This is a genomic window from Halopseudomonas xiamenensis (assembly GCF_014219065.1).
In the GTDB taxonomy this organism is placed as follows: domain Bacteria; phylum Pseudomonadota; class Gammaproteobacteria; order Pseudomonadales; family Pseudomonadaceae; genus Halopseudomonas; species Halopseudomonas xiamenensis.
The window spans coordinates 1-57,671 of record NZ_JACLGO010000014.1 but is presented as its reverse complement, the minus strand read 5'-3'; the positions used below and the strand labels follow the sequence as shown (position 1 = coordinate 57,671).

Below are 57,671 nucleotides of genomic sequence, written 5' to 3'. Positions count from 1 at the left end.
GTGGTATTCAAGCCGCAGGATGACCTGAGTTTGAAAGCCGGTATCTACAACGTCTTCAACAAGGACGTGACGACCGATGGCGATTACCAATACAACCTGGATGGCCGCAAGCTGATCTTCGCTCTGACCAAGAGCTTCTGATCCTCGCGCCTGAAAGCCCCGGCCCCTCTGGTTAATATCCAGAGGGGCTTTTCACGTTGCACAGTGCAGACGATTCGAGGGTGCAAGCACATGAAGAAGGAAGCGGGTTATGTTCTGGATGTGGCCTACCCGGCGCATTTCCACCGGGAGATCCAGCCGGTCTGGCTGACCGCGCTGGCGCAGTTCCTGGGCTCGGCACCGCCGGATATCACCGCACCTTACTCCTATTGCGAGCTGGGCTGCGGCGTCGGCATCAACCTGCTGGTGGCCGCGGCGACCAACCCCCAGGGGCAGTTCGTCGGGGTGGATTTCAATGAACGGCACCTGGCCATCGCCCGGGATGCGGCGCGTTCTATCGGGCTGGATAATATCCGCTTCATCCAGGCCGACTTTGCCCACTTCGCCCGGGACAACAACCTGTTCTTCGACTTCATCGTCAGCCATGGTGTCTGGTCCTGGATCGCCCCGGGCCAGCAGCAGAGCATTCTGCAGCTGCTGCAACGCTCGCTGAAACCCAGGGGGTTGCTGTACCTGCACTACATGTGTCATCCCGGCGCGACGCCGATGATACCGGTGCAGAAGCTGCTCAATGAACTGGCACACCAGCGGGCCGGGAGTGCCGAGCAGAATATCCAGGCCGGGCTCGATCTGCTCGGCCGGCTGGACGCTGGCGGCGCCTTCGTCGACCAGCCTGGGCTCAGTGCCAGGCTGCAGGCCCTGCCGGAAAAGGGCGCGGCCTATCTGGCCCATGACTTTCTCACCGACTACTGGCGACCGCAGCATTCGGCGGATATGCACCGCCTGGCGGCCCAGGCCGGGGTCAGCTTCCTGGGCAGTGCCGATCCCTTCGATAACCTGGAACGGCTGTCCATTCCCGGCAACCTGCAGCCGATTCTGACCAGCATCAGCGCCCCGGCGGTGCGGGAGACGGTAAAGGATCTGGCACGCAACCAGCACCAGCGCCGGGACCTGTTCCAGCGTGACCCGCAACGGCTGACCGCCGAGCAGCATCTGCAGCAGCTGGATGCGCTACGCTTTCGCCTGCTGCCGGGCGCTCCCGGCTCGGGTGCTGTGCACTTCGCCACACCGATAGGGCCGATCAACGGGCCGGAGGAGATATTCTCGCCGCTGCTGCAGGCACTGGCGGCGCGCCCGGCCAGTTTCGGCGAGCTGCGCCAGCTGCCGGTCTTTGCCGGCAATGTCGGCCTGCTCTCGCAGTCCCTGCAGATGCTGATGTGGCGCGGCCATGTCCATCCGCTGCGCCCGGGGCCGGCGGCCAATGCGCAGTGGCTGGGCCGGCTGAATGAATGGATCATCCGGCAGCAGCTGAGGCTGCAGGTGGTCGAGGACTGTGGAACAGCGATCCATCACCCGCTCGACCCGGCGTGAGCATCAGCCCGGTGAGGCCGGTCCGGCTATCCCGACGGAATACGCGATGCTGTTTACTGGAGCCGCTTATCCTTTGCTTCGCCTCCGTTACTCTTTGCTGCTCCCGGCATCCTTCGCCTCGCCCCCGTTTTCTTTGCTTCCCCTTGTCATCCTTCGCACGCTCCCGTCATCCTTCGCGAAGGCGAAGGATCCACAGATTACACCGAGTCAGCCGGCACCATGGATCCTTCGCCTTCGCGAAGGATGACGGCCCCCGGGGAAGAATGACGGAGTCAAGAGAACAACACTGCAACTGAACCAGGAGACCACCATGCCTTTTCTTCGTCTGCTCACCATGGCATTGCTGCTGGGTCTGAGCCTGCTGTCGCTGCAGGCGGCGGCCCGGCCCGACTTCGGGCAGAAGCTCGGCCCGACCCTGGCCGACAGCGGGTCCGAGTACTACCGCTTCGAACGGTTCGAGCTGGACTCGGCCGATGGCCAGCGCCGCTATCGTGTGCATCTGGCCATTCCCCGGCGCGCTGCGCCACCCGCCGGTTATCCGGTGCTCTACCTGCTGGATGGTAACGCCGCGCTGGGTGCCCTGCGTGAGGAGTGGCTGGCCGAGCTGGATCAACGCGGCCCGGCGCTGCTGGTGATGATCGGCTATGCCACCGACCGGCGGCTGGATGTCGACTCGCGGGTATATGACTACACACCGGCGCTGCAGCCGGGGCAGCCGCTGCTGGAGGATGAGGTCAGGCGGCGTCCGGCCGGCGGCGCGGCACCGTTTCTCGAACTGATCGAGACACGTATCAAGCCGCGGGTGGCGCAGCGGCATGCGGTCGATCCCCAGCGCCAGGCGTTGTGGGGGCACTCCTATGGCGGCGCTTTCGTGCTCAATACCCTGTTCACCCAGCCGCAGGCATTCCAGCGTTATATCGCCGCCAGCCCGTCGCTGTGGTGGAAGTCCGGCCTGTTGCTGCGTACCGAGCAAAACCTGCCGGCCTCGGCCCGGGCGCAATTGCTGATCCTGCGCGGCAGCGACGAAGCCGGCCCGCGCGCCGTTGAGCAGCCGGGCGAGCGGCGTCGTGCCATGGCCGTGGTGCCCGCCGATGCGGCGTCGCAGATGGCGGCCCGGCTGGCTTCGCATCCGGGCCTGCACGTCGAATACCGCGAACTGGACGGCCTGGGCCATGGCCCGATGCTGGAGGCCTCCATTCTGCCGGCGTTGCGCTGGGCTACCGAGCCGGCGCATTAACTGCAGGGTATAGCGCAGGGGCGCTCCCGCCCCTCCGAGGTTGTCGAGCGCCTCGGGCCGCGATCGGGCTCGACGACGGGTTGGCACGGGCTCTGCCTTTGCAGGCGTAGCATCCGAACGCGGACCGGAGGACCGGAGGGCTACACTCCGGCACACCCGCTACTCCTCCCATTTCAACGCACGCTGTCCAGGCTCTGCACCGCCAGTTCCAGCGCCCGGTACATATCCAGCCGGGCCGAATGGCCGACGTCGGGGTGATTGAGGTCGTTGCCCCGTTCCGAGGGCAGGATGGGTGCGGTCAGGTCGTCTGCTTCCATGGGCTCGAAGTCGTTCTCCTCACCTATGGTCATGGCGCTGCGGCGCAGCAGCATGCGCAGTTGCTCCGGTTGCAGTTCGGGGTTGATGGACAGCATCGCCGCCAGCAGTCCGGCGACCAGCGGAGTGGCATAGGAGGTACCGCAATGCACGGCGCCGGTGGCGTTGGCTGCCTTCATCGAACCGCGGACGCAGGCGGTGGCGGTGATATCGACGCGCATATCGACATTGGAGGCCTTGCGCCGGGTGGCATAGCCGGGGTCATCCACATCGACCTGCTTGTCGCTGCGCTGGTGACCTCCGACCACGAACAACTGTTCGGTGATGAACGAGGAGGGCAGGCGATACTCGTCGCGCCCGGAGAACGACGAGCCATTGCCGGCCGAGTTCACCACCACCACCTCCGGGTGCTCCCGGCGCAGCCATAGGAAGAACTCCTCCAGCAGCTCCTCATAACCACTCATGGCGATCCCGGAGCGCACCAGCGAGTCGACCTCATCGCCTTCGACATCGGTGGCTCCGGTGCGGTGGATGCCCCAGCTCCAGTTCAGCACCCTGGCGCCATCCTCGACCAGGTTGACCGAGGCGGCGACATTGGCGGTGATGCCTGCATCAGAGCCGCGGTCGACGATCACATCGAAGCCCGGCCCGACCTTGTCCAGCGCGCGCAAAAAGCCGCTGTTGCCGCCATTGTCCCAGGCGGCGGCGAGAATGCCGGCGACGGTGGTGCCGTGCCCGCTGGCCCTGGCCGCATCCCGGGCATAGACACAGACCCGGCCCGGGTCACTGCGGCAGTCACCGCCATAGTCGGCGAAGTCCGGGCTGTCGAAGTCCACATCCCGCTCGATCACGCCGATACGTACTGGCCGGGCTTCAATATCCTGCTGTTTCTGCAGACGGCGCTGGTAGAAATTCACCGCATCCAGAAACCGGTTGGCCGCCCATTCCTGACTTTCCTGCGCTGGTGGGTTCTCGGTATCGCGTTCGATGGCCTGCTCGGCGCCGGACTCCTCGATCACCACCGCATCCACGCTGACCTCGGCGCCCAGGCGCAGCACAGTGGCGTCGCGCTGGTCCAGGTTGCGGGCGGGCAGGCGCAACTGGTAGGTGTTGAGCGGCGGTATCGCCCCCACCACCTCGGCATCGTATTTCTCGGCCAACTGCCGGGCCTGCTCGGCACCATCATGGCTTTCTTCGATGATCAGGCTGACCAGGTCGACATAGGTATCGAGGCCATCCCGGTTCCTGGTCACCGCCTGCTTGTCTGCGGCCAGTACATGGCTGCTACCCAGGCTCAACCACACGGCATTGCTGGCCTGCCCCTGCTGCTCCAGCCACAGGGGGCCGCTGTCGGCCTGGGCAGCGTCGATGCGCAGGCGCAACTGATCCTGCTCCTGGCTGAGCTGCCCGGTGTCGAGTGTCTGGCCATTGAGCCGAAGCTGCCACTGGCCCGGTTGCAGGCCGGTGGTCCGCAGGCAGAAAGTCGGTTGCTGGCGCTCCAGCAGGTCGCCGCAGCGCTGCAGCTGGGTGATGCGTAACGGTTCGGCTGCGCTGGCGACGCTGGCGCCGGCCAGCGCCAGCAGCATTGCCAGACGGCAAGCCAGCACGTACATCCTCTTCATCACTACCTCTGACGGTCATCTGCGGCAGCCCGGTACGCTGCCGCCTGGGCCCACTGAGTATGACCCGCAAATCGGTCATTGTTTCAGTGAGAAAGGCCCTGCGGCGGTCTGCGTCGAGGCAGATGGCGGATCGTCATGTTGCGAGGAGGGGGAGCGCCAACAGGGGCGCCAGCAGGCTCAGTGGCACCACCAGACCTGGCCGGTAGGTCAACAGCAACCCCTGCAGCAGCGCGCCAATCGTCAGCGCTGAAGCCCACAATGCCAGCCCCACCGAGGGCCCGAGCGCGTGGATTGCCGGCACGATCGCCAACCCCAGTAACCCCCAGCCGAGCAGGCGCAGCGTGCGTTGCTGCCAGGGGTGGGGCTTGCGCTTGAATACCTGCTCGAAATGCCGCGGCATACCCAGGCACAGGCTGCCGAAGGCGCTGATGCACAGCGCCAGACTCAGGCTGATCATGCCGATACCTCCTCTGCACTGGCCAATGCCTTGCGCGGTGGCCGCTGTGGGCTGCGGGTGGCGGCGGGCTGATGACAGCCCAGTTTGTAGGCGGCCCAGGCCAGCAACGCGGCGCTGGCCAGCAGGGTCAGGTCCATGCTCGCCAGCAACCAGTTGCCGCTGGCCAGGCTGGCGGGCAGGCCGCTGTGCGGCAGCGCCAGGCTGAACAGCGGCAGGCCGGCAAACAGCACGGCGCCGGCGACCAATTGCTCCTGCCAGGCGCGTTTGTGCGAGCGCAGCAGCGGATGCAGCAGGCACAATAGCCAGATAATCAGGAAGCTGCGGATTTCCCAGTCGCTGCGCTGGGCCAGACCGGCCGGCAGCAGGCGATTGGCCCAGAAGTAGGCGGCGATGGCCAGCGGCAGGCCGGCGACGGTACCGACATTGAGTACCTCGACCAGCCGGTGGCCGAAGGGCGTGCGGCCGAGCTTGCGCCGCTCGGGCAGGCGCTTGACCACCCATAGCACCAGGCCGGTGGCGATCATCGCCGTGCCCAGCAGGCCGCTGATGAAGAACAGCCAGCGCAGCGGCGGTCCGGCGAAGCGGATCAGGTGCAGGCTGCTGAACACGTTGTACACCGCATTGGTGACCGAGGTCGGCGGCGTGGCTGGCATTGCCAGGGGCGCGCCGGTGACGCCGTCGAAGCGCATCTGCTGGCCGCGGCCGCGTTCGATCAGGCTGTCGCCACCATGCTCACGCAATTCGATCTGTGCCCGCTGGGTGTTCGGGTTACTGACCTGGATGCTGGCCGCGCCGCGTGGCCATTGCTGCTGCGCCTGGGCCAGCAGCGGTGCGATGGCGGTCAGCTCCGCCGCCACTGGCACCCCGGCCGACCGTTCAGCCCCGCGCTCGGGTGCGCCCCGGCGATTGCCGGCTTCGCTGAAATACGCCTGCATGTCACCCTGGTAGGCACTGCTCACGCCCCAGGGCATGAGCATGTACATGAACAGCAGCAGGCCGCTGTAGGTGATCATGAAGTGGAAGGGCAGCGCCAGCACGGCGGTGGCGTTGTGCGCATCCAGCCAGGACCGCTGGCCCTTGCGCGGACGGAAGGTGAAGAAATCCTTGAAGATCTTCTTGTGGGTGACCACGCCGCTGACGATGGCGACCAGCATGACCATGGTGGCGATGGCGACGATCCAGCGCGCGGTGACCCGGGGCATGCCATAGAGTTCGAAGTGGAAGCGATAGAGAAAACCGCCCCCGCGGGTCTCGCGCACTTCCAGCGGCTCGCCCGTTGCGGCATTCAGGGTCAGGCGCTGGCCGCCACCGCGACCGACGCGCTCACCCTGGGCGAACCATTGCACGTCCAGGGCCGGATTACGCTCGGTAGGCAGGCTGATGCTCCACTGCGCTGCATCGGGTGCCAGTTGCTGCAGTCGCTCGATGGCGCGCTCGGCACTGCTGCCATCGGCCACCGATCCGTGCAATTCGGGCTTCATCCAGAAGCTGATTTCCTGATGAAAGAAGCTCAGCGTGCCGGTGAGGAATACCGCATACAACAGCCAGCCGAGCAGCAGGCCGGTCCAGGTATGCAGCCAGGCATTGGTCTGGCGAAAGCCGAGCTGTTTCATGACAGGGCTCCCTTGAACAGCAGATGGATGGCCGGTACCGCGCAGAGCCCGGCGGTGACCAGCCAGGCGCGGCGGGCACTGGCGGCGGCAAAGGCCCAGATGATCACTGCGCAATACAGGGCAAAGGACAGCTGGGTAGCGGCCAGCACCGCCTGCGGCCGTGGCAGCGGCAGGGCAAGGGCCAGGCTGGCGGTACTCAGCGCGGCGAACAGATAGCCCCCGCCGATGGCGAGCAGGCTGCGCGACAGTATGACCAGCCGGTAACGCGCGGTCGCCGACAGGTCAGTGAAAAAGCGGTACGACATGAGCATGGTGGGCATCACTCAATGGGCCGGGCTGGCGGCGAAACGGGCAGCAGTTGGGAAAAAGCGGCTTACTATACAAATAAGAATACTAATCATAAGCATTTTGTTACATTCTTTACACATGACTATCCCCTTTCCAACTGACCGGAGCCTGACAAGGCTCCCTGCCGCGTGAAATGCATGAAACTGCTTGTCGTTGAAGATCATCCGGCGCTGCGTGATCTGCTGTTGAAACACCTGCAGCGCAGTGGCTTTGTGGTGGATGTGGCCGAGCATGGACAGCAGGCCCTGGCGATGCTGCGGCTGTGCCGCTACGACGCCATGCTGCTCGATCTCGGCCTGCCGGACATGGATGGCCTGTCGCTGCTGGCGGCGCGTGACTCGACCCGCAACGGCGACCTGCCCTGCATCATCCTCACCGCCTACGATTCGCTGGAGCGCCGGGTTGCCGGCCTGGATGCCGGGGCCGACGACTACCTGCTCAAACCCTTCGCCATGCCGGAGCTGGAGGCGCGCCTGCGTGCGGTGTTGCGTCGCGCCGGGCCGCGCAACGAGAGCTGCCTGCAGCTGGGCAACCTGTCGTTCTTCCGCGACAGCCGCGACGTGCTGGTCGGCACGCGGCCGATGCTGCTGTCCAAGCGCGAGCTGGCACTGCTCGAGGAGCTGCTGCGCAACGCGCCGCGGGTGGTGGTCAAGGATCATCTGGAGGATCGCCTGTATTCGTTGAGCGAGGCGGTGACGCCGAATGCTATCGAAGCGCTGGTCTCGCGGCTGCGGCGCAAGCTGGTGGCAGCTGGCGCCGACAGCGGCATCGAGACCCTGCGCGGGCTGGGTTACCGGCTGGCGCCGGCCCCGGCCCAGGCACTCAGAAATTGAACGCCACACCGACGTTCAGCCGGCGCCCATCCAGGGTCTTGCCGTAATCCTCGGCGGTGACCTCCTTGTCGAACAGGTTGTACAGCCCGGCATAGACGTCGAAGCTGTCGCTGAGCCGGTACAGCCCACCGACATCCACCAGGGTGTAGGAGGGGATGCGGCTGTCGCTGTCTTCCACGGTCTTGCTCTTGTAGCGGGCTTTGGCCCAGAGCCCCAGTGCATCGGTGGCGGCCCAGTCCAGGCCGACATTGAACATGTGCCTGGGCAGGTTGTTGAACGGCTGGCCGACGCTTTCCGGCGAGTCCTTGGAGTCGGTGACCTCGCTGTCCGAATAGGTGTAGTTGGTCTTCAGCTGTACCGGGCCCAGTGGCACGTTGAAGAACAGCTCCACGCCGCGCAGCTCAGCCGAGTCATGGTTGATGTACTGATTGATGTATTCGCGGGTGACACCATTAACGTCGCACACCGGATCGGATCCGTCGCGGGTATCGCAGATGATGCGTTTGCCGATCTGGTCCTCGAACTCGGTGTAGTAGACGGTGACACCGGAGTTGATACCGTTGGCGGCATCCCACATCAGCCCGGCTTCATAGTTGATGCTGCTCTCGGGCTTGAGGTCGGCGTTGCCCATGTCGAAGGCGCGGCTGCGCGCGGCATTCTCGACGATATTGGGGTCGGACTGCTTCAGCGTCGGCGACTTGTAGCCACCGCTCACGCCGCCCTTGACCACCCACTCGTCGGTCAGCCGGTACACCGCATACAGGCGCGGGATCAGTTCTTCGCCGTAATGTTCGTTCTCGTCATAGCGCAGCCCGCCGGTGATCGACAGGTCATCGGTGACATGGAACTCGTCCTCGATGAACAGCGCGCGTTGCCAGCGCTCCAGTTCCAGATTGTCGGCGCGGCCGTAGAAGCGGCTGGCGTCATGGTCGGTGGTCTCCCACTTGTATTCACCGCCGAGGGTCAGGGTCTGGTTGCTCAGCGGCAGCACGGTCTTGGTATTGACCAGGGTGCTGCTGTACTGCGACTCGACGCTGCCGTTCTCGATCTCGACCTCTTCGTTGATGACGAAGCTGCGGGTCTCGAAGTCGTTGCCCCAGTCCAGCTTGTGGGTCAGCCCGTAGTGGGTGCGGATATTGTTCATCTCGCCCGGCGCGCCGGATTTGGCAGTACGCTCGTTGTCGTGCTCGGCGCGGCCGGCCTCCAGCTCGATGCTGTTGGCCTCATTGAGCACCAGGTTGAGCTTGGCGGTACCGTCGATGCGCTCCTTGTCGGTATAGCCGCCCTGGATCCTGTCCTCGTCGCGCTGGTACTGGGAACCGAACAGCGTCAGCCCCAGGCGCTCGGCAACCAGCGGGCCGCTGAGGTAGAAGTTGGTCTGCTGCGAGCCGCCGGCATCGCTGTCCTCATGAAACAGCCGGTCATGGCTGAGGCGCCCGCTCCACTGGTCACCGACTTCCTTGGTGATGATGTTGATCACCCCGGCCAGCGCGCTGGAGCCATACAGGGAGGACATCGGCCCGCGAATCACTTCGATGCGCTCGATGGCGGACAGTGGCGGTAGCCAGCCGACCTGGGTGGCTGAACCAAAGCCGTTGTAATAGGCCTCGGTGGAGGCACCCAGCGGCTTGCCGTTGATCAGGAACAGGGTATAGGACTCGCCCAACCCGCGAATGTTGATGCTGGTGCTTTCCAGCTTGCCGCCGGCACCACCCTCGATGGACACCCCGGGAATGTCCTGCAGTGCATCGGTGACGTCGCGGTAATACTTGCCTTCCAGGTCTTCCTTGCCGATCACCGTGATGGAAGCCGGTGCGTCGATCAGTTGCTGCTCATAGCCGGCGGCGGTCACCACCATATTGCTGAGCTGGACGGTCTCGGTTGTGCCCGGTTCGGCACCCTGTGCCGGCGCCGCGGCAATCGCCAGAGCAAGGGCGGCGGGCGGAAATATCTTGTAGCTGTGGTTGGTTTGTGCTGGCATGCGCAGGTCATTCCCTGTAAGAAGTAATACAAATGATAGGTATTCTCACTTTGGTCGGCGGCGAATATGCCATCATCAGCTGACACCAACCTGACGAGGGTGGCGATTGCCCTGCCTGGACGCAGCCTGCGCAGCCGCACCCTGATCGCCCTGTCGCTGGTATTCGTGCTGGGCTTCGGGGTCTCCGCCATGCACATCTATGGCACCCGGGATGAGTTGCGCCGTGCGGTATTGCTGATCCAGGCCGGGGCGGTCAGCGAGGGCTTCACCAGCGATCAGCCACTGGATGTGCTGCCGCGCCAGCATGCCGGCGGCGAGATGGAATACACCCTGTATGCGGCGGACGGAGAGCTGCTCGGCTATGCCGACTACATGGAACGGCCGCGCCGCCTGCGTACCAAGCTGCTGTCGCGTGAGTCATCCTGGTGGCGCTGGAGCGCCTACGGCGGCGAGAGTATCAATGCGCCGGTAAGATTGCCGGACGGGGCGATCCTGATGGTCTCGCGCAATGACCAGGCCGAGCGCGCCATGCTCGACGAACTGCTGCTCGATCGCCTGCGCCACAGCCTGGTGCTGATGCTGCCGCTGGGGCTGCTGTGCATCCTGCTGATCCTGCTGCTGCTCAACTGGACCCTGCGCCCGGTACGCCGGGCGGCGCGCCTGGCGCAGGGCATCGGCCCGGACACACCAGCACGGCGCATACCGCTGCAGGGCCTGCCCGGCGAGTTCCACCCGCTGGCCGCCGCGGCCAATTGCGCGCTGGATCGCCTGGCGCACGCCTACCAGGCCGAGCGCCGCTTCATCGCCGATGCTGCGCATGAATTGCGCACGCCGCTGACGGTACTCGACCTGCGGCTGCAGGACGCGCGCCGCAGTGGCGAGCTGGACTGGCCGACCCTGGAAACCGAGATGCGCCAGATGCGTCGGCTGGTCGGCCAGCTGCTGGAGCTGGCGCGCCAGGAGGGTGCAGCCGAGCGCGGTGGCCCGCCGCAGCAGACCAACCTGTCGCGCCTGAGCCGGGAAGTCGCGGCCTCGCTGCTACCGCTGTTCGAAGCGCAGGGGCGGGCCATCGAGGTCCGTATCGAAGATGGACTGCTGTGCCGGGGCAATGCCGATGAGCTGCGCGAAGTCCTGGTCAACCTGCTGGACAATGCCCTGGAACATGGCGCCGGCAGCGTCCAGCTCAGCCTGTATCGCCGCGCCGATGGTATTGCCCTGGAAGTGGCCGACCAGGGGCCGGGTGTGCCGGCGGCGGAACAGGAGGCGATGTTCCAGCGCTTTCGCAAGGGGCGCCAGGGTAGCGCCGGTACCGGTCTCGGGCTGGCCATCGTGCGTCGTATCGTGGAGAACGCCGGTGGCCAGGCCGGCTTCGTCAGCGGGCGAACCAACGCGCTATGGGTCGTGTTCAAGGAAGCAGGCCCGGCTCCTGCGGTTTGACTGCGCGGCAGGGATACTCTAGCTTAGTGGAATCAAACGGTCGTTTGATCTCCGCTCCGCAGGTAGATCGAATGCGCCGATAACAACAGCAGACAATGGGACCAGGCCATGAGTAGCGCTTCCAGCATCGCCCAGGCGGATATCCGCTGCGAGAAGATCAGCATCGAGGCCCGTGACGGCTACCGCTTGGGCGCTACGCGCTTCCAGGCCCAGGGGCAGGCCAGGGGCAACCTGCTGGTCGCCGGCGGCACTGGCGTGCCGCAGCGCTTCTACCGCCGGTTCGCCGAGTACGCCGCCCAGCGGGGCTTCAATGTGCTGACCATCGATTATCGCGGCACCGGTGAATCGCGCCCCGCCTCGCTGAAAGGATTCGAGATGGACTACCTGGACTGGCCGCAGAAGGATCTGCCGGCCGCGGTGGACCTGCTCAGCCAGGACGACTTGCCGCTGTACTGGGTCGGTCATTCCTTCGGCGGCCACGCCATCGGCATGCTGCCCAACCATGACCGGCTCACCGCCTGCTACACCTTTGGCACCGGTGCCGGCTGGGCCGGCTGGATGCCCCGGGGCGAAGCGCTGAAGATCCGCCTGTTCTGGAACCTCATCATGCCGGCCATCGTCGCCTGGAAAGGCTACATGGCCTGGAGCCTGCTGGGTATGGGCGATGACCTGCCTCGCGGTGTCTATCGCGACTGGAAGCGCTGGTGCCGGTTCCCCCACTATTATTTCGATGACCCGGACATGCCCGAGGTGCATGAGCGCTACGCCGCCGTACGCACTCCCTGCGCCTTCGTCACCTCCCGCGACGACCCCTGGGCGCCGCCCCGGTCGCGGGATGCCTTCGCCAAGGGCTATCGCAACGCGCCGCAGACCGTTTACGACATCGAGCCGGCGGCGGGCCAGCCGGCGATCGGGCATATGGGTTATTTCCGCAGCGAGGCACAACCCTTCTGGGATGAGGCGCTGGACTGGTTGTTGAGGCAGGGGCAGGTGGCTCAGGGCGCGAAGAGGCGGGTGTTGGCGGAGCCTGACTCTGGCTGAGTGGCTCCGCGCACCTGGCTATTTGTACCTGTGGGTTACGCCTGCTTTCATGCGCCCGGCCCTGCATAGGCACTGGAGCCGCGCTTATTGTGTTGAATCACCAGGCCGATAAAGCAGGCTGCGGCGATCAGGATACCGATCGGCTTGCTGTATTCCATCGGCAGGTTGAGGCCGATACCGGCGGTGGCGATATAGGAAACGGTAATGGCGGTGCCGATCACGGCCGGGATACTGACGATCCAGTGGAAGGTGCCCCTGTCCAGCAGGTACTTGGTGGCCAGCCACAACACGCTGGTCGACAGCAGCATGTTGGAGAAGGCGAAGTAGCGCCAGATCAACGAGAAGTCCAGCAGCGTCATCAGATAGGCCACGCCCAGCAAGGGGGCGGCCAGCGCCAGTCGGCGCATGGCCGATTGGGGAATGTTGAACGCATCGGTAATGGTCAGGCGCAATGAGCGGAACGCCGTATCACCGGAGGTGATCGGGAAGATGGCCACCGCCAGGATGGCCATGACACCACCGAAGACACCCAGATAGCCGGTGGCGATATGATTCACCACCAGGCCCGGACCACCCTGGTCCAGCATGGCCTTCAGCTCGGGATAGCCACCGGGGAACGCCGCGATACCTGCGGTCGCCCAGACACAGGCGACGATGCCTTCACACATCATCGCGCCATAGAATACTGGCCGTGCGTATTTCTCGTTGGTCAGGCAGCGGGCGATCATGGGTGACTGGGTAGAGTGGAAGCCGCTGATGGCACCACAGGTGATGGTCAGGAACAACAATGGCCAGATCGGCAGGCCATCGGGGTTGGGGGCCAGGAAGTCGTGCTCATGGTGGCCGTGGAAGTAATCGAAGATATCGCCCACCTGCGGCAGGTGGGGCGCCTCGAACAGCAGCGCCAGCGCCACCAGGGTGGTCATCACTATCATCAGCAGGCCAAACAGCGGGTACAGCTTGGTGATGATCTTGTCGATGGGCAGCAGGGTGGCGAAGAAGTAGTAGGCGAGGATCACCAGCACCCAGAAGGTATTGCCCGCCAGGAAGGTGCCTTCGAAATAGGACAGGTTACTCAGCAGGCCGGCCGGGCTCATGATGAAAACCACACCCACGAAGAACAGCAGCATGCAGGTGAAGACCAGCATGAAGCCCTTGAAGATCACGTTGTAGTAGTGACCGGCAATCTCGGGCAGGCTCTTGCCATCCTCCTTCAGACTCATGACCCCGGAGAAGTAGTCATGCACCGCGCCGCCGACCACGTTGCCGATGACGATCCAGACCAGCGCGATCGGGCCGTACAGGGCACCGAGGATAGGGCCGAAAATGGGGCCGATGCCTGCGATGTTCAGGAACTGGATCAGGAATGCCCGCGCCGGGCTGATGGCAACGTAGTCCACGCCATCGTGCAGACGCTGCTGGGGCGTCATCGCTGCAGGATCGATGCCCGCTTGTTTTTCGACGAAGGGGCTGTAGAACTTGTAGCCGAGAATGAGTATGGCAAGGCTGGCAAAGAAAATGAGCATTTATTGACCTCGTTGTATGTGGGGTGACGCTCTGTCAGTCGCTCTACTGCAGGACTCCTCAGGCTAACACGGGACGTGCCCATCAGATATTAGCCCATGGTCGCAGAGTTCGCGGTTGGCTACCTCACCGTGGGCCAGCAAACCGTGCCCTGGCTACCCGCGAGCCGTTCTCCCGTCCCAGCACCTGGCAGATCCGCTGCCCGGCGGTCAGCAGCCGGTCGAGGTCGACACCGGTATGGATGCCCAGGCCATTGAGCAGGTACAGCACGTCCTCGCTGGCGACATTGCCGCTGGCGCCGGCGGCATAGGGACAGCCACCGAGGCCGGCGACCGAGGCGTCGAATACCGCGATGCCTTCCAGCAGGCTGGCATAGATATTGGCCAGAGCCTGGCCGTAGGTGTCGTGGAAGTGGCCGGCGAGTTGGTCGCGGGGCAGGTCGCGGCCGACTACTTCGAACAGGTGCCGGGTGGCGCCGGCGGTGCCGACGCCGATGGTGTCGCCCAGCGATATCTCGTGGCAGCCCATGGCATGCAGCTCGCGGGCCACGCTGGCCACCGCCTGTGGCGCCACCTCGCCTTCATAGGGGCAGCCCAGCACGCAGGAAACGTAGCCGCGTACCCGTACACCATGCCGCTGGGCGGTCTCCAGCACCGGAACGAAGCGCTGCAGGCTCTCGGCGATCGAGCAGTTGATGTTCTTTTGCGAGAATGCTTCCGACGCCGAGGCGAATACCGCGACTTCATCGGCGCCGCTCTGCAGTGCGGCTTCCAGACCCTTGAGGTTGGGTGTCAGTGCGGCGTAGGTAACTCCCGGCCGGCGGGCGATGCCGGCGAACACCTCATGGCTGCCGGCCATCTGCGGTACCCACTTGGGTGAGACGAAGCTGCCCACCTCGATATGCTCCAGGCCGGCGGCGCTCAGGTCATCGACCAGGCGTACCTTGTCGGCCACGCTGATCGGTTGCTGTTCATTCTGCAGGCCATCGCGCGGGCCGACCTCGACCAGGCGTACCCGTTGTGGGAGGGGCGCGTTCATCGTCACTGCTCCTCTTCCAGTTCTTCCAGTTCGACCAGCAGGGTACCCTCGGCCACCAGCTCGCCTTCACTGCCATACAGGGCGCTGACCACACCCGTGCGGGGCGCCCGGATGGCATGCTCCATCTTCATGGCTTCCAGCACCACCAGGGTGGTACCGGCCTCTACGGCCTGGCCGGGCTCGACCAGTACGCGCACGATGCTGCCGTTCATTGGTGCAGCCAGTCCGCCCGGGTGGGCATGGTTGCCTTGTACCTCGGCGATCGGGTCGACGCGGCGCACCTCGCGCAGGACGCCTTGCCATTCCAGGTAGAGTGCCGCGCCGCGGCGGATAGCCTGGACTGACTGACGCATCCCCCCGGACTTGCCCGCATCCGCCGCGCCCGTCATTGCGAGTCGCGCAGCGACGTGGCAATCCAAGGCTGCGGAGTCGCCGGCGAGTGCTGGATTGCCGCGCCCTGCGGGCTCGCAATGACGTTGTGCGCTGTGCGCCGGCGCATCGTCAAAGGTCGGGGCCAGGCGCGCAAACCACAGCCGTTCGCCGCGCAGCTGCGCCTGTGCCGGCCCGCGCAATTGCACCTTGCGGCGTTGGTCGCCACAGGCCAGATGCAGGTCGGTCTCGCTGGGCAGGCCGGCGCGCCAGCCGGTGCTGGCCTGCCAGGGGGAATGGCTATCCTCCGGGCAGCCTGGCGCTGTTTCACTCTGACGCCAGGCTTCGGCGGCGAGTTGCCAGAAGCTGTCCGACAGCTCTCCGATGGCGGGCAGCAACTGCGGCTGGTGCCGGTCAATGAAGCCGGTATCCAGCTCGGCAGCAGCAAACGCCGGGTGGGCAATGACCCGGCGCAGGAATGCCAGGTTGCTGGCGAAACCGCCGACGGCGGTATCCTCGAGCATGGCCAGCAGGCGCTGACGCGCCTGTTCCCGGGTCTCGCCCCAGGCGATCAGCTTGGCCAGCATGGGGTCGTAGAACGGCGAGATGCTGTCGCCCTCGACCACGCCGCTGTCGACCCGGCGTCCCGGGCCGGCAGCAGGTTCGCGGTATAGCTCCAGGGTGCCGGAGGCGGGCAGGAAGTCCTGCTCGGTATCCTCGGCATACAGGCGCACTTCGATGGCATGGCCGTGGAGCGGTACCTGCTGTTGAGTCATGGGCAGGGCTTCGCCGCGCGCCACACGAATCTGCCAGTCGACCAGATCGAGGCCGGTGATGGCCTCGGTGACCGGGTGCTCGACCTGCAGCCGGGTGTTCATCTCCATGAAGAAGAACTGGCCACGGGCGTCCAGCAGAAACTCCACGGTGCCGGCACCGACATAGCCGATAGCCTGGGCGGCCTTGACCGCCGCCTCGCCCATGGCCTGGCGCAGTTCATCGCTCAAACCGGGGGCGGGGGCTTCTTCCACCACTTTCTGGTGGCGGCGCTGGATCGAGCAGTCGCGTTCATTGAGATACAGACAGTTGCCATGACTATCGGCAAATATCTGTATTTCCACATGGCGCGGCTGCAAGACATACTTTTCCACCAGCATGCGGCTATCACCGAAGGCTGCCAGCGCTTCACGCTGGGCCGAAGCCAGGGCGTCAGCCAGATGCTGCGGGGCCTCGACCACCTTCATGCCCTTGCCACCACCGCCGGCGGCAGCCTTGAGCAACACCGGATAGCCGATCTGCTCTGACGCGGTGCGGAAGGTCTCCAGGTCCTGGACTTCGCCGTGGTAGCCGGGCACCAGGGGCACGCCGGCTTTCTCCATCAGCTCCTTGGCAGCGGACTTGCTGCCCATGGCGTCGATGGCAGCGGCGGGCGGGCCGAGGAAGATCAGGCCGGCGGCCTCGATGGCCCGGGCAAAAGTGGCGTTCTCGGACAGGAAACCGTAGCCGGGGTGGATGGCCTGGGCGTCACTGGCCCTGGCCGCATCGATGATGCGGTCGATCTGCAGATAGCTGTCAGCCGGCTTGGCGCCGCCCAGGTTCACCGCCAGGTCGGCTTCACGCACGTGCCGGGCCTGGGCGTCGGTGGCGCTGTGTACCGCCACGGTTTTCAGGCCCAGCGCCCTGGCGGTGCGCATGACCCGGCAGGCGATCTCGCCACGGTTGGCCACCAGCAGGGTATCGATATGCCGGATGTTCATGGTGTTTTCTCCTGCCAGGATGGGGTGCGCTTCTCTAGAAAGGCATTCAACCCTTCCTGGCCCTCCTGGCTGACGCGAATGCGGGCGATGGCCTGTTCGGTATAGCTGCGCAGGGCCGGGCTGGGCGTGCCATTGCCGACTTCCCGCAACAGCTCTTTGGTCACCTGGATGGCCTGCGGGCTGTTGAGCAGCAGATTGGCGACCCAGGCTTCGACCTGCACATCCAGCTCGGCGCTGGGGAAGACCTCCGCCAGCAGGCCCAGTTCGCGGGCACGCTGGCCATCGAAACGCTCGGCGGTCAGCGCGTAGCGGCGTGCGGCGCGCTGGCCGATGGCCTGGACCACGAAGGGGCTGATCACCGCGGGTGTCAGCCCGATGCGCACCTCGGACAGTGAGAACAGCGCATCGGTGGCGCCGATCGCCATGTCGCAGCAACTGATCAATCCCAGCGCACCACCGAAGGCCGCACCCTGGACCACCGCCAGGGTCGGTATGCTCAGTGCCTGCAGGGTGTACATCAATTCTGCCAGCTGATGGGCATCATTGAGGTTGGCCTGGTAATCCAGCCTGGCCGAGGCCTGCATCCAGGCCAGGTCGGCACCGGCGGAGAAGTGTTTGCCACGCCCGCGCAACAGCAGGAAGCGCAACTGCGGATCGGCATTGACCAAATGCACGGCACGGATCGCCTCGCCGATCATCTCGGCGTCGAGGGCATTGTTCTTCTGCGGGCGGTTCAACCACAGGGTGGCGAAGCCACGCGGATCATGTTCCAGCTGCAGGGTATTGAAATCGGTCATGGCTCACATCCGGAACACGCCGAACCGGGTCGGTTCGATCGGGGCATTGAGGCTGGCGGACAGCGCCAGGCCGAGAACGTCACGGGTCTGGGCGGGATCGATCACCCCGTCATCCCACAGCCGCGCACTGGAATAGAAGGCATGCGCCTGCTGCTCGTACTGGGCAACGATCGGCTGCTTGATGCGCGTTTCCTCCTCGGCGGAGAAAGATTCGCCAGAACGGGCTGCCTGCTCGCGTTTGACCTGCACCAGCACCCCGGCTGCCTGCTCGGCGCCCATCACGCCGATGCGCGCATTTGGCCACATCCACAGAAAGCGCGGGTCGTAGGCGCGGCCGCACATGCCATAGTTGCCGGCACCGAAACTGCCACCGATGATCACCGTGAACTTCGGCACCTGGGCGCAGGCCACCGCGGTGACCAGTTTGGCGCCATGCTTGGCGATGCCGCCCTCTTCATACTTCTTGCCGACCATAAAGCCGGTGATGTTCTGCAGGAACAGTAGCGGGATACCGCGTTGGCAGGCCAGCTCGATAAAGTGCGCACCTTTCTGCGCCGACTCGGCGAACAGGATGCCGTTGTTGGCCAGAATGGCGACCGGATAGCCGTGCAGGTGGGCGAAGCCGCAGATCAGGGTAGCGCCGAACAGTGCCTTGAACTCATCGAACTCGCTGTCATCGACCAGCCGGGCGATCACCTCGCGCACATCGAACGGCTGCTTGCTGTCAGCCGGCACTATGCCGTACAGCTCCTCGACAGCGTAGCGCGGGGGCAGCGGAGCGCGACTGCGCAATTGGCCCTGCTTGCGCCAGTTCAGGTTGGCGATGCAGCGGCGGGCCAGGGCCAGCGCATGCTCGTCGTCTTCCGCGTAATGGTCGGCCACACCACTGATCCTGCAGTGCACATCCGCACCGCCCAGCTCCTCGGCGCTGACCTCCTCGCCGGTGGCGGCTTTCACCAGCGGCGGGCCGGCAAGGAAGATGGTGGCCTGATTGCGCACCATGATGGTCTCGTCGCTCATCGCCGGTACATAGGCCCCGCCGGCGGTGCAGGAGCCCATGACCACGGCAATCTGCGGAATCCCCATGGCGCTCATATTGGCCTGGTTGAAGAAGATGCGCCCGAAATGCTCGCGGTCGGGAAACACCTCGTCCTGGCGCGGCAGGTTGGCCCCGCCCGAGTCCACCAGGTAGAGGCAGGGCAGGCGGTTCTGCTGGGCGATGGCCTGGGCACGCAGGTGCTTCTTGACGGTCAGCGGGTAGTAGCTGCCGCCTTTGACCGTGGCGTCGTTGGCCACGATCATGCATTCGACGCCCTCGACCCGGCCGATGCCGGCGACCACGCCGGCGGCTGGCACGTCCTCACCATAGACCTCGTGGGCGGCCAGCTGGCCGATCTCGAGGAAGGGCGCGCCGACATCCAGCAGGCGATTGATACGCTCGCGCGGCAGCAGCTTGCCACGCGACCTGTGGCGTTCCTGGGCCTTGGTGCCGCCGCCTTCATGGATGTGGGCGAGCAGGCAGCGCAATTCGTTGACCTGGCTGAGCATCGCTGCCTGGTTGGCGGTGTACTCAGGCGAGCGGGTGTTGATCTGGGTAGGCAGGATCATGTCTTCTCCATGAGCTGCAAGCTACCAGCCCCAAGCAGCAAGAGAGCAGCGGGGCTCTTGCTTGCAGCTTGTCGCTTGCGGCTTGCAGCTGCCGTTATTTCGTTTCGTTGAACAGTTCGCGACCGATCAGCATGCGGCGAATCTCGCTGGTGCCGGCGCCGATCTCGTAGAGCTTGGCATCGCGCAGCAGGCGACCAGCCGGGTAGTCGTTGGTGTAGCCGTTGCCGCCGAGGATCTGGATGGTGTCCAGTGCCATCTTGGTAGCCATTTCAGCGGTATAGAGGATCACCGCCGCGGCATCCTTGCGCGACTCCCGGCCGCGGTCGCAGGCCCGGGCGACACTGTAGAGATAGGCCCTGGAGGCGCTCATGCCGGTATACATGTCGGCCAGCTTGCCCTGGATCAGCTGGAACTCGCCGATCGCCTGGTCGAACTGGCGCCGCTCGTGCACATAGGGCACCACCACGTCCAGGCAGGCACGCATGATGCCGACCGGGCCACCGGAGAGCACGGTGCGCTCGTAGTCCAGGCCGCTCATCAGCACCGCCACGCCCTGGCCTTCCTGGCCGAGAATGTTTTCCTCCGGTACTTCCACATCCTCGAACACCAGCTCGCAGGTGTTGGAGCCGCGCATGCCGAGCTTGTCCAGCTTCTGCTGGCGCGAGAAGCCCCTGAAATCGCGCTCGACGATAAAGGCGGTGATGCCCCTGGAACCGGCGTTGAGGTCGGTCTTGGCATAGATCACGTAGGTGTCGGCGTCCGGCCCGTTGGTGATCCACATCTTGTTGCCGTTGAGAATGTAACGGTCACCGCGTTTGTCGGCGCGCAGCTTCATCGACACCACGTCGGAGCCGGCATTGGGCTCGCTCATGGCCAGGGCGCCGACGTGTTCGCCGCTGCACAGCCTGGGCAGGTACTTGAGCTTCTGCTCACGGGTGCCGTTCTTGTGGATCTGGTTCACGCACAGGTTGGAGTGCGCACCGTAGGACAGGCCGACCGAGGCGGAGGCACGGCTGATCTCCTCCATGGCGACGGCATGGGCCAGGTAGCCCAGGTTGGTGCCACCATATTCCTCGTCCACGGTCATGCCCAGCAGGCCCATGTCACCGAACTTGCGCCACATGTCCATGGGGAAGGCGTTGTCGCGGTCGATCTGCGCTGCGCGGGGGGCCAGCTCGGCCTGGGCGAACTGCTGGACCGAGTCGCGCAGCAGGTCGATGGTCTCGCCGAGGTCGAAGTCGAGAGAGTGATAGCTCATGCTCTGGTGCCTCTGGTTATCATTGATTTTGTGGGCCAGTGAAGGCAGCTTATGCACTGGGCGGCAATTTGTTAAATTTGTTTTTCATCGAGATGATCCGGTTGCTGAGTTTGCCGGTGCCATGTTCAAGAGATGCAGCCTGTGGCCACCCACCTTTCCATACGATCCTACAGCCGCCAGCGCCATGGGCATGCCCATGACTTCCACCAGTTGGTGCTGCCGCTGCGCGGGGTCATCGAGATCGAGTTCGAGGCCTATAGCGGGAATGTCGCTCCTGGCGAGAGTGTACTGATCCGGCGCGGGCAGCAGCATCACTTCACGGCGGATACCGAGGCCCGGTTCGTTGTTGCCGACATGGATAGCCTGCCGGGCAACCTGGCGGGCAGCAGCCCGGCGGTGTTCTCGATCAGTCCACCGCTGATACGCTATCTGGACTTCATCGAAGCGCAGTTGCAGCACCAGCTCAACCCGGAGCTGGAGCAGTCGATATCCCAGGTCTTTGCCCAACTGCTGGCCGAGCAGCGCCTGATGCCCCAGGTCGACCAGAGGATTCGCCGGGTGCTGCGCTACATGGCTGAACGGCTGGAGCAGAGACTGGCGATTCACGAGCTGGCCCGGGTTGCCTGCCTCAGTGAAACGCAGTGCAAGAAGCTGTTCCGCGAGCAGGTTGGCATGACGGTGATGCAGTATCTGACCCAGATGCGCATGGACAGGGCCAGGGCGTTGTTGCAGCACACCGACTACTCGATTCAGCGGATTGCCGAGCAGGTCGGCTATACCGATGTGTCGGCATTCAGCCGGCGTTTCTCCGCCTGTTTCGGCATGTCACCGACCCGGTTCGCCCCCTGATCCGTCTGATCAGCAGCAAAGAGCGTCCTTTCAGCACAAAGCCGGGGTCTCTCGACCCATACAATGCCGGTATCGCAAACCAGTGCTTTGCCAGGTGCATCATGAGTCGACAAGAGCAGTATTCCCGTGGCGTTGTCGCCATCATCGCGGCCAGTGTCATCTGGGGCACCACGGGCACCGCAGCCACCTTTGCCCCGGATGTCAGCGCCCTGGCCATAGGCGCGTTCGCCATGGGCGCCGGCGGTATCCTGCTGGTCATGAATGCGCTGAGCGAACTGCTGCGCGACAGGGCGCTGTTGCGTCGCCATCGCCTCAGCCTGCTGCTCGGCGGGTTGTCCGTCGCTGTCTATCCGCTGGCCTTCTACAGCTCCATGCGACTGTCCGGTGTCGCCATCGGCACGGTGATCTCCATTGCCAGTGCTCCCCTGTTCACCGTGATGCTGGAGTGTCTTTTCAGCCGGAAACGGATATCCCTGCGCTGGGGCCTCAGTTTTGTGATCGGGGCGGCGGGAATCGTGTTGCTGGCGCTGGGGCAACAGCCGGTATCCGCTACCGAGAGCACTTCGCTCATGTCCTACCTGGGGGTGGGGCTGGGGTTGCTGGCCGGGTTGAGCTATGCAGTCTATTCCTGGGTGGCCAGGCATATGATCGAGCAGGGCGTGGACTCGAAGGCGGCCATGGCCAGCATGTTCGGGCTGGCCGCCATGCTTTTGCTGCCAACGCTGCTGGTCACCGGGCAGAACCTGTTCGCCACGGCGAGCAATGCGGGCGTGGCGCTGTACATGGCGTTGGTGCCGATGTTCGGCGGCTACCTGTGCTTCAGCTATGGCTTGAGATACATCGCCGCCAGCACCGCAACCCTGATCACGCTGCTTGAGCCTGTGGTTGCCGTGCTGCTGGCGGTGTTGATCGTGGGTGAATGGCTCTCACCGGTGGGCTGGATCGGAATACCGCTGATCATGCTCAGCCTGCTGTTGCAGACCCTGCGCCTGCCGCTGGGCAGGCGCGGGCATGGCCTGGTTCAGTGATGCGACTCCATGGTGTTGAATTCGGCCTGGATTTCTTCATTGTGGCGGGGCTGCATCAGCAGTGAAACCACCACGGCGGCCAGGGTACAGGCCAGGAAGCCGGGTACGATCTCGTACATCAGCGCCTGCAGGCTGGGAATATAGCCCCAGATGCCCACTACCACGGCGCCGGTGATCATCCCGGCCAGAGCGCCCATGGCGGTGAGCCGGCGCCAGAACAGCGACAGCAGGATGATCGGGCCGAAGGCGCCACCGAAGCCTGCCCAGGCGAAGGCGACCAGCCCGAGAATGTTGGAGCGCGGGTCGATGGCCAGCAGCGCGGCTACCACGGCGACTGCCAGTACACCCAGGCGTCCGAGACGAACCTGCTGCTGGGCCGTCAGCTCCTTGCCAATGATCTTGTACAGGTCTTCGACCAGTGCCGAGGAGCAGACGATCAGTTGCGAGGAAACGGTGGACATGATGGCGGCCAGCACCGCTGCCAGCACCATCCCGGCGATGAGTGGGTGGAACAGGATCTGCGATAGCAGCAGGAATACGGTTTCCGGATTGTTCAGGGTGCGCTCGCTGGCATGGAAATAGCCAACGCCGATCAGGCCGGTGAACACCGCACCACTGGCGACCAGAATCATCCAGCCGATGCCGATCCGGCGACCGGCCTTGGCGTCAGCGGATGAACGCAGCGCCATGAAGCGCACGATGATGTGCGGCTGGCCGAAGTACCCCAGGCCCCAGGACGCGGCCGAGATGATTGCCAGCAGGCTGCCACCGAACAGCAGGGAAGTACGGTGCAGTTCGGCACCCGGGTTGGCCAGGTTGTGCGCGGCATCAGCGGCATTGATGGCATCGATGGTCTCGCCCAGACCGCCCATGCTGAAGACGGTGATGATCGGGACGACAATCAGCGCGGCCAGCATCAGCAGGCCCTGGACCACGTCGGTCAGGGAGGCGCCGAGAAAACCACCGAACAGGGTATAGGTCAGGGTGATGCCGGCCACCAGCAGCATGCCGAACAGGTAGTGGGTATTGAACGACGCCTCGAAGAACACCCCGCCAGCGACCATGCCGGAGGACACGTAGAAGGTGAAGAACACCAGGATGATGATGCCGGAGGTGATGCGCAGCAGGCGGGTCTTGTCCTTGAAACGGTTCTCCATGAAGCTCGGCAGGGTGATCGAGTTGTTGGATACTTCCGTGTAGGAGCGCAGCCGTGGTGCCACGAAACGCCAGTTGAGATAGGCGCCAACGGTCAGCCCAATGGCGATCCAGGCTTCCACCAGGCCCGATGCGTAGATAGCCCCGGGTAGCCCCATCAGCAGCCAGCCGGACATGTCCGACGCCCCGGCGGACAGCGCGGCGACCCCCGGCGAGAGCTTGCGCCCGGCGAGCATGTAGTCGTCCAGGTCGGTGGTCTTGAAATAGGCGTAGTAACCGATGCCCAGCATGGTCACGAAGTACAGGCCGATGGCGATCAACTGATAAGTCTGGTCGGTCATGGGAATGCCCTCTGCTGTGGGGAGGCCCCGCGGGTGGGGCAGGGATTATTGTTGTTATCCAGCATTGCAACAGCTCCTTGTAGAAGGGGAGACGATGGGCACAGGTTCAGTCATCGCCTTGCGCCAGCAGGCTGGCATTGCCACCGATGGCCGCAGTATTGATGGTACGGGTTTTCTCGGTGACAAAGCGCAGCAGGTAATGCGGCCCGCCCGCCTTGGGGCCCGTACCGGAAAGCCCCATGCCACCAAAGGGTTGAACGCCCACGACAGCACCAATCATATTGCGATTGATATACACATTGCCCACGCGAATTCGACGTTCGATGTCGGCGGCGAGACCTTCATTGCGGCTCTGAATGCCAAAGGTCAGGCCATAGCCGCAACGGTTGATGCTGTCGATAACCTGGCCGATATCTGTCGCCCGGTAGCGAACGATGTGCAACACGGGACCGAAATGTTCCGCGGTCAGCTCATCGATGCTGTTCAGCCTGAGCGCAACTGGAGCCACGAACTCGCCCTGCGCCCGCCATGCATCAGGCACCGAGGTGGCCGCCAGTACCCGGCCTTGCTGGCGGTAATGCTCGATATGCGCCTGCAGTTTCTGCCTGGCCTGGCTGTCGATCACCGGGCCGACATCGGTGGCCAGGTCACGCGGGTCACCCAGCTGCAGTTCCTGCATGGCCCCGGCCAGCAACTCTTCCACCTTGTCAGCGATATCCTCCTGCAGGAACAGTACCCGCAAGGCGGAACAGCGTTGTCCGGCGCTGGCAAAAGATGACTCCAGCACATCCGCGACCACCTGTTCCGGCAGGGCGGTGGAGTCGACCAGCATGGCGTTCTGACCACCGGTTTCAGCCACCAGGGTCGCCAGCGGGCCATGCTGGCGCTGGGCCAGGCCGAGGTTGATCTGTTGCGCCGTCGCGGTCGAACCGGTAAACACCACACCGACCACGCGCGGATCACTGGTGAGCAGGGGGCCGAGTTCCTTGCCGGAGCCGGGCACCAGCTGCACTACATCCCGCGGAATGCCGGCCTCATGCAGCAGCTCGATACAGCGGTGGGCCACCAGCGAGGTCTGCTCGGCGGGTTTTGCCAGTACCGTATTGCCGGTGACAACGGCCGCCGCCACCTGGCCAAGGAAGATGGCCACCGGGAAGTTCCACGGACTGATGGCGACAAACACGCCCTTGCCTGAGAGATAGAGTTCATTGGACTCGCCGGTCGGACCCGGCAGCCGGGTTGGCTGGCCCATCTTCTGCTCGGCCTGATCGGCATAGTAGCGGCAGAAGTCCACTGCCTCGCGGATCTCGGCAACACCGTCCTTGAGCTGCTTGCCGGCCTCACGGGCGCAGAGTGCCATCAGCTCGGCAAAGTGCATCTCCAGCAGATCGGCCAGACGGCGCAGGCCGGCGGCGCGTTCCGCCACCGCAACGGCGTTCCAGCGCGCAAAGGCCAGTGCGGCGGCATCCAGTGCCTGCCGCACCTGGTCAGGGCTGGTCCATTGGATCTGCCCGACCTGCTGTTGGCGGTCGAAGGGACTGGCCACGGCCTGGGTTGGCCCCGGTTTGGCTGTGACAGACTGGGCCAGCAGGGGGCCGCCCTGCCACTGATGCCGATCCCAGGTCTGCATGGCCTGCAGCAGAGGGTCGAGCTGACTATTGATCATCAGGTTCAGGCCCTTGGCATTCGGGCGGCGTGGGCCATAGAGGTCATGGGGCAGGGGAATGCTGGTGTTGCGATAGGCTGCCTTGCCGGCCAGCGCCTCCAGCGGATGGCGGGCCAGTTGCGCCACTGGCACATCCTCATCGACCAACTGATGCACAAAGGACGAGTTGGCGCCGTTTTCCAGCAAGCGGCGTACCAGATAGGGCAGCAGGTCCTTGTGCGCCCCCACCGGGGCGTAGATGCGACAGTAGCTGCCCGCTGGCGCCAGCTTCAGGGCCTGCTTGTACAACGCCTCACCCATGCCATGCAGGCGCTGGAACTCGAGGGGCCGGTTGCCGGCCATGTCGAGCAGGCAGATGATGGTATGGGCGTTGTGGGTGGCGAACTGGGGAAACAGGCGGCCACGGGTGATATCCGAGAGCAGGTAGCGGGCGCACGCCAGGTAGGCGATATCGGTATTGGCCTTGCGGGTATACACCGGATAGTCGGCGAGCCCTTCGATCTGTGCCAGCTTGATTTCAGTATCCCAGTAGGCGCCCTTGACCAGGCGCACGGGAATCTCGTCGCCCTGCTCCGCAGCCAGGCGGGTCAGCCAGTGCAGTACCGGCAACGCTCGCTTGGAGTAGGCCTGGACCACCAGGCCCAGCTTGCCCCAGCCCTTGGCATGCTGACGATAGACCTGCTCCAGCACCTCCAGTGACAGCTCCAGGCGGTCCGCCTCTTCGGCATCCAGGGTGATGGCGACATCCAGCTCACGGGCACGGGCCACGAGTTGGGCCAGGGTATCGCCGAGTTCCTTCAGTACCCTGTCACGCTGGCTGCGCTCGTAGCGCGGGTGCAGGGCGGACAGCTTGATCGAAATGGAGGGTGCGGGGGCCGCGGCGGTGACCTTGGCGCCGGCCTGGCCGACGCGCTCGATGGCATCCAGGTAGGCAGCGAAGTAACGCTGGGCATCCTCACGGGTGCGTGCCGCTTCGCCGAGCATATCGAAGGAGTAGGTGTAGCCCTGCTTGAACAGCGGTTTGCCATTGGCCAGGGCCTCAGGCAGGGTGCGGCCCAGCACGAACTGGTGCCCCATCAGTTTCATAGCATGGGACATGACCTGACGCACAACCGGTTCACCCATGCGGCTGACCAGGCGATTGAGCACCGGCACCGGCTGGTCGTCGCGCGGGTCCATCTTCACCACGCCCTTGGTCAGGATCAGCCCCCAGGTAGAGGCATTGACCAGCAGCGAATCGCTCTGTCCCAGATGGCTTTTCCAGTCAGCCACCGACAGTTTGTCGCGAATCAGCGCTTCTGCGGTGCGTGAGTCGGGGATGCGCAGCAGCGCTTCGGCCAGGCACATCAGCAGCACGCCTTCCTGGGTGTCGAGGCTGTATTGCTGCAGCAGCTGATCCAGGCTGTCTATGGCATCACCCTGGTTGCGTACCCGCTCGACCAGCTCGGCGGTGCGTTGGTGAAGCTGCTGAATGTGGGCTGGCTGATGATCGAGCAGCTGGATCAGCTCCGGCATCAGGGTATTTTCATCCACCATGTAATGCTGGCTGATCTGTCGGGCCAGTTGCTGCAGGCTCTGCTGATCCAGATCGGGATGCAGCAGTTCGTCAGCGGTACCGTGTCGTTGTCTGTTCTGATCATGCAGCGGATGAGGTAAAGGCATGGTGTGTACCTTGGTATTTTTGGTTTTGATCAGCAGTGTGGCGGGACGGGGCGGACGCTGTCTTGATCAGAACTCGGTTGTTTTTGCTCGAGGCTCGGAAACCTCAGGGCGCCTCACTGGGGTTGATGGTGTCAAAATGTGTCAGATCTCACTATAGTTGACCGTTACAGACTTGGGGGAAAAGGAACTGGATATGCAGGCCAGAATCCGTCAGTGCACGCTACCGACCAGCGGTATGCACCATGACCACCCCTGGCATCAGATGGTGATTGCCCTGTCCGGCCAGGCCGAGTTCGAGATTGCCGGCCACGGTGGCCGGGTGGATGCCATGCACGGCTGCCTGGTGCCGGCGGGCGAAGTGCACTTCTACCAGGGCAAGGGGGACAATCGCCATGTGGTGCTTGACCATTACAATCCTTCCATGCCGGAGCTGGAGCGGTTGTTTGATCGGCCGCGCTACTTTACCGCCGATGCCAGCCTGCGCCTGCTGCTGAGCTTTGTCGATCAGGAAGAAAGCCTGTGGCAGGAGTCCGCACTGGCGGCAGAGGGCATGGCCCAGGTTATCGTTTCCAGTCTGCATCAACGCCTGTTTGAGCCCGCACCGCGTCTTCCCCCGCCAAGGCAGCGTCTGGACCTGGTTCAGCTGGAAACCTATATCCAGCAGCACCTGGCTGCGCCCTTGACGGTAGCGGAGCTGGCACAGGTGGCCTGTGTCAGTACCGGTCACTTTCATCAGATATTCCGCCAGGCGACGGGCAGGACACCCGCGCACTATGTATTGCAGGCCCGCCTGGAACGTGCTCGTGAACTGATACTGCATACCCGCCTGGGGCTGGGCTGCATAGCGGAACAGGTCGGCTTCTCAAGCCAGAGCGCACTGACCCATGCCTTCCGTCGTCACTGGGGCAGCACGCCGGGGTTGCTCAGACGTCACGGTAGCGCGGCTGCTCGGTGAGCAGCCGCAAAGCCTATCAATGAAAAGGACAACCGAGGTGAAAGAGCGGGCCAGGCACATCTTCAGGCTCCTGGAGGCAGAGGTCGCGGCCAACCGGCTGATCCTGCCCTCCCTGCCGGAGGTGGCATTGCGGGTGCGCACGCTCACTACCATGGACAGTACCACCTTCGCCGAGCTGGAACGGGAGATCGCGCGGGATGCGGGTATTGCTGCCCGGGTGATGAAGGTGGCCAACAGCTCATTGCTGCGGCGGGGAGTGCCCATTACCTCCCTGAAACAGGCGGTCGCCTGTCTGGGGATGAACCTGGTGCGCTCGCTGGTCACGCAGTTGGCGGTACTGCAGACCATGCAGAGCGGGGGTGGCAACAGGGAGCGGCTGCGCGGTTTCGTTGCCGGGGGCGTGCATATCAGTGCCTTGTGTCATTGCCTGGCAGAGCCCTTTCCTCATCTTGATGCTGAGCTGGCTGCCCTGGGTGGACTGCTGCACGATATCGGCAAGTTGCCTTTGCGTGAGTTTCTGCAACGCCAGCCGGAGTTGAGTCCACTGGAGCGGCTGCAATTCGAACTGATGCTGCATCCCCATGTCGGGGCCATGCTGCTGCGCCATTGGCAGATGCCTGACGAACTGGTGCAGATGGCTCGCTGGCACGAATCCATTCTGCGCGAGACCGGTAATCCCCAGCCCGACTATGTGGACCTGGTCATCGCCGCCAACCTGCTGCATTACGGTACGCAGAAAGGGCGCTATGCTCGTTATGCTGGCATCGATATCCCGGCGGTGGGCAAAGTCGCCAATGCTGGGCACCGCGTCAATGACCAGAATGGTGCACAGTTGCGAGTCGAGTTGATGCAGGCATTGGTCAGCGGCTGAGTGTTGGCGGTGCTCAAACCTTTCATAAGACAGGAAGTCACCCATGAATAATCAGAATCTAACGGCAGAAACCCTGTACATCGCCATTGCCGGTGTTATCCAGCAGGCACGACATCAGCTGCGCCAGGTGGTTAATCAGCAAATGGTGCAAGCCTATTGGCATATTGGCCGTCTGATTATTGAAAATGCCGCAGCCAGCGCAATACTAGCATCACAGTAAGCCGCCGTTGCTGGCGATGGCCGAGCAGCGAAGGCTGCCCCGTATCTTGCCACTGACCACAACCGGAGGAAGCGATATGCGTATCTTGTTGACCGGCGGCACCGGGCTGATTGGCCAGGCGCTGTGCCAGCTCTGGCTGAAGCAGGGCCATGAACTGATCGTCTACAGTCGCCGCCCGCAACAGGTGGCCCGGCTGTGCGGCAGCGGCGTACGTGGTGTGGCTACGCTGGAGGAACTGGGTGATATCCGGCTGGACGCCATCATCAATCTGGCCGGTGCGCCCATTGCCGACCGGCGTTGGACCAGCAAACGCAAGGCTGAACTGCGGGATAGCCGCATCCAGCTGACCGACCGACTGGTCCGCTGGCTGGGCACGCTGTCACAACCGCCAGCCACACTGGTTTCCGGCTCCGCCACCGGTTGGTACGGCGATGGCGGCGAACAGCTGTTGCATGAGGACGGTCCGCCGGCCAGCAAGGACTTTGCCAGTCAGCTGTGCATGGACTGGGAGCAAAGCGCATTGCGCGCCGAGGCGCTGGGTCTGCGCGTGGTGCTGGTGCGCACGGCACCGGTGCTGGCGGACGGCAAAGGGTTCCTGGCCCGGCTGCTGCCACTGTTCCGCCTGGGCTTGGGCGGGCGCATCGGCAGCGGGCAGCAATGGATGCCCTGGATTCATCTGCAGGATGAGGTGGCGGCAATTGACTTTCCTGCTGCGCCACCCCGATGCCAGCGGTGCCTATAACGCCTGTGCGCCCGGAGCGGTGCGCAACATCGAGTTTACCCGCTGCCTGGCCGGGGTTGTGCACCGGCCGGCATTGCTGCCGCTGCCGGCCTTTGCGTTACAGGCCATGTTGGGCGAGCTGTCCGGTATGTTGCTGGGCGGCCAGCATCTGCAGCCGGAACGTCTGCAGGCGCTGGGTTTCGAGTTTCGCCATGCCGAGCTGGAGGCGGCGCTGAGGGATCTGCTTGGTTGATCCTTCGGAGGCGGCCTGCGATCTGTGGGAGGCCTTCATTGGCAGGGACCTTGCGCCGCCTTCGCCAGTTTGTGGGACTTGCGTACAGCTCTTCGGTCGAGGCGGTGAATCATGCGAACCAAAATTGCTGCCGCTGTTTATAAATATCTAAATTTGTGGGTTATCCACTTAAGACAGGCTGGAAGGAAAAATGTCGCCCCGACAGAATTCGAACCTGTGACCCTGCTCGCAGGGCATTTGAGGAAGGGAGGCGCATCACTATTGCTGAGGTTGCGGAGGGCGCGGGGGCTCACCGTGTGGCGTTGTCGAAAATGATCAACCGACGGGACTTCAGCACTCAGCACCGATCATCTTGATGGACTATGCCGTTACTTCAACTGTAAGGTTGAGGACTTGGTTGAGTACGTGCCGGATGAGCAGCTCAATGCACCGGAAAGTTCAGCTGGCGACTGAAAGGGAGAGTCATGACAGAAGCTGGGGTGGTACTGGTTTGCTGGCTGGGTGGTAATGACCTCAATGCCTTGAGCGATGGTCCTTCCGGGCCGGTTCTGTCGACACTGCAGGCATTCCCTTTCCGGCGTCTGGAGCTGCTGTCGTCCTATCCTGCTGCGCAGGCGGAAGCGTACCGCGACTGGCTTATCCAGCAGACCGGCGTGCCGGTTGCTCTGCACTGCGAAGATCTGAGTTCGCCTGTCCATTTCGGCGAGATACATAACGCCGCCAGTCGCCATCTGGAGCGTTTGCAGCAGCAGGGTGAGAAGCTTGCCATTCTGCTCAGCCCCGGCACTGCAGCCATGCAGGCTGTCTGGATTCTGCTGGGCAAGACACGATATCCGGCCATCTTTTACCAGTCGTCGCGGGAGCAGGGTGCGCAGCAGATAGATATCCCCTTCGAGATAGCGGCGGAATATGTTCCGGCAGCCAATATCATCAGCAGTGATGAAATTGCCCGTCTGGCGACGCGTTCGGTACCGGTGGATGCGGCGTTCGACAGCATCCTCACCCAGAACAGCACCATGCAGCGGCTCAAGGAGCAGGCCCAGATCCTCGCGCAGAAGACAGTGCCGGTACTCATTTATGGTGAAACGGGCACAGGCAAGGAGTTGTTTGCCAGAGCCATCCACAACGCCGGGCCGCGCGCAGACGCTCCCTTTGTACCGATCAATTGCGGTGCGATACCCGCCGAACTGATTGACTCCATCCTTTTTGGACACCGTAAGGGTGCCTTTACCGGCGCTGTGTCCGATCGCCCCGGTGTATTTCAGCAGGCCAACGGCGGCACCCTGTTTCTGGATGAGTTCGGCGAGCTGAGTCCGGATGTTCAGGTGCGATTGTTGCGGGTGCTGCAGGAAGGAACATGCATGCCGGTCGGCTCCAGTGTGGAGCAGCGAGTAGACGTAAGAATAATAGCCGCCACCCACCGAGACCTTATGCTCGACGTTGCAGAAGGCCGTTTCCGGGAAGACCTGTTCTACCGGGTGGCGGTGGGGGGGTTGCATCTGCCGCCGCTGCGGGAAAGGGCTGGGGACCTGCTGTTGCTGGCGGATGCCCTGCTTGCCACTATCGGCCAGGAAGATCCGTCACTGCAAAGTAAGGTACTTTCGGTTGGTGCAAAGAATCTTATTATCCATCAGCCGTGGCGGGGAAATGTGCGGGAGATGCAGGCAACCTTGCTCAGGGCTGCGCTCTGGTGTCATGGTGATACCATCGAGGCGATGGAGTTGCAGCGGGCACTCTTCTCCGTGCCGAATAAAGATACCGACATTCTTGCTCGTGATGTGAGCCAAGGCATTGATATACAAGTGTTGGTAGGGGGGTTGGTGCGACATTACATAGCCCAGGCGCTGGATATCACCGGGCGCAACAAAACCCGCGCAGCGGCTTTGCTTGGCCTGAAGAGTCAGCAGACGCTGAGTAACTGGATGGATAAATACGACATGGAGTAGCAGCTGGCCTGCTCCTTGCTACTCGATCAGCATGGATAGAATTACGTATATGACATCAGTCAACTTCGAGTTCCTGCGAGCAGGTAACGACACTCTGGCCAGCCTGGGCGGCCTTGCCGAAGCTGTGCTGTATATCGATCCCGGCAGCGCGCTGACACGCCTGCGCAGCTTTGCCGAGGAATTGACCAAGGCGATCTATCAGCTGGAGCTGTTGCCCCGGTTGCCTCAGTCCAGCTTCTACGAGTTGGTAAAAAACCCGGTATTTGGTGACTGTGTCAGCAAGTCGCTGATTCATCAGATCAACTTCCTGCGAGTCCTGGGCAATGACACCGCACATGGTGCGGAAGGCCACCTGCGCGATGCCAAACAGGCGCTGAAGACTGCTCACCAACTGGCCATGTACATGGCCATCAAATACTACGGCGTGGCTCAGGACAGTATTCCCGAGTTCAGCGAGGTGCCGGATCCGACCGTCGCTATGGGCCAGCTCCAACAATCTGTCGCCAGCTATGAAAAAGAGTTGCAGAAGCAGCAGGACGAGTTGCAGCGGGTCATGGATCAGCTGGAGCAGCAGCGCGTCCGCAAGCTGGAAAATCTGGACCCTCCAGCCATTCCCGACCAGCAAAAGCGCCAACAGAACAGCCAGCAGGTTGCCGATAGCCTGCAATGGAGCGAAGCGAAAACCCGTGCCCTGATGATCAATGCCATGCTGCTGCAAGCCGGCTGGGATGTGGGCAATACCGAGCAGGTTGGGTTAGAGGTTCAAGTCGACTTTCCGAACAATCCTTCTGGCAAGGGCTATGTCGACTACGTGCTCTGGGGGAATAACGGCCAGCCCTTAGCCGTGGTGGAAGCCAAGAAATCCGGTAACACCAGCCTGCAGGCTGGCCGCGAGCAGGCGCGCCTGTATGCCGACTCGCTGGAGCGCATGGGCTATCAGCGCCCGGTCATCTTCTATAGCAATGGCTACGAAACCTTCATCTGGGATGACAAGCAGTACAACAGCTATCGCCCGGTGTACGGTTTCTACAGCAAGGACAGCCTCGAGTATCTGATCTACCAGCGCAGCTACCGTGTCGCGGCGTTGGAACAGCACAACCCCGAGCTAAGCATCGCCGACCGGCCCTACCAGATCGAAGCGATCAAGACGGTGGCCGCGCACTTCCAGAAGCAGCGTCGCAAGGCACTGATCATCCAGGCCACCGGCACCGGCAAGACGCGGGTGGCCATCGCCCTGGCCGAGCTGCTGCTGCGTACCGGTTGGGCCAAACGCGTGCTGTTCCTGTGTGACCGCAAGGAGCTGCGCGTACAGGCCGATGATGCTTTCAAGCAGAACCTGCCGAGTGAGCCGCGCTGCGTGATTGGTGAAACCAACCAGGTCGATCAGAGCGCGCGTATCTACATCGCCACCTATCCGGGCATGATGAACCGCTTTACTCAGCTGGATGTGGGCTTTTTCGATTTAATCGTCGCCGACGAAAGCCATCGCAGTATCTACAACAAGTACCGCGATCTGTTCGACTACTTTGACGCCCTGCAGGTCGGCCTGACTGCCACGCCGGTCAAATTCATCAGCCGCAACACCTTCGACATGTTCGACTGTGAAACCACCGACCCCACCTTCGAATTCGGTCTGGACGCGGCGATCAACAACGAACCACCCTATCTGGTGCCCTTCCGGGTCAAGGATCTGACCACCGACTTCCTGCGTGACGGTATTCACTACAACGACCTCAGCGATGAGCAGAAGCGTCAGCTCGAAGAAGACCTGGGGGAAGAAGAGGCGCAGCGCACCACCATCGCCGGCAAGTACATCGGCCGCAAGATCTTTAGCGAGGATACCGACCGCATCATTCTCGAGAACCTGATCAACAACGGTATCAGGGATGAAACCGGCTCATTGGTCGGCAAGACCATTATCTTTGCCCAGCGTCAGGATCATGCAGAGCATCTGGAAAAGGTATTCTGCAAGCTCTACCCGCAATACGGCAGCAAGGTCTGCAAGGTCATCCACAACAAGGTGCCGCACGTTGACAGCCTGATCAAGGAGTTCAAGCAGCCGGACAACGACTTCCGTATTGCCATCTCGGTGGACATGCTGGACACAGGTATTGATGTGCCGGAAGTGGTCAACCTGGTGTTTGCCAAGCCGGTCAAATCCTGGGTCAAGTTCTGGCAGATGATCGGCCGTGGCACCCGCCTGCGGCCCAACCTGTTCGGCCCCGGCAGGCACAAGACCGAGTTCCTGATCTTTGATCACTACGGCAACTTCGACTACTTCGAGCAGGAGTATCAGGAACCGGAAGACACCGGCGGCAAATCGCTGCTGCAGACCACCTTCGAGTCCCGGCTGGCGCTGGCTCAGTCAGCACTCAAGCGCAACCATGCGGCGGCTTTCGATACCGCGATCGAGCTGCTGCGCGCCGATGTCAACGACCTGCCGGACACCAGCGTTGCCGTGCGGCGGGAGTTGCGTGCGGTGCATCAGCTGCAACAGAGCGACCAGCTCAGGACACTGGATGCCAGAACCCAGCATCTGCTGGTCGAGACCATCGCGCCGCTGATGAGCGCAAGGGTGCTGCGCGACAAGCACGCCACCGCACTGGATAAGCTGATGTCTGAAATTCAGACCTGCCTGGTGGAGCAGGCCAGCTGTTTCGACGATGGCAAGAACACGCTGCTGGCCGAACTGGACAAGCTGGCGGTGAACATTCAGGCCGTACGCCAGAAGGACGCGGTGATTGCCGAAGTGCGCAGCGCGGATTTCTGGCAGTCGCCCAGCATCGAGCGGCTGGAGCACGCCCGCAGGGAGCTGCGCGGCATCATGAAATACCGCGCCGCCGGGCAGGGGCCGCTATATGGCACTCCCGGTACGCGCACCGCGGACGGCGGCATCAGCGTGCAAGAGCGCAAGGTCACCATTGCCGGCGCCAACGAAGCGCTGATCTACCGCCGGCGTCTCAAGGACATTCTGGATGACATGCTTCAGGCCAACCCCATCCTGCAAAAGATCTACCGGGGCGAGCCGATCGCCGAGCCCGAGCTGAAAACCCTGACCTCGACCATCCTCACCAGCCATCCGGGCGTCAGCCTGGACGTGCTCAACGAGTTCTACGGTCGCACCGCCGACGAGCTGCACCTTACCGTGCGGGAGATCATCGGCCTCGACCCGCAGGCCATCGAGGAGCATTTCAAGGCGTTTCTGCACAGTCATCCGAACCTCACCGCCCAGCAGGTGCGCTTCATGAACCTGCTGAAGACCTATATCGCCCAACACGGCAGCATCGTTGTGGACAAACTGTACGAGCCGCCCTTCGACAGCATCTCCCACGAAGGCATCGATGGCGTATTCAGCCCGGATGATGTGGGGGAGCTGGTGGCGGTACTCAAACCCTTCATAAGACAGGACGTCACCTCATGAGCAATCAGAAGCTACCCGAAGCAACCCTGTACACCGCGATTGCGGAGGTTATCCAGCAGGCTCGCCAGCAGGTAAAACAGGCGGTCAACCAGCAGATGGTGCAAGCCTATTGGCATATAGGCCGCTTGATTGTTGAAGAGGAGCAGCAGGGGCAGGAGCGCGCTGAGTATGGAAAACAGCAGTTAGAGCAACTGTCGCAGCGTTTGCAGAATGAGTTTGGCAAAGGCTTTGACGTCGGTAACCTGCGCAATATGCGGCAGTTTTATCTCACCATTCCAAAACACTACACACTGTGTAGTGTTTTGAGTTGGAGCCATTACCGGATACTTATGAGGCTGGAAAACCCCTCTGCTCGGCAATGGTACGCAGATGAAGCAGCCCAGCAGAACTGGAGTGTTCGCGCCCTGGAGCGTCAGATAGGCGTGCTCTACTACGAGCGCTTGCTTGCCAGCAAAGACAAGTCAGTAGTTGAGCAGGAAGCCCAGCAAAAAACCGCCGCCCTGCCGGACGACCCCAGGGAGTTTCTCCGCGACCCGTACATCCTCGACTTTCTCAACCTGCAGGACAAGACATACCAGGAAAACGACCTGGAGCAGGCCATCATCAGCAACCTGCAACAGTTCCTGCTGGAGCTGGGCAAGGGCTTTGCCTTCGTCGAGCGCCAGCAACGCATCCGCACCGACGATGGCGATTACTTCATTGATCTGGTGTTTTACAATTTTCACCTCAAATGCTTTCTGCTGATCGACCTGAAAATGCACAAGCTCACCCATCAGGACGTGGGCCAGATGGACATGTACGTGCGCATGTATGAAGAGCAAAAACGTCGCCCCGACGATAACCCGACCATAGGGCTTATCCTGTGCAGCGAGCACAACCACACCGTCGCCAGGTACTCGGTACTCAGTGAAAATAAACAGCTGTTCGCCTCCAAATACCTGACCGAACTACCCAGCGAAGAAGAGCTGCGCCGCGAACTGGAACGCGAGCGCGACAGAGTGCTGCGCATTCAGGAAGCCGCAGCCCATTACCAATCAGACTTAACGAAATAGAGAAACAGACACCCAATGCTAACTGGCAAACTCCGTAACGACATCGACAAACTCTGGGAAAAATTCTGGACCGGCGGCATTACCAACCCGCTGACCGTGATCGAACAGATCAGCTACCTGATGTTCGCCCGCATGCTCGACATGCAGGAAGACGTCGCTGAGCGCAAGGCCAAGCGCACCGGCAAAGCTTTCGACCGCCTGTTCCCAGACACCCCGGAGGGCCAGCTGCTGCGCTGGAAGAACTTCCGCAACATGAGCGGCAAGGAGCTGCACAAACACCTCAAGCAGGAGGTCTACCCCTGGTTTGCCCGCATCGGTCAGGTATCGGAAACAGAAGACGGGCTGGGCGGCGAGGGCAGTGCGCTGGCAGCGCTGGGCCACATCGGCGAATACATGCAGGACGCCGATCTGGAGATCAAGAACGAATCGGTACTGGTGTCCGCAGTGGAGATGGTGGATGCCCTGCCGCTGACCCAGAGCGATGTAAAAGGCGATATCTACGAATACCTGTTGAGCAAGCTGACCACCGCCGGCATCAACGGCCAGTTCCGCACCCCGCGCCATATCATCGACGCCATGGTCGAGCTGATCGACCCGCAACCCGCCGACGTCATCTGCGACCCGGCCTGCGGCACCGCCGGCTTTCTCGCTCGCACCATGGAGTACCTCAACCGCAGCCACTCCAGCGAGGCGGGGATTTTCCATGACGAAGACGGCAACCCGCACTACACTGGCGACCTGCTCGAACCCTACCGCGAACATATCAACAAGCACATGTTCTGGGGTTTTGACTTCGACACCACCATGCTGCGCGTGTCCAGCATGAACATGATGCTGCACGGGGTGAACGGGGCGAACATCCTGTACCAAGACTGCCTGAGCAAATCCATCAAGGAAAACTACCCGCAGCAGGAGCAGGATTTCTTCGACGTGGTGCTGGCCAACCCGCCATTCAAGGGCAGCCTGGACGAAACCAACACCAACCCCGACGTGCTGGCGCTGGTCAAGACCAAGAAAACCGAACTGCTGTTCGTCGCCCACATCCTGCGTTCGCTCAAGCTCGGCGGCCGCGCCGCCGTCATCGTGCCGGACGGGGTACTGTTTGGCTCATCCAAGGCGCACCAGCAACTGCGCCAGGAGTTGCTGGAAAACAACCAGCTGGAAGGCGTCGTCAGCCTGCCCAGTGGCGTATTCAAACCCTACGCCGGCGTCAGCACCGCCATCCTGATCTTCACCAAAGGCGGCAGCACCGAGCGGGTCTGGTTCTACGACCTGCAGGCCGACGGCTACTCCCTGGACGACAAGCGCACCCCGCTCAAGGGTGAAGACGGCAACGACCTGCCCGACGCCATCGCCCAGTGGCACACCTACCGCCGTCTGGTCGAAGGCAACAGCAGTGCCAATGCCATTAACGCGGCCTTTGGCGACAAGACCCAAAAGGCCTTTGTGGTATCGGCAGCCGATATCGCTGCCAACAAATTCGACCTCTCCATCAATCGCTACAAGGACGTGGTGTATCAGCAGGAAGAGTACGAAGACCCGAAGGTGATACTGCAGCGGCTCAAAGGGCTGGAGCGGGAGATTATGGCGGACCTGGAAGAGCTGGAGGGGATGCTGTGAGTTGGCCGTTGGTTAAACTGGGCGATGTTGCGCCAGCTAAGCCTAGCAAACACGCCTTTTCCGCGAGCGACGAAGTGTGGACACTGAATCTGGATCAGGTAGAGCCTGATACAGGCAAGGTGCTAGGGAAAGTTATGGCGCCTGTTTCAGAGGTCGGTACGTCAACACATGGTTTTGATGCGCGGCATGTTCTTTATTCCAAGCTTCGTCCCTATCTAAATAAAGTGGTCCTTCCTGATGGGAGAGGTTTGGCGACTACTGAATTAGTACCGATGCTGCCCGATCCGTTGCGAATAGACCGTAAATATCTAGCCTACTACTTGCGTTCACAAAGCTTTGTTGACTGGGTTAGCTCTCAGGTGGCTGGCGCAAAAATGCCGCGAGTGTCCATGCAGTTATTTTGGCAGCATGAAATCCCCCTCCCACCCCTGCCCGAACAAAAGCGCATCGCCGCCATCCTCGACAAGGCCGATGCCATCCGCCGCAAACGCCAGCAAGCCATCCAGCTCGCCGACGACTTCCTCCGCGCCGTGTTTCTGGACATGTTCGGCGACCCGGTGACCAATCCGAAGGGGTGGAATGTTGTTGAGCTTTCTACGCTTGTTGATCCCGATGACAAATTGAACTACGGCGTTGTTCAACCGGGTGATAACGAAGGTGACGGTGTGCCATTGGTAAGGTCTGGAGACCTTTCTGATGTTACTCCTGACGTCCGGCAGCTTAGGAGAGTATCGGCAAGCATTGATAGGAAGCATAGAAAGTCAAAGCTAAAAGGAAATGAAATTCTGATCGCGTGCGTAGGCACTATTGGTCGTGTCGGCTGGGTCAGCGATGAAATGATTGGATGGAATATTGCGCGAGCAGTCACGCGTATACCTATTCGTGAAGGAGTAAACCGCGAGTATGTTTATCGTTACCTCCAGAATCCGGTGGTTCAAGGCTATTTCGAGCGGGAAACTCGCGCCGTAGCCCAGCCTACGTTGAATGTTGGGTTGATTGCGAAAACTCCAGTGGCTTTGCCACCCCATGACCTGCAAATAGCTTTTCTTGAACGCTATAAAACTATTCAGGCGTATAAGCAGCACCTTTTTTTGGCGCTTGGGGGGCATGATGAGTTAGCCAGTGGTTTGAGCCAAAAAGCCTTTGCTGGTCAGATGTAGATAGGGAAATCTCCATGCGCCTCAAGTCCGTCAAACTCACTCATTTTCGCGGTTATCGCGATACCATCGTCATTCCCATCGACGAAGCCATGACCGGCATCGTCGGCCGCCAGCACTATGGTAAATCGACCATCCTCGAAGTACTGGCCAGCCTCTTCGAGGATGGCGATGTTAAGGTCGATGTTCAACAACTAATGTGAATATTCTCCATCAAGCACGACGCGGAAGAAAAAATCGAGGGAAGGATCATGTCCGACCAGGAATCACCAAAAATAAAAATCCACGCCACCCTGGTGGGCAAGATCAACTTCGCCTGCCATCAAAGCGCCTTTGCAGTGCTGCGCGAACTGCAGGTAGAGAACCTGGACGATGAGCAGGACCTGACTGATCTGTCGGTGGTACTGGAAGCGTCGCCTGCGTTTCTGAAGCAGAAGACCTGGGTGGTGGATCGCCTGGCGGCGGGCGGTTTGCTCAGCATGAAGGACCGGGATCTGGAGCTTGATGGCGGCTTTTTGCACGGTCTGACGGAGTCGATGCGCAGCGCGGTGACGATACGCGTTTGTCAGGGTGGGGAGACGCTGGAGGAGCAGATCATCCCCGTGGAGCTGCTGGCGCGCAACGAGTGGGGCGGGGCGGGTTATATGCCTGAGCTCTTGGCGGCTTTCTGCACACCGAACGACCCGGCGGTGGATCGGTTGTTGGGGCAGGCCAGTCAGATTCTGCGCAAGGCTGGCAAGCCAGACGGCATTGATGGCTACAGCGCCAACAGTCGCGAGCGGGTCTGGTTGCTCGCCTCTGCCATTTATTCGGCGGTGGTCAAGATGCAGCTAGGCTATGCGCTGCCTCCCGCCAGCTTCGAGCGTGATGGTCAGAAGATCCGCCTGCCCAGCCAGATTGAGAGTGCAAGGGTAGCGACCTGTCTCGATACCACCTTGCTGTTTGCAGCGGCCCTTGAACAGGCGCGGTTGAACCCTCTGGTTGTGCTGACGGAAGGCCATGCGCTGGTGGGCCTGTGGCTGGAAAAGGAAGATCTGGCCAGTGTGGTGGTGGAGGACGCTGAAATTCTCCGCCAGCGCATTCCGCTCAAGGAACTGATCCTGATCGAAACAACGCTGATGACTCAACATCCTGCGGTGCCCTTCTCCCGGGCAGTGCAGGAGGGGGCCAGGCAGCTGACCTTGGAGAAAGATCATGAGTTTATTGCCGCCGTTGATATCCGCCGCGCCCGCGGGCACAGGATCAATCCTCTCAGCCTTGGGATGAAGGCCGACAGCCCGGTTTCCATGGGCGATGTGAGCGAGCTGGTCGAGCCGGGGCTGGAAGAGGCGCCGAGCTTGCCTGGCAGCACAATCGTGGTTGAATCGGACCCGGAAGAAGAGACTCCAATGGGGCGGCTGGAGCGTTGGCAGCGTAAGTTGCTCGATCTATCCGCCCGCAACCCCTTGCTCAACCATAAATCAGGCAAGAGTAGCCTGACCATAGTGTGTGGCGATCCCGGTGCATTGGAAGACGCGCTGGCCAGTGGCGCGCGTATCTCCATAGCGCCGTTCCCGCGCTTGCCAGGCCAGGACCAGGACGAGGCTATATATCGGCAACGCACGGGTGGTGATCTGAAAGAGGAGTACGCCCGCGACGCCCTGACCAAGAAGCAGGTGCTGGTTGAGCTGAGCCAGGAGGAGCTCGATAAGCGGGCCGTAGAGATATACCGCCGGGCGCAAACCTCACTGAAGGAAGGCGGGTCCAACACCCTGTTTCTGGCCGTGGGTTTTCTGCTCTGGAAGCAGAAGGACAAGGATGATCGGCGTTATCGCGCCCCGTTGATCCTGTTGCCGGTGACGCTCGAGCGTAAGTCCGTGCGCAGCGGCGTCAGAATGGTCGCCAATGATGACGAGCCACGTTTCAACACCACCTTGTTGGAGCTGCTGAAGAAGGATTTCGGTATCGAGATTCCTGGTCTCGGTGGGGCGCTACCTGAAGATGAGAGCGGGGTGGATGTCGCTGGTGTCTGGACCCGAGTACGGCATGCGATCAAGGACGTGCCCGGTTTCGAGGTGGTAGAGGACGTGGTGCTGGGGCATTTCTCCTTCGCCAAGTACCTGATGTGGAAGGATCTGGTAGATCGCTCGGCGGAGCTCAAGCAGAGTCCCGTCGTAAAACATCTGCTGGACACGCCCAGAGAACCCTACGACAGCGATATCCGTTTTGTCGAAGCAGGGGACATCGACAGGGACTACACGCCAGCGGATTTGCTGGCACCGCTGCCTGCGGATTCCGCGCAGATGGCGGCTATTGCTACCGCGGATCGGGGCAAGGATTTTGTCATTATCGGCCCGCCGGGAACGGGTAAAAGCCAGACGATCAGCAACCTCATTGCCCACATGTTGGGCAAGGGCAAGAAAGTGCTGTTCGTCTCGGAAAAGACGGCTGCACTTGAAGTGGTCTATCGGCGGCTGCGGGATATCGGGCTGGGTCAGTTCTGTCTGCAATTGCATTCGAACAAGGCGAAGAAGGTTGAGGTGCTGGATCAGCTGCGGACCTCCTGGACCAGTGCCGGACAGGCACCTGTCAGCCAGTGGCAGGCTGAGGCGGACCGTCTGAAAGCCTTGCGTGACCGACTCAATCAGGTGGTCAATGCTCTGCATCAGCCGCGCCGAAACGGTCTCACCGCGCACTACGCCATAGGAATCAAGATTCGCGATGAGGCTATGGCGGCAAAAGTCCGTCTGAGCTGGGCCCGTGCGGACCAGCATGACGAGCAGCAGCTGCAACAATTGCGGGATATGGCCGGGCTGCTGGGTGTGCAGGCCAGAGCGCTGGGTACGCTGACAGATCACCCGTTGCAGGCCATCGGCCAGTACGAATGGAGTTCCCAGTGGCAGGGTGACCTGGTGCGTTCTGCCGGAAGCTTGCAGGCGGCTGCGGAGCGGGTGGGCGCTGGTCTGGCTACTCTGGAGAAATCGCTGGGCGCTGAACTCGGCGTTATGTCCTTTCCTAAACTGGTTGCGGCAGTTGAGTTCGGGCAGGTAATGCTGGACTCCTACCGTACTCAGGCGTCATTCGCTCTGGAGCATGACGCAACAGATCGGCTGGAGGCGTTGGAGGAAGCGGTTACCAAGCTGAAGCATTACATCGCAACCCAGGCGAAGTTGAGCTGTCAGTACGCTCCTCTGGCCTGGAAGACGCTGGATGCAGATCAGCTGGCTGCGGCCTGGGCCGAAGCCAACGACAGCTGGTGGCCAAAATCCTTTTTTGCCAAGCGCAAGGTGTTGAAACAGATGCGGGCGGGTGGTGCTCAGGGTGAGCCGGATCCGGATAACGATATTTCCGTACTGCGTGAGCTGCGGGAGACTGGCAGCCATATTGATCGCCTGGACGGGGTCCTGCAGGGGCTGAGAGATTGGAAGTCCTACGATTCTGATCCGCAGGCGATGGCCACGTTGCAGGCATTAGGCAATCGCGCCCGCGCGGCGGTAAGCAAGCTGGCGGAGGATGCGGCGTCCCTGGCGGCGCTGAGAGAGAAGATTCGGACGCTGCTGTACGACGCCAACGATATGTTGGCGCTCGAAGCACCGATAGGCCGGGCCATTATCCAGTTCCAGGACGCTTTCGCCGAATTGAAGGCGGAGCAAGCCCGATTCGAAAGTCTCACTGGGTCTACCCTCGATAGCCTGCTGCCCGGTGGTGCGGATGCGCTGGGCTCAACTGCCGCGCTCTGTCAGCGCATCATTGAACATCATGTTGCTCTGCGTGACTGGTGCGCCTGGGTGCGTCGACGCTCCGAAGCAATGGACCTGCAGTTGGGCCCGTTGGTGCAGGCAATCGAAAGTGGAGTTGTTCAGCCGGATGAGGTGGTCGAGGTATTCGAGGCGGCCTATTGTGCCTGGTGGTCCTCGGCGGTCATTGACGAGGACGAGGTGCTGCGGACTTTCTCGTCCCCAGAGCATGAAGACGCTATTCATCGCTTCAGGGAGATGGATGGTCAGTTCACCGACCTGACTGCGAAATACATCGCTGCCAGTCTGGCGGGGCAGATTCCGAACGAAGAAGAGGTCAAGCGCAGCTCGTCCTGGGGTGTGCTGCGCCGTGAACTGCAGAAAAAATCGCGCCACAAGCCGGTGCGGGAAATGATGGAAGAGATGCCGGACGTGATCACATCGCTGGCGCCCTGTCTGATGATGTCTCCCTTGTCCATCGCTCAGTTCCTGCCAGCGGGCCAGGCATTGTTTGACGTAGTGATCTTCGACGAAGCATCGCAGATCACCGTCTGGGATGCCGTCGGCTCTCTGGCGCGGGGCAAGCAGGTCATCGTCGTTGGGGACCCGAAACAGATGCCGCCCACCAACTTCTTTGCCCGCGCTGACAATGACCCGGATGGGGATATTGATGAAGAGGGTGATCTGGAAAGTATTCTGGATGAGCTGCTTGGGGCCAGTATCCCGCAGCGCGTCCTCAACCTGCACTATCGTTCGCGGCGCGAGAGTCTGATTGCGTTTTCCAACAGTCGCTACTACGACAGCTCGCTCGTTACCTTCCCTGCGCCTGTCCATCCGGACAAGGGTGTGTCCCTGGTACGCCCGGAAGGCTTCTATGCCCGTGGCAAGGCCCGGCATAACCAGGAGGAAGCCAAGGCCATCGTGGCGGAAATTGTCCGGCGACTTACCTCCGACGATCCCGCGGTGCGTCAGCAGTCGATCGGTGTGGTGACGTTCAATACCGAGCAGCAGAGTCTGATTGAGGATCTGTTGGATAAGGCGCGCGCGGAAGATCCTTCCATCGAATGGGCGTTCTCCGAGGACGTTACGCTTGAGCCGGTGTTTGTGAAAAACCTGGAGACGGTGCAGGGCGATGAGCGGGACGTGATCCTGTTCAGCATCACCTACGGCCCCGATGAAACCGGACACGTCACCATGAACTTCGGACCGCTCAACCGTACCGGTGGTGAGCGCCGCCTGAACGTAGCCATGACCCGAGCCCGCTCGGAAATGGTGGTGTTCTCCACCATGCCTCCCGACCGCATCGATCTGAGCAGAACTCAGGCCCGGGCAGTCGCCGACCTCAAACATTTTCTCGAGTACGCCGAGCGGGGTGCTCCTGCGCTGGCGGCGGCGGTGCATGGCTCCAGGGGGGACTACGAATCTCCATTTGAGGTCGCTGTGGCCAGAGGGCTGCAGGATAGAGGCTGGATTGTGCATCCACAGATTGGTGTGTCCGCCTACCGGATCGACATGGGTGTGGTGCACCCCGACAAACCTGGACTGTACTTGGCTGGGATCGAATGCGACGGAGCCATGTACCACAGCTCCGCCTATGCGCGTGAGCGGGACAAGATTCGCCAGAGTGTACTGGAGGGCCTGGGTTGGACGTTGTTCCGGGTTTGGTCAACGGATTGGTGGATCAATCGGGCCAAGGCACTGGAGGAACTGGATCAACAGCTGAGCCGGCATCTGGAAACACTGCGGGAACAGGAAGTCGATCGCTCAGTAGCAGGGTCCGAGCAGCCCGATCGAGATATTGTGACCCAATACAAGCATGCTGATCAAACAATTGCTCGGGTTGGCGGGGCGGTTGTCGAGAACAGCTATGTGAAAGCCAGTTTGGAGGCCTTCCCGGCAGATCCAGAGTTGTTCTATAGCGCTGACTATGACCCGGTGCTCAAAGAAATGGTGTTGCACATCATTGATCAGGAAGGCCCCATTCACGAGGATGTAATGGTGCGGCGCGTGGCGAGGCGGCATGGATTTCAGCGTGCCGGGAGGCAGATCAGGGAGCGGGTCGTGCAATTTGCAGCAGACTACGGAGCGTGTACCCGAGAGGATATAGGTACGTTCTATTGGCCCGAGAAAATAGATGTGGAGGCACGGCAGCCTGCCCGCATCCAGTGTAGAGACGAGGAAGCAAAGAAGCTGGATTACATTTGTTCTCAGGAGTTGGCTGAGATATTGGCAGTATGCGGTGACAAGGGGGACTTTGTGACGTTCTGCCAAGCGCTTGGTATTGGGCGTCTGACCCAACAGATGAAGAGCAGATTGGAAAGAGTCGTATCCGAATCTAATGGAAGTGTGTTGGAGTAGCAGGGACTCGAATCCGGCGGATGCTATTGGCGCAAATGAGAGGAAGCAGCGATCAATATGGCAATTCCAGATTTTCAAAGCGTAATGCGCCCGGTGCTTGCAGCGGTGGCCGATGGCATGCCGATAGCCTTGAGCGTGTTGCGGGAGCACATCGCAAGTAGCTTGCAGTTGACCGAAACCGAGCTGCATGAGCGGCTGCCCTCTGGCAAGCAGACCGTTATCAACAACCGTATCGGCTGGGCGCGTACCTATCTCAACAAGGCGGGGTTGCTGCATATCCCAGCCAAGGGCATGGTGCAGATTACGGAGCTTGGACTGGAAGCACTTCGCTCCGGCCCGGAGCGCATTACTGTCAGCTGGCTCAAGCGTTACCCTGAGTTTGCCAGTTTTCATACTGCTCGCCCGTCCGCGAGCAGTATCACCACAGTGCCACAAGACTTGCAGGAAGAGGCCACCCCGGATGAGAGGTTGACCAATGCCCATCAGGAGCTGATGCAATCCTTGGCGGATGAACTGCTGGCGCAGGTCCGCGCTGCATCGCCTTCCTTCTTTGAGCAACTGGTGGTGGATCTGATGATTGCCATGGGCTATGGCGGGTCACGCAAGGAAGCTGGCAGTGCTACACAGGCCACCGGGGATGATGGGATAGACGGCATCATCAAGGAAGATAAGCTGGGTCTGGATGTGATCTACCTGCAAGCCAAGCGCTGGAGTAACACGGTTCATCGTCCCGAAATTGATAAGTTTATCGGGGCGTTGACCCGCCAGCGGGCTCGCAAGGGTGTATTTATTACTACCTCTGATTTCTCTGTCGGGGCCCGGGAGGCCGCGTTGAGCCTCGATATCAAGGTAGTGTTAATCGACGGTACCGAGCTGGCCCGGCTGATGGTGGAGAACAACCTAGGCTGCAGCGTCAAACAGCTTTATGAGGTCAAGCAGCTGGACACTGACTATTTCAACGAAGACTGAAATCTTGAAAAAGCTCTTGATCTAAAGGGAAATGGCGCACCCGACAGGATTCGAACCTGTGACCCCTGCCTTCGGAGTGCAATCTGGTACAGCGAGGCGAGTATGCTTTGCTAGGCGTAAATTGGCTCTAAGGTGCATGGTATCTGGCCTAGAGGAAAAAGGCTACTACCCGATTAACATCGCCTCATATCGCATATACCCAAATGGATTGGGCACAAAAAACGAGTTTTGGCACATCGCGTTTTGACCTCTAGCCGCGTTTGCCGAATCAGAATCAGACTAACAGACTTTCCTTTGATGTGGCTAGTATCCTGGCGAGTGCGCCAATAGTCTTTGAAATCATTATGGTCCACTCAGAGAGGCTGCAATTATACGTCCGCACCTGTCGGACAGGTAGCAACTGCATTACTTTCCGCAGGCATTGCCTAACCAACCTGATGTCGATCACGATGGCATCTTGCAGCGGTTGGCTTCGGAATACACTTGGTTTCCACCAGGCTTGCTTAGCATTGCTTTGCCATACCCCTACACTGGCACCTATTCTGCACCGTAAATCCCACTAAATCCCAGTTGTGCAGCAGACTGTCAACAAAAAATCACCGCGTTACCACTCCACTTCCCCCGGTTTAGCACTGCGTATCCCCCAAAAGCTTCGTATTCCACCAAGGTAGTACCCACATATCCCGCAAAAACTTTGAGCGGTGGGTTAGGGACCGGCGTGACACATATGAAACGAACCTTGGACTGCGGGTTTTACCGTGGAGGGCATGGGATGAAGTATTTGAGGTTCACGCTGATCGGTGGTGCCGCTAGGGCGCTTTATGGCTTTGCCGGTTTGTGCCTGCTGGTGACACTGGCTTCAGGGATGGTTACATGACTTTGGGGGGTATGAATGTGGAGCTGACGATAGATGAGTTGCTGCAGGTTGCGGGCTCTAAGCGGTGGACGATATGGACTATTTCTATGATCGAGGGGACAGCCCGCTTGCAGCGATCGCAGCCATCTGATTTTAAAGCCCCATAACCAATCGATTATCTGGCTCAGTGGGGCTATAGGGCGACCCGCATACGCACTGGCAGAATCAAGTATTTGGACTAATGAACTTTGCTAACCGCTATAGGCGAAGTCGCCAAGTAGTCCCGAAGCTGGAATCCGAGCGACGACCCGGCGTCGACAAGCCGATCGAGTATGTCGAGTGTCGCCCTACGCAGGTTGACGTCTCGAATCAGGATCTCTCGATGATCATGCACCGCTATTCGGCAGATAGTCTCCGCGTGCCACAAGTTGTTTCCGTCGTCGAGTAAATCGGCGGGAGCTCTGTCCAAGGCGTCTCGCAGTTGGGGCAGTGCAGAAGGAATCGCGGATTTACGACCGACACCCGCGATCAGTTGTAGCAGGTACTCTAAGCCTTTCCGGCTATCGCCCACAGCAGTTAAACAGCTTGAGATGAAATGTGGGCGGGACCTGAAGAGCGCTAAGTCATGCCAAGCCTTGGGCCAGGGCGTTGAGCACAGTAAAAGCGTCCTTAGTACTTTGTCGAATCGGCTATAGAGTCTCCGACTCTTGGTTCTCAGCGAATCATCCCCGAGGACCCTAGCTGTCGCGCAATCCCATACACGCCAGAAGCTTGCGGCGTTTGCGAACTCCTGCTTCATGCACTCGCTAAGTACAGATTCCAGAACCCTTTCACTGAGTTCAGGCGCACTCTCGATACAGTAGTCAAACATATCGAATAGCGGTGAGTTTTCACTTGATTGCGCCATGAGCTCGACTGCGATCAAGTCTCCAAACTGCCACCGCGCCTCGAAGTCAACATAGTCGGGGTCATGCCGCTGAACCCTTGGCCCTTTTTCATGTTCCACCATCAGCTTGGTAAGCGTCATGAGCGTTTGTATTCGCCAGGTATCGGGAATCTCGCCACACGCAGCATCAAGAGCTATTGCCCACTCCTTGAGGGCCGCCAAACTCTTTGGTGAAGGACGCTGGGCAGGCGCCAGCTTTCGCAGGGCGGTGTTAAGTGACTCGGCCGTAGCTGCGCGGGCTTCACTGACCAAATCATGAGTCCTTCTACGCGGGTGTTGGATAGTTACGTCCAGTGCCTCGGCGTACTGAGCAAGACTGTTAGTCAGCACTTCGGCCAGCATAGGCTGCTTGGGCCTCAACTCGTCTGAGATTGCTTTGGCTGCAGCCCGGCGTATTTTCCACACCGGCTCAGTCACGATGTTGATTAATGCTTCAACCATCATGGGTAGAGATGGGGCGACTGCAGCAAGTGAGACAACCGCTCGCGCCCGCACTTCCCCCCTCAGGTGGTCTCGGCGCATCCATGCATCCTTATCTTCGATAACGGCAGTGCGTTCGAGAACAAGAGCCCGGGCCCACTGTAGCGCCTGTGAAGTATCGGCGGGCCACTTGTGTACCAGAGCGCAGGCAAGCTCATCCTCGAGGCCGGCGAGCAAACTGACTTCCTCTTCTTCAATCTCATCACAGAGGCGAAGGAGTTCTACATAGGGCTCAGACGGCGACGAGAATTGGTCTGTCGTTCCCGGCTCTGCTGTTGAAAATCTTCCCGTGACGGCTGCAGCCCAAGCACTCACGGCACCAATGCGGTTCATCCTCTGCATACCGGCCTGAGCTTTGTCACTGGCTTGCTGCAATTCAGGTTCCAGGTTGGCAATCTCCAGGGATACGCCCTTGCCATCGCTGGCAACTTCTCCGAGCTTTAATCCACGGATGTCCATACGTTTCAGCGCCATGCGCCAGCCGTCTGGTACCTCCTCCGTTTCATTCAGCGCCTTCGAGTGGCTGTCAAGAATCCTGTGGATGGCCTCGAGAAGGTCTGGACGGTTGAACTGCAGCTGAAGAACTAGATCTTCCAGGTGCCACCGTCTATGTGGCAGCCGATTGCTTGCTAAGCGCTCCTGCTGCCTAGAATCGTCCAGCCCGTCGTGGCCTCCATGGATGGCCAGCGCACCTGCCTCTCGTACTCTGCGAGCAATGTCGTCGGAGAAGAATTGCGGGCATTTGAAGATGGAAAGCATCTTCTCGGTTACGAGCTGAGGGTGAGCCATCAAGACCCCTGCAACCATTCCTGTAGTGAAACTCGACTCTCCCAGCTCCAGGATAATCTCGAGTACCTGCGAGATAACCCTGGGCTGCCCTTTAGCTTCTATAAGCAGGCGTTCTTCCAGCGCCATTAAAGCCGCATTCAGGAGGTAGCTGGTGACTGAAAGACTGCGATAGGTTGCCCATAGACGATAGTCATGGATGTGTGGTCGATCATTGGGGCTTTGCTCCAGCGGAATAATTGAAACTTCATTCGGTTGCATCGTGGCAAACGCCTTAGCTGCGTGGTTGCACAGATCAACCACGAAGCGCACGCTCTTTGGCCAGTCGTAGAGCAACAGTGATCGGAAGGGGCCCTGTAAGACCGACGGTGGGAAGAATTCGTGATCTGCTAACTGACTCAGTCCCATTGCGGACTCCCACCCGAGCATGCCGAAGTCTCGTTCTACTTCCGGTTCGGACTTCGTGTAGAGATTCCAGAAGACCTTCCACACCAAGTCGGGAACGAAAAAGCTCACCTCGCGACAGTTCTTGAAATTGACCAGGAACTGAAGACGTTCCTCCGCATAGGAGTCGCGCATATCGGCGCCAGCCAGGAAGCGCCGCAAGAGCGCCTCAGTGAATGTCGTGAACCGGCAAGCGTCTGCACCTACGCAGCGACACAAAAGCGCATAGAAGCGCTTGCTAATCGATTGCTCATGGTACCAATCCTCTTCATCGCCCAAGCAGAAGTGCTCAGCCATGTTGAACACGTCGACCACTCGCTGGGTGGGCTTGTGCCAGTTCTCGTCGTGAGACGTGGCGTCTTCTGCCAACTGGACAATCCAGGAGTAGTTTTCCGACGGCAGGTCGGGAAACGCCTTCGCGACTAACCCGATTACTACATCCCAAGCTTTGCCAACGGGGGCAGCCATACCGATCCGTAGCATGATCTCTCTGTTAGTAGGATCGTCTGCAAGGTGGGAGTAGTCGATAGAGGTTGGTCCTTTGCATGCAACGCGCAGCAAGTGGCTTAAGCGCTGTAAGAGGTTTGCGCTGTTGAAGGAGACACTGTTGCTCAGCTTTGCGACTAAGTCTTCCACACGCTCGGAGCGCAGTAATCCAATAGCCACCTCGTCTCGCCAAAGCTGTGGAATGGTCGAGTCTAGTTTGAGAGCGGCTTCGAGCAGCGCATACGCATCTGCGTCACCTTCAGCTGAGCGCTGCGCTGTCCAAGTGCGCAGTGCCCGGCGCATGCCCGCGTGTGAGCCAAGCTTGCCGAAGAGCACACCCCATGCCCTCTCGGCACCGCGTACTTCCTGGTCGACTCGGAAGAAGAGCGACCAATCTTCCAAGACGTCATGAGTGGGAGCTACGCGGAGCGCGGCGTCTTGTGCTAGCACCCCGTCTTGCACGAGAAAAGTCACTGCTTCAGCGTCCGCTGGTGCTTGTACGAACTGAGCAAAGCGCTCCGTACGCTCGTAGCAGACCTGGTTAAAGGCTATTCGACGGCGTTCGGCCATCCCTGCTTGCAAGCCCCTACTGGGAGCGACCAGCTCTGTCCACAGCCGCAAGCGCAAGTCATTGCCAGCAGCCTGGGGAAGAATTGCCCCAGTCGCGGTGTAGTTGAACGCAAGGCGCAGATAGTAAGGTGCTCGGAGAACTTCTCGCACACCACCGTCCCTAGCCGTAATGTCTTCAAGAGCCGTTCCGGTCACTGCCGAAGATATCTCCGCATCTGTCAGCAAAGGGACGTCGACAACTTGGTACGAGAAATCAGCGAGGAAGATGGAGTAGAGAGCGTTGAGAGCATAGGAGCGGGTTGTCACGCACAACCTCACTCCTTTGTGCTGGCGAACAAGCGCCAGCAGCTCTTCAAGCGCACCCGGGCTCCTGGCTTCGAGCGCCTTTTCCAGCGAGTCGATGACGACAGTTGGTGTGCCGCAGCGCAATAGACTCTCCATGCTGAGCACAGCATCCGGCATGCTACTAAGTGACTGAACTGTGGCTAGGCTTGGCTGGCTGAGCTCGTCGGCTCGAAAGAAGAACAGCGGGCCAGACTCATGAAGAAGGGGTGCGAGTTCTGCAATAACTGCTGACTTACCCGCACCCGGGCCGCCTGTGACTATGACGAGCTGTCGCTCATCGAAGCCCGACAGCACTTGGGCAACGCACTGGCCGCGAGGAATATGTGTGCCGTTGGGAAGCTTCGTTGAGATGAGCGAGAGCTGATGTCTAGCCCGATCTCTGAATTGCTCGGCAATGCTGCCAAGGCCACCTTGAACAGTGAGGCGGCTGACAGCTTCTTGGATGCCAACTTGCGCAGTCGTTTTCCAAGTCTCAGGTGTAATAGTACCGACACTAATGCCTTGCTCTAAGACATATGAAAACAGCCCGTTCCATACCTGCTCGCCGGAATCTCCAGGCCGGTTTGAAGCCAAAAGAGCTTGAACCAGACTTAGCTCTTGTGAGCCCTCGGTTCCGAGGTCATGTACGTCGACACGTAGCCGTAGCAATAGGTCGAAGACAAGCTCGTCGGAGTACTTGTCGGCAAGCGTGTTCCTTGAGACCTCCTTGAAGGCGTTCCAGGTGCGCTTATGCTGTGCGTCAAAGAGCTTGGAATTGAGCTTTTGAAGGAAGTCGGCCAGGTCCAGTGAAGCTCGAGATAACTCACAGAGCCGTTTGGCTGCTTGGTTGGCGGGTGTCGCTGGTGCCACGGTAGCAAGGATCAGAAGATCACATGCCCGATCAAAAGGGCTGCCCTCTACTCCTAGATAGTCGCGCCAAGCCCCCTGCAAACCATCAATAAAGTCTTCGTCGCTAGCTGTAGCATTAAGACCACGCTTGCACTGGATGAGCTGAAGTCGGGACTGCCCACTGTTTCTAACCTGGCAATAGATATCGTCGGTGTGAGCGCCCGTGTAACGTGCCTCAAAGCGTAGGGTCTCTACCTGGGAGCCATGCAAACCAAAGGCACTCGGCACCCCTGTTAGCATGTTTGCGAGATAGAGGGCTCCAACTCGCGCTTGGAATACCCCGCCGCCGCCGCCAGTGGCCACGGTGCTCATGAGGTGGGTGCCTTGAAGGGGCGCACGCTTCGTTTTTCTCTCTGTGCTCATCCGGAAATATCCTCGCCGCTCCTTGGCGCATCGTACCAAGCTTGCTGTAATAGCTACACCTGAATCGCACCGGGTTTCGTGGAGGCCTCAACTCTTGAGAGAATGAGGCATGAAGAAATCTAATAGCTATTCCCCTGAAGTCCGTGAACGTGCTGTGCGCATGGTTCTGGAGAACCTGAAGGACTACCCCTCCGAATGGGCAGCCATCGAATCCATTGCGCCCAAGATTGGCTGTGTCCCCCAGACGCTGCATGGCTGGATACGCAAACACCAGACTGATATTGGCCACTGCCCCGGCCAGACGACCGAGGAACGAGAACGCATCAAGGCTCTGGAACGCGAGAACCGGGAACTGCGCAAAGCGAACGAGATTCTGCGCCTGGCCAGTGCGTATTTTGCCCAGGCGGAGCTCGTCTGGCCGGCACCCCGGCGCCGCAACAAACCCTGAACGCCTTCGTTGACGAGTACCGTGACCGCTACGGAGTCGAGTCGATCTGTCGGGTAATCCAGATCGCTCCGTCCGGTTATTACGTGCATGCAGCCAAAGCCCGTCAACCCGAACTGCGAAGCGCTCGTGCCAAACAGGACGAGCTGTTGAGCGATAAAATCCAGCGAGTCTGGGATGACAATATGCAGTGCTATGGCGTCGTGAAAGTCTGGAAGCAACTCAAGCGTGAGGGCATTGATATTGCTCGCTGCACGGTACAGCGGCTGATGCGTCAACTGGGCCTGCAGGGCGTTCGTCGCGGTCATGTGATCCGCACCACCATCCCGAATGAGAACGCGATTTGTCCGCTGGATAGGGTCCAACGCCAGTTCCATGCGGATCGACCCAATCAGCTATGGGTGTCCGACTTTACTTATGTTTCAACGTGGCAAGGCTGGCTCTACGTCGCCTTCGTGGTCGATGTATTTGCCCGGCGTATCGTTGGCTGGCGGGTGAGCAACAGCATGCGAACAGACTTCGTTCTGGATGCCCTGGAGCAAGCGCTGCACGCTCGACAGCCGAGCCGCATGGACGGCCTGATACACCATAGCGACAGGGGTAGCCAATACGTCTCCATCCGCTACACCGAGCGTCTCGCTGAGGCCGGCATAGAGCCCTCTGTAGGCAGCAAAGGCGATAGCTATGACAACGCTTTGGCTGAAACCATCAACGGGTTATACAAAGCGGAGCTGATCTATCGGCAGTCCTGGCGTAGTCGCGAAGCCGTGGAAATCGCCACTTTGAAATGGGTTCACTGGTACAACCACCAGCGGTTGCTGAGCTCGATTGGGTATATAACCCCGGCAGAAGCTGAGGCAAACTTCTACCAGCAACAATCCGGTCAGACCATGGCGGCCTGACTTAAACGAAATGGCCTCCATAAAACCCGGTACGATTCAGTAGCGTTGATTACTACTATCAAAGTCGAATCTTCGTGCGCAACGACTGCTGGATCAATGCCCAGTCCAAGGATCGTCGCTGGGACTAACAATGTTACGACGCCAAGGCTGATGAAGAGATTCTGGAGAATAATCCTACGAGTATGTCGGCTGAGTTCGACTGCAAACGGCAGATGCGATAGGTCGTCTGCCATCAATGCAACGTTGGCCGTTTCCAAAGCCACATCTGAGCCTGCGGCGCCCGTAGCGATACCAACAGTAGCATGAGCCATGGCGGGCGCATCATTCACGCTATTGCCAACCATTACGACCTCGGTGGTTTTGCGTAGTTTGTTGACTGCGTCAACCTTGTCTTCTGGCATGAGGTCACCCCATGCCTCGTCCAAGCAAACTTGCTTGGTGACCGCATCGGCTACGCGTTGGTTGTCTCCAGAAATGCATGATCATGCGGGTGATGCCTATGGTGCGTAACCGTTCGAGCGCAGGCCGCGCCGATGCGCGCGGTATATCCATGAGACCGACGCCGCCGAGGTCTCGGCCTGCGTGGCGAATCGCCGTGATGGTTCACCCTTGGTTGCGAAGCCGCTCGACAGTAGCCGCAACCGGCGCAGACCGTCGTTGCCGAACATCCGGGATTGGAAAACGGAACTGAATCGCTTTACGATTCAGTTCGAAGACCGCATGATGCCCTTGTAATCAACCCTACAGGTTACACAAAATTCAGTACACCCCCGTAATTGGGGTGTCAGCCAGCGAATTTTCCGGCAATCTGAACCAATTCAATTCTCTGTCGGTGTCACTCAGATCTATCCCCTCCATCGTCGTTATGTGCGATCTGTAGTGTTAAGCTTCAGAAGTACAACTGAACGGAATACAACCTTAGAAGAAGTCAGGTAGACACCTTTCTGTTAGCGATTGTCTGACGCGGTTGTAGCACCTCCAGTATTTTTCGTACTGTTTTTTACTTCATCCTTTTTTATTTGTTGATCACGGGCTTCTCTGCGCTCTTTGTTTTGTTCACGCAGGTTCTCTACCATCTGCCGGTAACGCATGCTCCCATCTTCTGCATGGACTACCGCAGTAACATTCAGCGCAAATAAAAACATGAAAATCGTTGCTAGGGTTCTCATGGCTATACCTCTCATCTGAAATGGGTTTTTGGAGACTCGTTAGTATGGTACATGGCGTTACCTGTCCGGCTGGTGACGCTGCGATTACAAAGATGTCATGCTGAAATAGATCAGCGATCCGACTTTGTATTACCCCAATGTAATGTCCGTTTCACTTTGGTGACAGAAACGGTGTGCCATCATGTGCTTTGGATAATTCTAAAGGCAGGAAAAAATGAGTATTCAAACAAGAGTTGCAATGGTTTCTATTATGCTGATTTCCTCATTTGCCATGGCAGAGGGTAGTGCTGATAAAGTTTATGGATCTATGATTCAGGAAAACGAAAAGAGATGGAGAGAGTACGCACTATCGATTGATAAAAATCCGCCTGAAACCGTGCATTACCGCTATGGGATGGATGTAGATATTGAGCGTGTCATACATATTACATCAACACGCATTGGCTGCGGTGTAATGCCTGCCCAGATGACGTACAAAGATTCCAACGGGAATCTAAATATACTTGAGTATCGAGCCTCTGGCACGAAGTGCCCAGGGCAGGGAGGGTGATTTACATTTTTTGGGTATACGGATTTAATGGTTGATGGGGCACCTTCACCCCATCAATCTGATACCACCCTCAGATGGTTGATAGATCGACTCCGTAGTTGAGTTCCTCTGCGAAGTCCGGCAGTCCGTAACCGATGGTTTTCTTGTAGAAAGGAGAGACCTTCGCAGTCGGTGCCTTCTTCTTGTGCTTCGTGGTGTAGAGCATTCGTGCCCGCATCACCTCGAAGGAGTAACCGCGCCCTTCACGGTTCTTGTCCTTGGCCAGTCGGTTGATGGACTCCGTGTAAGCGTTGGTGACGGGCATGTCCGTCTCGAAGTAGGTCATGGTCCCTTCGCGCCAGTTTCCCACTGCCCTGACCAGATCGCTCCAGACTTCCTTTTGGCCCTTCGGGATGGTGGCTATCCACTCGTCCAGGGCGGCTTCTGCCTGGAGCCGTGTGGTGGCGTCCCAGATGCCGTAGAAGCGCTCCTTGTGCTCGTAGGCGGCCAGCAGTTGCGGGAACGCGCCTGTCCAGGTCTCCATGATGAGGCGCTCCCGGTCTGAGACTTCGTGAGCGCGTTTCAGCAGGATTTTCCGGTCTCCCTTGAGAGTCCGGCTCCGGGACGGTTTCAGCTCCTTTCTGAGGCCCTTGCGCACTCTCTCTAGGGCATCGTTGGCCATGCGCACCACATGGAACTTATCGATCACGATACGGGCCTGGGGCAGCACAGCCTTGACCGCTGCCCGGTAGGGGTTCCACATGTCCATGCTGACGATCTCGACCTTCTGCCGGTCTTTCAGCTTCATCAGGTAGTTGGTCACCACGTCCTGGCGGCGGGTGGCCAGCAGGTCGAGCAGGGTTCGCTCCTCAATGTTGGTCAGAATGCAGCGGTAGCGCTTGTTCAGGTATAGCTCGTCAATGCCCAGGATGCGGGGCGTCTCGAAGCGGTGCCAGCGCCCCAGGAACTCGGCGCGGGCGTTGAAGATGTCGCGCACCGTCTTCTCGTCCAGGCCGGTCTGTGCCGCCACAAAGGTGTAGGGGTGGTTGAAGGATTCCTTCTCCACGTACTCATGCAGCCGCAGTGTCATACGGAATCCGTCCACCATCTCCGGTAGCTGGGGCCTGAATATTGTCTTGCAGGCCCGGCAGGTGTATCGGCGGCGGACCACCCAGAGAGTGACCCGCTTGCCGTGGATGGGCAGATCACGATAGGGAACGTCACGCTTGCCGAACCGTACGAACTCACCCTGCACGCCGCATTCCTCGCAGGCGATGGGATCGGGCACGTCCACCTGGAAGTGCATTTCGTCGTCGGTTGATTTGCAGCCCAGTACTTGGTATTGCGGCAGGTGAAGGATGTTGTCGGGAAGTTCGGTCATGGTGTTGTATAGGCGTAGGTGTCAGTCAGATCCATCCGGCTCGGCATTGGTGTTTGCTTTTTTACCCAACAAGCTGCTGGAAACGAAAAGTAAGGCACCGAGGACAATTGCAATATCAGCCAGGTTGAAGGCCGGCCAATGCCAGTCTCGCCAATAGAAATCAAAGGAATCCACAATATAGCCGCGAAAGACCCGGTCAATCAGGTTGCCCATGGCGCCACCGAGGATAAGACTGTAAGCGATGGCTTCTCCTTTATGACGATTTTCAAGGATCAGCTTGATCAGAAAAATCGAGACCACTACCGCGATTCCGATAAAAAAGTAGCGCTGCCAGCCTCCACCATTCGCAAAAAGACTGA

General features: G+C 60.6%; 39 protein-coding genes, 2 pseudogenes and 1 other annotated feature (1 of these 42 running past the window's edge). Of the genes and pseudogenes, 23 read left to right on the top strand and 18 right to left on the bottom strand.

The genetic code is table 11. The features are described from left to right. The 3 genes from H6X51_RS11080 to H6X51_RS11070 all read left to right on the top strand — a co-directional run. A protein-coding gene (locus tag H6X51_RS11080) for a TonB-dependent receptor domain-containing protein (protein WP_185267587.1) crosses the window boundary here: on the top strand, positions 1-141 show its 3' portion. 1,941 nt of this gene lie to the left of the window's left edge; only the last 141 of its 2,082 coding nucleotides appear in the window; its start codon lies off the left edge, out of view; its stop codon occupies positions 139-141. 90 nt (positions 142-231) lie between these two features. Beyond that, positions 232-1,530: a class I SAM-dependent methyltransferase gene (locus H6X51_RS11075; protein ID WP_185267586.1), complete on the top strand. Its 1,299-nt coding sequence runs from the start codon at positions 232-234 to the stop codon at positions 1,528-1,530. Positions 1,531-1,840: 310 nt separating this feature from the next. After that, on the top strand, positions 1,841-2,767 hold the full coding sequence (locus H6X51_RS11070) for an alpha/beta hydrolase (protein WP_185267585.1): 927 nt from the start codon (positions 1,841-1,843) through the stop codon (positions 2,765-2,767). A gap of 173 nt (positions 2,768-2,940) precedes the next feature. Here H6X51_RS11070 and H6X51_RS11065 read toward each other — a convergent pair whose 3' ends face one another. The 4 genes from H6X51_RS11065 to H6X51_RS11050 all read right to left on the bottom strand — a co-directional run bounded on the left by H6X51_RS11065 (position 2,941) and on the right by H6X51_RS11050 (position 7,085). Then, complete coding sequence (locus tag H6X51_RS11065; RefSeq protein ID WP_185267624.1) at positions 2,941-4,695, bottom strand: S8/S53 family peptidase; 1,755 nt, start codon at positions 4,693-4,695, stop codon at positions 2,941-2,943. A 142-nt stretch (positions 4,696-4,837) separates the two neighbouring features. Further along, entirely contained in the window at positions 4,838-5,161 is a 324-nt protein-coding gene (locus H6X51_RS11060) for a DUF3325 domain-containing protein (protein WP_185267584.1), read from the bottom strand. Then, complete coding sequence (locus H6X51_RS11055; RefSeq protein WP_185267583.1) at positions 5,158-6,774, bottom strand: PepSY-associated TM helix domain-containing protein; 1,617 nt, start codon at positions 6,772-6,774, stop codon at positions 5,158-5,160. The genes H6X51_RS11060 and H6X51_RS11055 overlap by 4 nt, the downstream gene beginning before the upstream one ends. Further along, positions 6,771-7,085, bottom strand: coding sequence for a hypothetical protein (locus H6X51_RS11050; protein WP_185267582.1), 315 nt, complete (start codon positions 7,083-7,085; stop codon positions 6,771-6,773). Before H6X51_RS11050 ends, H6X51_RS11055 begins: the two co-directional genes overlap by 4 nt. A gap of 174 nt (positions 7,086-7,259) precedes the next feature. Here H6X51_RS11050 and H6X51_RS11045 point away from each other — a divergent pair, with 174 nt between their 5' ends. Then, on the top strand, positions 7,260-7,955 hold the full coding sequence (locus H6X51_RS11045; RefSeq protein WP_185267581.1) for a response regulator transcription factor: 696 nt from the start codon (positions 7,260-7,262) through the stop codon (positions 7,953-7,955). Here the strand turns inward: H6X51_RS11045 and H6X51_RS11040 are convergent. Next, the gene (locus H6X51_RS11040) at positions 7,945-9,936 is read right to left on the bottom strand and encodes a TonB-dependent receptor domain-containing protein (protein ID WP_185267580.1); all 1,992 of its coding nucleotides are present in this window, start codon (positions 9,934-9,936) and stop codon (positions 7,945-7,947) included. The two genes, H6X51_RS11045 and H6X51_RS11040, sit on opposite strands and share 11 nt — an antisense overlap. A 66-nt stretch (positions 9,937-10,002) precedes the next feature. Here H6X51_RS11040 and H6X51_RS11035 point away from each other — a divergent pair, with 66 nt between their 5' ends. Further along, entirely contained in the window at positions 10,003-11,373 is a 1,371-nt protein-coding gene (locus H6X51_RS11035) for a sensor histidine kinase (RefSeq protein ID WP_185267579.1), read from the top strand. A gap of 108 nt (positions 11,374-11,481) precedes the next feature. Next, entirely contained in the window at positions 11,482-12,414 is a 933-nt protein-coding gene (locus H6X51_RS11030) for an alpha/beta hydrolase family protein (RefSeq protein ID WP_185267578.1), read from the top strand. Positions 12,415-12,461: 47 nt separating this feature from the next. On the opposite strand, the gene H6X51_RS11025 is transcribed toward H6X51_RS11030, so the two are convergent. From H6X51_RS11025 to H6X51_RS10995, 6 genes are all read right to left on the bottom strand, one after another. After that, entirely contained in the window at positions 12,462-13,940 is a 1,479-nt protein-coding gene (locus H6X51_RS11025) for a carbon starvation CstA family protein (RefSeq protein ID WP_185267577.1), read from the bottom strand. A gap of 124 nt (positions 13,941-14,064) precedes the next feature. Then, positions 14,065-14,976, bottom strand: a complete 912-nt coding sequence (locus tag H6X51_RS11020; protein WP_185267576.1) for a hydroxymethylglutaryl-CoA lyase — start codon at positions 14,974-14,976, stop codon at positions 14,065-14,067. A 2-nt stretch (positions 14,977-14,978) separates the two neighbouring features. After that, positions 14,979-17,099 carry an acetyl/propionyl/methylcrotonyl-CoA carboxylase subunit alpha gene (locus H6X51_RS11010; RefSeq protein WP_235991312.1) on the bottom strand — a complete coding sequence of 707 codons (2,121 nt, stop codon included), beginning with the start codon at positions 17,097-17,099 and terminating at the stop codon, positions 14,979-14,981. Then, the gene (locus tag H6X51_RS11005) at positions 17,096-17,896 is read right to left on the bottom strand and encodes a gamma-carboxygeranoyl-CoA hydratase (protein WP_185267575.1); all 801 of its coding nucleotides are present in this window, start codon (positions 17,894-17,896) and stop codon (positions 17,096-17,098) included. The genes H6X51_RS11010 and H6X51_RS11005 overlap by 4 nt, the downstream gene beginning before the upstream one ends. Positions 17,897-17,899: 3 nt before the next feature. Next, a complete protein-coding gene (locus H6X51_RS11000; protein ID WP_185267574.1) occupies positions 17,900-19,504 on the bottom strand; it encodes a carboxyl transferase domain-containing protein in 1,605 nt (534 codons plus the stop codon). Positions 19,505-19,598: 94 nt separating this feature from the next. Beyond that, positions 19,599-20,762, bottom strand: coding sequence for an isovaleryl-CoA dehydrogenase (locus H6X51_RS10995; protein ID WP_185267573.1), 1,164 nt, complete (start codon positions 20,760-20,762; stop codon positions 19,599-19,601). A 141-nt stretch (positions 20,763-20,903) separates the two neighbouring features. Between H6X51_RS10995 and H6X51_RS20330 the strand changes: the two genes are divergently transcribed. Beyond that, positions 20,904-21,611, top strand: coding sequence for an AraC family transcriptional regulator (locus tag H6X51_RS20330; RefSeq protein ID WP_185267572.1), 708 nt, complete (start codon positions 20,904-20,906; stop codon positions 21,609-21,611). A 101-nt stretch (positions 21,612-21,712) separates the two neighbouring features. Continuing rightward, complete coding sequence (locus H6X51_RS10985; protein ID WP_185267571.1) at positions 21,713-22,639, top strand: DMT family transporter; 927 nt, start codon at positions 21,713-21,715, stop codon at positions 22,637-22,639. Here H6X51_RS10985 and putP read toward each other — a convergent pair. Continuing rightward, positions 22,633-24,135 (bottom strand): sodium/proline symporter PutP, encoded by a 1,503-nt coding sequence (gene putP / locus H6X51_RS10980; RefSeq protein ID WP_185267570.1) that lies wholly within the window; start codon positions 24,133-24,135, stop codon positions 22,633-22,635. The genes H6X51_RS10985 and putP overlap by 7 nt on opposite strands. Before the next feature lie 106 nt (positions 24,136-24,241). Continuing rightward, positions 24,242-27,463: a bifunctional proline dehydrogenase/L-glutamate gamma-semialdehyde dehydrogenase PutA gene (gene putA, locus H6X51_RS10975; protein ID WP_185267569.1), complete on the bottom strand. Its 3,222-nt coding sequence runs from the start codon at positions 27,461-27,463 to the stop codon at positions 24,242-24,244. Positions 27,464-27,656: 193 nt separating this feature from the next. Here putA and H6X51_RS10970 point away from each other — a divergent pair, with 193 nt between their 5' ends. From H6X51_RS10970 to H6X51_RS10910, 13 genes and pseudogenes are all read left to right on the top strand, one after another. After that, the gene (locus tag H6X51_RS10970; RefSeq protein ID WP_221627318.1) at positions 27,657-28,418 is read left to right on the top strand and encodes an AraC family transcriptional regulator; all 762 of its coding nucleotides are present in this window, start codon (positions 27,657-27,659) and stop codon (positions 28,416-28,418) included. A gap of 19 nt (positions 28,419-28,437) precedes the next feature. Then, complete coding sequence (locus H6X51_RS10965) at positions 28,438-29,289, top strand: HDOD domain-containing protein (RefSeq protein ID WP_185267568.1); 852 nt, start codon at positions 28,438-28,440, stop codon at positions 29,287-29,289. 43 nt (positions 29,290-29,332) lie between these two features. Beyond that, a complete protein-coding gene (locus H6X51_RS10960) occupies positions 29,333-29,509 on the top strand; it encodes a DUF1016 N-terminal domain-containing protein (protein WP_185267567.1) in 177 nt (58 codons plus the stop codon). 76 nt (positions 29,510-29,585) lie between these two features. Next, positions 29,586-30,483 (top strand): annotated as a pseudogene (locus H6X51_RS10955) (TIGR01777 family oxidoreductase). A 342-nt stretch (positions 30,484-30,825) separates the two neighbouring features. Then, positions 30,826-30,936: pseudogene (locus H6X51_RS20430) on the top strand (helix-turn-helix domain-containing protein); the annotation flags it as partial. 11 nt (positions 30,937-30,947) lie between these two features. Next, positions 30,948-32,429 carry a sigma-54 interaction domain-containing protein gene (locus tag H6X51_RS10945; protein WP_185267566.1) on the top strand — a complete coding sequence of 494 codons (1,482 nt, stop codon included), beginning with the start codon at positions 30,948-30,950 and terminating at the stop codon, positions 32,427-32,429. Between the two features lie 49 nt (positions 32,430-32,478). Beyond that, a complete protein-coding gene (locus H6X51_RS10940; RefSeq protein ID WP_185267565.1) occupies positions 32,479-35,850 on the top strand; it encodes a DEAD/DEAH box helicase family protein in 3,372 nt (1,123 codons plus the stop codon). Then, positions 35,847-36,902 (top strand): PDDEXK nuclease domain-containing protein, encoded by a 1,056-nt coding sequence (locus H6X51_RS10935; protein ID WP_185267564.1) that lies wholly within the window; start codon positions 35,847-35,849, stop codon positions 36,900-36,902. The genes H6X51_RS10940 and H6X51_RS10935 overlap by 4 nt, the downstream gene beginning before the upstream one ends. A gap of 15 nt (positions 36,903-36,917) precedes the next feature. Then, positions 36,918-38,522: a type I restriction-modification system subunit M gene (locus H6X51_RS10930; protein WP_185267563.1), complete on the top strand. Its 1,605-nt coding sequence runs from the start codon at positions 36,918-36,920 to the stop codon at positions 38,520-38,522. Next, entirely contained in the window at positions 38,519-39,682 is a 1,164-nt protein-coding gene (locus tag H6X51_RS10925; protein ID WP_185267562.1) for a restriction endonuclease subunit S, read from the top strand. The genes H6X51_RS10930 and H6X51_RS10925 overlap by 4 nt, the downstream gene beginning before the upstream one ends. 14 nt (positions 39,683-39,696) lie before the next feature. Beyond that, positions 39,697-39,882, top strand: a complete 186-nt coding sequence (locus tag H6X51_RS10920; RefSeq protein WP_221627317.1) for an AAA family ATPase — start codon at positions 39,697-39,699, stop codon at positions 39,880-39,882. 48 nt (positions 39,883-39,930) lie between these two features. Beyond that, on the top strand, positions 39,931-45,753 hold the full coding sequence (locus tag H6X51_RS10915) for a DUF3320 domain-containing protein (RefSeq protein ID WP_185267561.1): 5,823 nt from the start codon (positions 39,931-39,933) through the stop codon (positions 45,751-45,753). A gap of 57 nt (positions 45,754-45,810) precedes the next feature. Further along, positions 45,811-46,722 (top strand): restriction endonuclease, encoded by a 912-nt coding sequence (locus tag H6X51_RS10910; protein WP_185267560.1) that lies wholly within the window; start codon positions 45,811-45,813, stop codon positions 46,720-46,722. Positions 46,723-47,816: 1,094 nt separating this feature from the next. Here H6X51_RS10910 and H6X51_RS10905 read toward each other — a convergent pair. Then, positions 47,817-52,886: a P-loop NTPase family protein gene (locus tag H6X51_RS10905; RefSeq protein WP_185267559.1), complete on the bottom strand. Its 5,070-nt coding sequence runs from the start codon at positions 52,884-52,886 to the stop codon at positions 47,817-47,819. A gap of 109 nt (positions 52,887-52,995) precedes the next feature. On the opposite strand from H6X51_RS10905, the gene H6X51_RS10900 reads away from it, so the two are divergent. Then, positions 52,996-54,233, top strand: a protein-coding gene (locus H6X51_RS10900; protein ID WP_185267558.1) for an IS3 family transposase whose coding sequence is annotated in 2 segments (ribosomal slippage) — positions 52,996-53,281 and positions 53,281-54,233 — 1,239 coding nt in all. Because the reading frame shifts where the segments join, the coding sequence is not laid out codon by codon here. Then, positions 53,274-53,405: a sequence feature (AL1L pseudoknot), on the top strand. Its footprint overlaps the gene before it by 132 nt. Here H6X51_RS10900 and H6X51_RS10895 read toward each other — a convergent pair. Both H6X51_RS10895 and H6X51_RS10890 read right to left on the bottom strand, forming a co-directional pair. Then, positions 54,215-54,658, bottom strand: a complete 444-nt coding sequence (locus H6X51_RS10895; protein WP_235991311.1) for an HAD family hydrolase — start codon at positions 54,656-54,658, stop codon at positions 54,215-54,217. The genes H6X51_RS10900 and H6X51_RS10895 overlap by 19 nt on opposite strands. A 522-nt stretch (positions 54,659-55,180) precedes the next feature. Continuing rightward, entirely contained in the window at positions 55,181-55,402 is a 222-nt protein-coding gene (locus H6X51_RS10890) for a hypothetical protein (RefSeq protein WP_185267557.1), read from the bottom strand. Between the two features lie 214 nt (positions 55,403-55,616). Here H6X51_RS10890 and H6X51_RS10885 point away from each other — a divergent pair, with 214 nt between their 5' ends. Then, positions 55,617-55,952: a DUF2790 domain-containing protein gene (locus tag H6X51_RS10885; protein ID WP_074777387.1), complete on the top strand. Its 336-nt coding sequence runs from the start codon at positions 55,617-55,619 to the stop codon at positions 55,950-55,952. A gap of 70 nt (positions 55,953-56,022) precedes the next feature. Here the strand turns inward: H6X51_RS10885 and H6X51_RS10880 are convergent, their stop codons facing one another. Together H6X51_RS10880 and lspA are read right to left on the bottom strand one after the other, a co-directional pair. Further along, on the bottom strand, positions 56,023-57,312 hold the full coding sequence (locus H6X51_RS10880; protein WP_185267556.1) for an ISL3-like element ISPpu12 family transposase: 1,290 nt from the start codon (positions 57,310-57,312) through the stop codon (positions 56,023-56,025). A gap of 21 nt (positions 57,313-57,333) precedes the next feature. Beyond that, the coding region (gene lspA, locus H6X51_RS10875) for a signal peptidase II (protein ID WP_185267555.1) at positions 57,334-57,671 on the bottom strand (338 nt) is incomplete at its 5' end.

What these genes read in the sequence shown, in the direction of transcription:
- H6X51_RS11075 (WP_185267586.1), top strand. Translation starts at nt 232, where the DNA reads ATGAAGAAGGAAGCGGGTTATGTTCTGGATGTGGCCTACCCGGCGCAT.
- H6X51_RS11070 (WP_185267585.1), top strand. Translation starts at nt 1,841, where the DNA reads ATGCCTTTTCTTCGTCTGCTCACCATGGCATTGCTGCTGGGTCTGAGC.
- H6X51_RS11065 (WP_185267624.1), bottom strand. Translation starts at nt 4,695, where the DNA reads ATGTACGTGCTGGCTTGCCGTCTGGCAATGCTGCTGGCGCTGGCCGGC.
- H6X51_RS11060 (WP_185267584.1), bottom strand. Translation starts at nt 5,161, where the DNA reads ATGATCAGCCTGAGTCTGGCGCTGTGCATCAGCGCCTTCGGCAGCCTG.
- H6X51_RS11055 (WP_185267583.1), bottom strand. Translation starts at nt 6,774, where the DNA reads ATGAAACAGCTCGGCTTTCGCCAGACCAATGCCTGGCTGCATACCTGG.
- H6X51_RS11050 (WP_185267582.1), bottom strand. Translation starts at nt 7,085, where the DNA reads ATGCTCATGTCGTACCGCTTTTTCACTGACCTGTCGGCGACCGCGCGT.
- H6X51_RS11045 (WP_185267581.1), top strand. Translation starts at nt 7,260, where the DNA reads ATGAAACTGCTTGTCGTTGAAGATCATCCGGCGCTGCGTGATCTGCTG.
- H6X51_RS11040 (WP_185267580.1), bottom strand. Translation starts at nt 9,936, where the DNA reads ATGCCAGCACAAACCAACCACAGCTACAAGATATTTCCGCCCGCCGCC.
- H6X51_RS11035 (WP_185267579.1), top strand. Translation starts at nt 10,003, where the DNA reads ATGCCATCATCAGCTGACACCAACCTGACGAGGGTGGCGATTGCCCTG.
- H6X51_RS11030 (WP_185267578.1), top strand. Translation starts at nt 11,482, where the DNA reads ATGAGTAGCGCTTCCAGCATCGCCCAGGCGGATATCCGCTGCGAGAAG.
- H6X51_RS11025 (WP_185267577.1), bottom strand. Translation starts at nt 13,940, where the DNA reads ATGCTCATTTTCTTTGCCAGCCTTGCCATACTCATTCTCGGCTACAAG.
- H6X51_RS11020 (WP_185267576.1), bottom strand. Translation starts at nt 14,976, where the DNA reads ATGAACGCGCCCCTCCCACAACGGGTACGCCTGGTCGAGGTCGGCCCG.
- H6X51_RS11010 (WP_235991312.1), bottom strand. Translation starts at nt 17,099, where the DNA reads ATGAACATCCGGCATATCGATACCCTGCTGGTGGCCAACCGTGGCGAG.
- H6X51_RS11005 (WP_185267575.1), bottom strand. Translation starts at nt 17,896, where the DNA reads ATGACCGATTTCAATACCCTGCAGCTGGAACATGATCCGCGTGGCTTC.
- H6X51_RS11000 (WP_185267574.1), bottom strand. Translation starts at nt 19,504, where the DNA reads ATGATCCTGCCTACCCAGATCAACACCCGCTCGCCTGAGTACACCGCC.
- H6X51_RS10995 (WP_185267573.1), bottom strand. Translation starts at nt 20,762, where the DNA reads ATGAGCTATCACTCTCTCGACTTCGACCTCGGCGAGACCATCGACCTG.
- H6X51_RS10985 (WP_185267571.1), top strand. Translation starts at nt 21,713, where the DNA reads ATGAGTCGACAAGAGCAGTATTCCCGTGGCGTTGTCGCCATCATCGCG.
- putP (WP_185267570.1), bottom strand. Translation starts at nt 24,135, where the DNA reads ATGACCGACCAGACTTATCAGTTGATCGCCATCGGCCTGTACTTCGTG.
- putA (WP_185267569.1), bottom strand. Translation starts at nt 27,463, where the DNA reads ATGCCTTTACCTCATCCGCTGCATGATCAGAACAGACAACGACACGGT.
- H6X51_RS10970 (WP_221627318.1), top strand. Translation starts at nt 27,657, where the DNA reads ATGCAGGCCAGAATCCGTCAGTGCACGCTACCGACCAGCGGTATGCAC.
- H6X51_RS10965 (WP_185267568.1), top strand. Translation starts at nt 28,438, where the DNA reads ATGAAAAGGACAACCGAGGTGAAAGAGCGGGCCAGGCACATCTTCAGG.
- H6X51_RS10960 (WP_185267567.1), top strand. Translation starts at nt 29,333, where the DNA reads ATGAATAATCAGAATCTAACGGCAGAAACCCTGTACATCGCCATTGCC.
- H6X51_RS10945 (WP_185267566.1), top strand. Translation starts at nt 30,948, where the DNA reads ATGACAGAAGCTGGGGTGGTACTGGTTTGCTGGCTGGGTGGTAATGAC.
- H6X51_RS10940 (WP_185267565.1), top strand. Translation starts at nt 32,479, where the DNA reads ATGACATCAGTCAACTTCGAGTTCCTGCGAGCAGGTAACGACACTCTG.
- H6X51_RS10935 (WP_185267564.1), top strand. Translation starts at nt 35,847, where the DNA reads ATGAGCAATCAGAAGCTACCCGAAGCAACCCTGTACACCGCGATTGCG.
- H6X51_RS10930 (WP_185267563.1), top strand. Translation starts at nt 36,918, where the DNA reads ATGCTAACTGGCAAACTCCGTAACGACATCGACAAACTCTGGGAAAAA.
- H6X51_RS10920 (WP_221627317.1), top strand. Translation starts at nt 39,697, where the DNA reads ATGCGCCTCAAGTCCGTCAAACTCACTCATTTTCGCGGTTATCGCGAT.
- H6X51_RS10915 (WP_185267561.1), top strand. Translation starts at nt 39,931, where the DNA reads ATGTCCGACCAGGAATCACCAAAAATAAAAATCCACGCCACCCTGGTG.
- H6X51_RS10910 (WP_185267560.1), top strand. Translation starts at nt 45,811, where the DNA reads ATGGCAATTCCAGATTTTCAAAGCGTAATGCGCCCGGTGCTTGCAGCG.
- H6X51_RS10905 (WP_185267559.1), bottom strand. Translation starts at nt 52,886, where the DNA reads ATGAGCACAGAGAGAAAAACGAAGCGTGCGCCCCTTCAAGGCACCCAC.
- H6X51_RS10890 (WP_185267557.1), bottom strand. Translation starts at nt 55,402, where the DNA reads ATGAGAACCCTAGCAACGATTTTCATGTTTTTATTTGCGCTGAATGTT.
- H6X51_RS10885 (WP_074777387.1), top strand. Translation starts at nt 55,617, where the DNA reads ATGAGTATTCAAACAAGAGTTGCAATGGTTTCTATTATGCTGATTTCC.
- H6X51_RS10880 (WP_185267556.1), bottom strand. Translation starts at nt 57,312, where the DNA reads ATGACCGAACTTCCCGACAACATCCTTCACCTGCCGCAATACCAAGTA.